Annotated in this window: 53 protein-coding genes and 1 rRNA gene (1 of these 54 cut by a window edge); 27 read left to right on the top strand and 27 right to left on the bottom strand. The window is 60.9% G+C overall.

Annotated elements, in window-relative coordinates; translation table 11 throughout:
• The 3 genes from ACLH0I_RS01715 to ACLH0I_RS01705 form a co-directional block, all read right to left on the bottom strand.
• A 16S ribosomal RNA gene (locus ACLH0I_RS01715) occupies positions 1–697 on the bottom strand (it extends 840 nt beyond the left edge of the window).
• 627 nt (positions 698–1,324) lie between these two features.
• The gene (locus ACLH0I_RS01710; protein WP_411386121.1) at positions 1,325–2,545 is read right to left on the bottom strand and encodes a CaiB/BaiF CoA transferase family protein; all 1,221 of its coding nucleotides are present in this window, start codon (positions 2,543–2,545) and stop codon (positions 1,325–1,327) included.
• A 13-nt stretch (positions 2,546–2,558) separates the two neighbouring features.
• Complete coding sequence (locus ACLH0I_RS01705; RefSeq protein WP_014335919.1) at positions 2,559–3,740, bottom strand: acyl-CoA dehydrogenase; 1,182 nt, start codon at positions 3,738–3,740, stop codon at positions 2,559–2,561.
• A gap of 156 nt (positions 3,741–3,896) precedes the next feature.
• On the opposite strand from ACLH0I_RS01705, the gene ACLH0I_RS01700 reads away from it, so the two are divergent.
• From ACLH0I_RS01700 to ACLH0I_RS01655, 10 genes are all read left to right on the top strand, one after another.
• On the top strand, positions 3,897–4,793 hold the full coding sequence (locus ACLH0I_RS01700) for a LysR family transcriptional regulator (protein WP_411386120.1): 897 nt from the start codon (positions 3,897–3,899) through the stop codon (positions 4,791–4,793).
• Between the two features lie 434 nt (positions 4,794–5,227).
• Positions 5,228–6,349 carry a Re/Si-specific NAD(P)(+) transhydrogenase subunit alpha gene (locus tag ACLH0I_RS01695; RefSeq protein ID WP_250963847.1) on the top strand — a complete coding sequence of 374 codons (1,122 nt, stop codon included), beginning with the start codon at positions 5,228–5,230 and terminating at the stop codon, positions 6,347–6,349.
• A 15-nt stretch (positions 6,350–6,364) separates the two neighbouring features.
• Positions 6,365–6,688 carry an NAD(P) transhydrogenase subunit alpha gene (locus ACLH0I_RS01690; RefSeq protein WP_003187010.1) on the top strand — a complete coding sequence of 108 codons (324 nt, stop codon included), beginning with the start codon at positions 6,365–6,367 and terminating at the stop codon, positions 6,686–6,688.
• Entirely contained in the window at positions 6,688–8,124 is a 1,437-nt protein-coding gene (locus ACLH0I_RS01685; protein WP_186708190.1) for an NAD(P)(+) transhydrogenase (Re/Si-specific) subunit beta, read from the top strand. Before ACLH0I_RS01690 ends, ACLH0I_RS01685 begins: the two co-directional genes overlap by 1 nt.
• Before the next feature lie 201 nt (positions 8,125–8,325).
• The gene (locus ACLH0I_RS01680; protein WP_250963850.1) at positions 8,326–9,819 is read left to right on the top strand and encodes an acetyl-CoA hydrolase/transferase family protein; all 1,494 of its coding nucleotides are present in this window, start codon (positions 8,326–8,328) and stop codon (positions 9,817–9,819) included.
• Between the two features lie 320 nt (positions 9,820–10,139).
• A complete protein-coding gene (locus ACLH0I_RS01675) occupies positions 10,140–10,355 on the top strand; it encodes a DUF1127 domain-containing protein (RefSeq protein ID WP_003187014.1) in 216 nt (71 codons plus the stop codon).
• A 340-nt stretch (positions 10,356–10,695) separates the two neighbouring features.
• Positions 10,696–11,013, top strand: coding sequence for a DUF2388 domain-containing protein (locus tag ACLH0I_RS01670; RefSeq protein ID WP_411386119.1), 318 nt, complete (start codon positions 10,696–10,698; stop codon positions 11,011–11,013).
• A 106-nt stretch (positions 11,014–11,119) separates the two neighbouring features.
• Entirely contained in the window at positions 11,120–11,428 is a 309-nt protein-coding gene (locus ACLH0I_RS01665; RefSeq protein WP_186708196.1) for a DUF2388 domain-containing protein, read from the top strand.
• A 27-nt stretch (positions 11,429–11,455) separates the two neighbouring features.
• The gene (locus ACLH0I_RS01660) at positions 11,456–11,776 is read left to right on the top strand and encodes a DUF2388 domain-containing protein (protein ID WP_186708198.1); all 321 of its coding nucleotides are present in this window, start codon (positions 11,456–11,458) and stop codon (positions 11,774–11,776) included.
• Positions 11,777–11,793: 17 nt separating this feature from the next.
• On the top strand, positions 11,794–13,734 hold the full coding sequence (locus tag ACLH0I_RS01655) for a DUF4105 domain-containing protein (RefSeq protein WP_411386118.1): 1,941 nt from the start codon (positions 11,794–11,796) through the stop codon (positions 13,732–13,734).
• Positions 13,735–13,959: 225 nt separating this feature from the next.
• Here ACLH0I_RS01655 and trpA read toward each other — a convergent pair whose 3' ends face one another.
• Both trpA and trpB read right to left on the bottom strand, forming a co-directional pair.
• Positions 13,960–14,772, bottom strand: a complete 813-nt coding sequence (gene trpA, locus ACLH0I_RS01650) for a tryptophan synthase subunit alpha (RefSeq protein ID WP_186708202.1) — start codon at positions 14,770–14,772, stop codon at positions 13,960–13,962.
• Positions 14,772–16,004, bottom strand: coding sequence for a tryptophan synthase subunit beta (trpB, locus tag ACLH0I_RS01645; protein ID WP_072411224.1), 1,233 nt, complete (start codon positions 16,002–16,004; stop codon positions 14,772–14,774). Before trpB ends, trpA begins: the two co-directional genes overlap by 1 nt.
• A 112-nt stretch (positions 16,005–16,116) precedes the next feature.
• Here trpB and ACLH0I_RS01640 point away from each other — a divergent pair, with 112 nt between their 5' ends.
• A complete protein-coding gene (locus ACLH0I_RS01640; RefSeq protein ID WP_250963855.1) occupies positions 16,117–17,034 on the top strand; it encodes a LysR family transcriptional regulator in 918 nt (305 codons plus the stop codon).
• On the opposite strand, the gene ACLH0I_RS01635 is transcribed toward ACLH0I_RS01640, so the two are convergent.
• Positions 17,007–17,333: a YqjD family protein gene (locus tag ACLH0I_RS01635; protein ID WP_053127069.1), complete on the bottom strand. Its 327-nt coding sequence runs from the start codon at positions 17,331–17,333 to the stop codon at positions 17,007–17,009. The two genes, ACLH0I_RS01640 and ACLH0I_RS01635, sit on opposite strands and share 28 nt — an antisense overlap.
• A gap of 153 nt (positions 17,334–17,486) precedes the next feature.
• Between ACLH0I_RS01635 and ACLH0I_RS01630 the strand changes: the two genes are divergently transcribed.
• Both ACLH0I_RS01630 and ACLH0I_RS01625 read left to right on the top strand, forming a co-directional pair.
• A complete protein-coding gene (locus ACLH0I_RS01630) occupies positions 17,487–17,702 on the top strand; it encodes a dodecin (RefSeq protein WP_003177209.1) in 216 nt (71 codons plus the stop codon).
• Between the two features lie 114 nt (positions 17,703–17,816).
• Complete coding sequence (locus ACLH0I_RS01625; RefSeq protein ID WP_411386117.1) at positions 17,817–18,044, top strand: DUF1161 domain-containing protein; 228 nt, start codon at positions 17,817–17,819, stop codon at positions 18,042–18,044.
• A gap of 54 nt (positions 18,045–18,098) precedes the next feature.
• Here the strand turns inward: ACLH0I_RS01625 and ACLH0I_RS01620 are convergent, their stop codons facing one another.
• Positions 18,099–19,100 carry an LLM class flavin-dependent oxidoreductase gene (locus ACLH0I_RS01620; protein WP_411386116.1) on the bottom strand — a complete coding sequence of 334 codons (1,002 nt, stop codon included), beginning with the start codon at positions 19,098–19,100 and terminating at the stop codon, positions 18,099–18,101.
• Positions 19,101–19,338: 238 nt separating this feature from the next.
• Between ACLH0I_RS01620 and ACLH0I_RS01615 the strand changes: the two genes are divergently transcribed.
• Positions 19,339–19,770: an OsmC family protein gene (locus ACLH0I_RS01615; protein WP_207967110.1), complete on the top strand. Its 432-nt coding sequence runs from the start codon at positions 19,339–19,341 to the stop codon at positions 19,768–19,770.
• Positions 19,771–19,919: 149 nt separating this feature from the next.
• Positions 19,920–20,153, top strand: a complete 234-nt coding sequence (locus tag ACLH0I_RS01610) for a DUF1161 domain-containing protein (RefSeq protein WP_250963860.1) — start codon at positions 19,920–19,922, stop codon at positions 20,151–20,153.
• 6 nt (positions 20,154–20,159) lie between these two features.
• Here the strand turns inward: ACLH0I_RS01610 and ACLH0I_RS01605 are convergent, their stop codons facing one another.
• Positions 20,160–20,585: a hypothetical protein gene (locus tag ACLH0I_RS01605; protein WP_411386115.1), complete on the bottom strand. Its 426-nt coding sequence runs from the start codon at positions 20,583–20,585 to the stop codon at positions 20,160–20,162.
• Between the two features lie 40 nt (positions 20,586–20,625).
• A complete protein-coding gene (locus tag ACLH0I_RS01600; RefSeq protein ID WP_186708216.1) occupies positions 20,626–21,039 on the bottom strand; it encodes a hypothetical protein in 414 nt (137 codons plus the stop codon).
• Positions 21,040–21,097: 58 nt separating this feature from the next.
• Here ACLH0I_RS01600 and ACLH0I_RS01595 point away from each other — a divergent pair, with 58 nt between their 5' ends.
• Positions 21,098–22,189, top strand: a complete 1,092-nt coding sequence (locus tag ACLH0I_RS01595; protein WP_411386114.1) for an aminopeptidase — start codon at positions 21,098–21,100, stop codon at positions 22,187–22,189.
• A gap of 278 nt (positions 22,190–22,467) precedes the next feature.
• Here the strand turns inward: ACLH0I_RS01595 and ACLH0I_RS01590 are convergent, their stop codons facing one another.
• From ACLH0I_RS01590 to ACLH0I_RS01580, 3 genes are all read right to left on the bottom strand, one after another.
• The gene (locus ACLH0I_RS01590) at positions 22,468–22,743 is read right to left on the bottom strand and encodes an HU family DNA-binding protein (RefSeq protein WP_003177201.1); all 276 of its coding nucleotides are present in this window, start codon (positions 22,741–22,743) and stop codon (positions 22,468–22,470) included.
• A 192-nt stretch (positions 22,744–22,935) separates the two neighbouring features.
• Positions 22,936–24,084, bottom strand: a complete 1,149-nt coding sequence (locus ACLH0I_RS01585; RefSeq protein WP_411386113.1) for an NAD(P)/FAD-dependent oxidoreductase — start codon at positions 24,082–24,084, stop codon at positions 22,936–22,938.
• A gap of 24 nt (positions 24,085–24,108) precedes the next feature.
• Positions 24,109–24,276 (bottom strand): rubredoxin, encoded by a 168-nt coding sequence (locus tag ACLH0I_RS01580; RefSeq protein WP_003177199.1) that lies wholly within the window; start codon positions 24,274–24,276, stop codon positions 24,109–24,111.
• A 175-nt stretch (positions 24,277–24,451) separates the two neighbouring features.
• On the opposite strand from ACLH0I_RS01580, the gene ACLH0I_RS01575 reads away from it, so the two are divergent.
• Both ACLH0I_RS01575 and ubiA read left to right on the top strand, forming a co-directional pair.
• Entirely contained in the window at positions 24,452–25,015 is a 564-nt protein-coding gene (locus ACLH0I_RS01575; RefSeq protein ID WP_186708222.1) for a chorismate lyase, read from the top strand.
• Positions 25,015–25,905 carry a 4-hydroxybenzoate octaprenyltransferase gene (gene ubiA / locus ACLH0I_RS01570; RefSeq protein ID WP_411386112.1) on the top strand — a complete coding sequence of 297 codons (891 nt, stop codon included), beginning with the start codon at positions 25,015–25,017 and terminating at the stop codon, positions 25,903–25,905. The genes ACLH0I_RS01575 and ubiA overlap by 1 nt, the downstream gene beginning before the upstream one ends.
• Before the next feature lie 181 nt (positions 25,906–26,086).
• On the opposite strand, the gene ACLH0I_RS01565 is transcribed toward ubiA, so the two are convergent.
• The gene (locus ACLH0I_RS01565; RefSeq protein WP_411386111.1) at positions 26,087–26,470 is read right to left on the bottom strand and encodes a hypothetical protein; all 384 of its coding nucleotides are present in this window, start codon (positions 26,468–26,470) and stop codon (positions 26,087–26,089) included.
• A gap of 152 nt (positions 26,471–26,622) precedes the next feature.
• Here ACLH0I_RS01565 and phoB point away from each other — a divergent pair, with 152 nt between their 5' ends.
• The 3 genes from phoB to ACLH0I_RS01550 all read left to right on the top strand — a co-directional run bounded on the left by phoB (position 26,623) and on the right by ACLH0I_RS01550 (position 30,133).
• Positions 26,623–27,312, top strand: coding sequence for a phosphate regulon transcriptional regulator PhoB (gene phoB, locus ACLH0I_RS01560; protein ID WP_003177195.1), 690 nt, complete (start codon positions 26,623–26,625; stop codon positions 27,310–27,312).
• Between the two features lie 80 nt (positions 27,313–27,392).
• Complete coding sequence (gene phoR / locus ACLH0I_RS01555; protein WP_411387573.1) at positions 27,393–28,679, top strand: phosphate regulon sensor histidine kinase PhoR; 1,287 nt, start codon at positions 27,393–27,395, stop codon at positions 28,677–28,679.
• Between the two features lie 113 nt (positions 28,680–28,792).
• Positions 28,793–30,133, top strand: a complete 1,341-nt coding sequence (locus ACLH0I_RS01550) for a hemolysin family protein (protein ID WP_186708230.1) — start codon at positions 28,793–28,795, stop codon at positions 30,131–30,133.
• A gap of 153 nt (positions 30,134–30,286) precedes the next feature.
• On the opposite strand, the gene ACLH0I_RS01545 is transcribed toward ACLH0I_RS01550, so the two are convergent.
• From ACLH0I_RS01545 to ACLH0I_RS01510, 8 genes are all read right to left on the bottom strand, one after another.
• The gene (locus ACLH0I_RS01545) at positions 30,287–31,183 is read right to left on the bottom strand and encodes a peptidoglycan DD-metalloendopeptidase family protein (protein WP_250963867.1); all 897 of its coding nucleotides are present in this window, start codon (positions 31,181–31,183) and stop codon (positions 30,287–30,289) included.
• 235 nt (positions 31,184–31,418) lie between these two features.
• On the bottom strand, positions 31,419–32,336 hold the full coding sequence (locus ACLH0I_RS01540; RefSeq protein WP_411386110.1) for a response regulator: 918 nt from the start codon (positions 32,334–32,336) through the stop codon (positions 31,419–31,421).
• Positions 32,337–32,504: 168 nt separating this feature from the next.
• Complete coding sequence (phoU, locus tag ACLH0I_RS01535; RefSeq protein ID WP_186708236.1) at positions 32,505–33,266, bottom strand: phosphate signaling complex protein PhoU; 762 nt, start codon at positions 33,264–33,266, stop codon at positions 32,505–32,507.
• Between the two features lie 97 nt (positions 33,267–33,363).
• Positions 33,364–34,197, bottom strand: coding sequence for a phosphate ABC transporter ATP-binding protein PstB (pstB, locus tag ACLH0I_RS01530; protein ID WP_053127038.1), 834 nt, complete (start codon positions 34,195–34,197; stop codon positions 33,364–33,366).
• Between the two features lie 168 nt (positions 34,198–34,365).
• A complete protein-coding gene (pstA, locus tag ACLH0I_RS01525) occupies positions 34,366–36,036 on the bottom strand; it encodes a phosphate ABC transporter permease PstA (protein ID WP_411386109.1) in 1,671 nt (556 codons plus the stop codon).
• Positions 36,037–36,051: 15 nt separating this feature from the next.
• Positions 36,052–38,085, bottom strand: coding sequence for an ABC transporter permease subunit (locus ACLH0I_RS01520; RefSeq protein WP_411387572.1), 2,034 nt, complete (start codon positions 38,083–38,085; stop codon positions 36,052–36,054).
• 405 nt (positions 38,086–38,490) lie between these two features.
• Positions 38,491–39,489: a phosphate ABC transporter substrate-binding protein PstS gene (locus ACLH0I_RS01515; RefSeq protein ID WP_250963871.1), complete on the bottom strand. Its 999-nt coding sequence runs from the start codon at positions 39,487–39,489 to the stop codon at positions 38,491–38,493.
• A 233-nt stretch (positions 39,490–39,722) separates the two neighbouring features.
• A complete protein-coding gene (locus ACLH0I_RS01510) occupies positions 39,723–41,021 on the bottom strand; it encodes an MFS transporter (RefSeq protein WP_411386108.1) in 1,299 nt (432 codons plus the stop codon).
• A 375-nt stretch (positions 41,022–41,396) separates the two neighbouring features.
• On the opposite strand from ACLH0I_RS01510, the gene ACLH0I_RS01505 reads away from it, so the two are divergent.
• Together ACLH0I_RS01505 and ACLH0I_RS01500 are read left to right on the top strand one after the other, a co-directional pair.
• The gene (locus tag ACLH0I_RS01505) at positions 41,397–41,801 is read left to right on the top strand and encodes an acyl-CoA thioesterase (protein ID WP_003177184.1); all 405 of its coding nucleotides are present in this window, start codon (positions 41,397–41,399) and stop codon (positions 41,799–41,801) included.
• A gap of 57 nt (positions 41,802–41,858) precedes the next feature.
• Positions 41,859–42,758 carry a D-hexose-6-phosphate mutarotase gene (locus ACLH0I_RS01500; RefSeq protein ID WP_250963873.1) on the top strand — a complete coding sequence of 300 codons (900 nt, stop codon included), beginning with the start codon at positions 41,859–41,861 and terminating at the stop codon, positions 42,756–42,758.
• 133 nt (positions 42,759–42,891) lie between these two features.
• Here ACLH0I_RS01500 and ACLH0I_RS01495 read toward each other — a convergent pair whose 3' ends face one another.
• From ACLH0I_RS01495 to ACLH0I_RS01475, 5 genes are all read right to left on the bottom strand, one after another.
• Positions 42,892–43,428: a DUF3299 domain-containing protein gene (locus ACLH0I_RS01495; protein WP_207963444.1), complete on the bottom strand. Its 537-nt coding sequence runs from the start codon at positions 43,426–43,428 to the stop codon at positions 42,892–42,894.
• 89 nt (positions 43,429–43,517) lie between these two features.
• Entirely contained in the window at positions 43,518–43,763 is a 246-nt protein-coding gene (locus ACLH0I_RS01490) for a GlsB/YeaQ/YmgE family stress response membrane protein (protein ID WP_003187057.1), read from the bottom strand.
• A gap of 102 nt (positions 43,764–43,865) precedes the next feature.
• Positions 43,866–44,951 carry a 5-(carboxyamino)imidazole ribonucleotide synthase gene (locus ACLH0I_RS01485; protein WP_186708248.1) on the bottom strand — a complete coding sequence of 362 codons (1,086 nt, stop codon included), beginning with the start codon at positions 44,949–44,951 and terminating at the stop codon, positions 43,866–43,868.
• A 12-nt stretch (positions 44,952–44,963) separates the two neighbouring features.
• Entirely contained in the window at positions 44,964–45,455 is a 492-nt protein-coding gene (purE, locus tag ACLH0I_RS01480; RefSeq protein WP_003196369.1) for a 5-(carboxyamino)imidazole ribonucleotide mutase, read from the bottom strand.
• 369 nt (positions 45,456–45,824) lie between these two features.
• Complete coding sequence (locus ACLH0I_RS01475) at positions 45,825–46,742, bottom strand: LysR substrate-binding domain-containing protein (RefSeq protein WP_186708250.1); 918 nt, start codon at positions 46,740–46,742, stop codon at positions 45,825–45,827.
• A gap of 178 nt (positions 46,743–46,920) precedes the next feature.
• Between ACLH0I_RS01475 and aspA the strand changes: the two genes are divergently transcribed.
• The 4 genes from aspA to ACLH0I_RS01455 all read left to right on the top strand — a co-directional run bounded on the left by aspA (position 46,921) and on the right by ACLH0I_RS01455 (position 52,615).
• Positions 46,921–48,345 (top strand): aspartate ammonia-lyase, encoded by a 1,425-nt coding sequence (aspA, locus tag ACLH0I_RS01470; RefSeq protein WP_186708252.1) that lies wholly within the window; start codon positions 46,921–46,923, stop codon positions 48,343–48,345.
• 487 nt (positions 48,346–48,832) lie between these two features.
• The gene (locus ACLH0I_RS01465; RefSeq protein WP_186708254.1) at positions 48,833–50,284 is read left to right on the top strand and encodes an alanine/glycine:cation symporter family protein; all 1,452 of its coding nucleotides are present in this window, start codon (positions 48,833–48,835) and stop codon (positions 50,282–50,284) included.
• A gap of 131 nt (positions 50,285–50,415) precedes the next feature.
• Positions 50,416–51,420, top strand: a complete 1,005-nt coding sequence (locus ACLH0I_RS01460) for an asparaginase (protein WP_250963877.1) — start codon at positions 50,416–50,418, stop codon at positions 51,418–51,420.
• 202 nt (positions 51,421–51,622) lie between these two features.
• Positions 51,623–52,615, top strand: a complete 993-nt coding sequence (locus ACLH0I_RS01455) for an AraC family transcriptional regulator (RefSeq protein ID WP_250963878.1) — start codon at positions 51,623–51,625, stop codon at positions 52,613–52,615.
• A gap of 184 nt (positions 52,616–52,799) precedes the next feature.
• Here ACLH0I_RS01455 and ACLH0I_RS01450 read toward each other — a convergent pair whose 3' ends face one another.
• Positions 52,800–53,450 carry an HAD family hydrolase gene (locus ACLH0I_RS01450; protein WP_250963879.1) on the bottom strand — a complete coding sequence of 217 codons (651 nt, stop codon included), beginning with the start codon at positions 53,448–53,450 and terminating at the stop codon, positions 52,800–52,802.
• Positions 53,451–53,505 lie beyond the last annotated feature (55 nt).

Below are 53,505 nucleotides of genomic sequence, written 5' to 3'. Positions count from 1 at the left end.
CTACGCATTTCACCGCTACACAGGAAATTCCACCACCCTCTACCATACTCTAGCTCGACAGTTTTGAATGCAGTTCCCAGGTTGAGCCCGGGGCTTTCACATCCAACTTAACGAACCACCTACGCGCGCTTTACGCCCAGTAATTCCGATTAACGCTTGCACCCTCTGTATTACCGCGGCTGCTGGCACAGAGTTAGCCGGTGCTTATTCTGTCGGTAACGTCAAAACACTAACGTATTAGGTTAATGCCCTTCCTCCCAACTTAAAGTGCTTTACAATCCGAAGACCTTCTTCACACACGCGGCATGGCTGGATCAGGCTTTCGCCCATTGTCCAATATTCCCCACTGCTGCCTCCCGTAGGAGTCTGGACCGTGTCTCAGTTCCAGTGTGACTGATCATCCTCTCAGACCAGTTACGGATCGTCGCCTTGGTGAGCCATTACCCCACCAACTAGCTAATCCGACCTAGGCTCATCTGATAGCGCAAGGCCCGAAGGTCCCCTGCTTTCTCCCGTAGGACGTATGCGGTATTAGCGTCCGTTTCCGAGCGTTATCCCCCACTACCAGGCAGATTCCTAGGCATTACTCACCCGTCCGCCGCTCTCAAGAGGTGCAAGCACCTCTCTACCGCTCGACTTGCATGTGTTAGGCCTGCCGCCAGCGTTCAATCTGAGCCATGATCAAACTCTTCAGTTCAAACATCTTTGGGTTTTGAGAAAACCCTAAACTTGGCTCAGCAATCGTTGGTTACATCTTTGATTTCTCGCGGAGTAACTTGTGATGCTGATAATCTGTTGACTAGCAGTCTGACTCCACAAGCACCCACACGAATTGCTTGATTCAGTTGTTAAAGAGCGGTTGGCTGAGTCTTTCGTCTCAACCGAGGCGCGCATTCTACAGCGCCCCGTGTATCTGTCAAGCGGTTATTTTAAGAAGTTTTCAAAGTTTCGCTTCGGAAACATCAACAACTTCAACCACTTGCGCTTCCGATCTCTCGTTAGCGGGAGGCGAATTCTACAGCGTTACTCGCTGCTGTCAACACCTCTTTTTCACCGCTTTCGACCGAGAAGATCGAACCGCCGATAGAGCCAAACATCACCGCTCTATCTGCTCCTTCCGGGCCTCGATGAACTGAAGCCCAACACCTTCGAAACCTACTTAACTCATTGAATCTCAAGGAGTTTTCCGTTTCGACTGCGCCGGAAGTGGGGCGAATTATAGACTTCCAGAATCTGCCGTCAACCCTTAATTTCGCTTTTCTATCAATAAGTTGCGCAGCACCGGAAATCGCCCTTTAAAAACCCTCTATATAGAAGAGAACGCTCAAAGAACCCCTGCCTCCCTGAACGCCGCCACCGCCGCTTCATCCAACCCCAACACTCGCTGCAACACCTCCCGCGTATGCTCCCCTAATAAAGGGGGCGCATTGCGATACTCCACCGGCGTCTCGGACAGTCGAATCGGGCTGGCCACCTGCGGCACGCTACCAGCCAATAGATGAGGCAATTCCATTGCCAATCCACGCGCTTGCACCTGAGGGTCGGCAAACACTTGGGCAAGGTCGTTGATTGGCCCGCACGGCACACCTGCCTGCTCCAACTGAACCACCCACTCAGCGGTGGTCTTGAACACCGTGGCCTGGCGGATCAACGGAATCAACACCGCCCGGTTTGCCACCCGCAGCTTGTTCGTGGCAAAACGCGGATCATCAGCCCACTGCGGCTGCCCGGCCACCTCAGCGAACTTGCGGAACTGGCCGTCATTACCCACAGTAAGGATGAAGTCGCCGTCAGCCGTAGGAAAGTCCTGATAAGGCACGATGTTCGGATGAGCATTGCCCAGCCGCTTCGGCGCATTGCCCGTAGTCAGGTAGTTCATCGCCTGGTTGGCCAGGCAAGCCACCTGGACATCCAGCAAGGCCATGTCGATGTGCTGCCCTCCGCCGGCATGATCCCGATGAGCCAGCGCCGCCAAAATGGCAGCCGTCGAGTACAGCCCCGTGAGGATATCCGTCAGCGCAACCCCCACCTTCACCGGCCCCGCGCCCTCATCCCCCTCTGGGCGGCCGGTCAGGCTCATCAAGCCCCCCAGTCCCTGGATCATGAAGTCATACCCGGCGCGCTTGGCGTAAGGGCCGGTCTGTCCGAACCCGGTGATCGAGCAATAGATCAATTGCGGATTGATCGCCTTCAGCGAGTCATAGTCCAGGCCATACGCGGCCAGGCCGCCCACCTTGAAATTCTCGATCAGGATATCGGACTTGGCCGCCAGCTCCCGCACCAGCCGCTGACCCTCTGGCCGCGTAAAGTCGATGGTCACCGACTGCTTGTTGCGATTGGCCGACAGATAATAGGCAGCTTCGGTCGTGTTCTCGCCTCTGGCATCCTTCAGGAAGGGCGGCCCCCAGGCGCGCGTATCGTCACCATTGCCGGGACGCTCGACCTTGATGACGTCAGCCCCCAGGTCCGCCAGGATCTGTCCGGCCCACGGCCCGGCCAGAACCCTCGATAAATCCAATACCCGCAGATGCGAAAGCGCGCCCATGACCGTTCTCCTATTAATAGAACGCCTGGATACCGGTCTGCGCACGCCCCAGGATCAGCGCATGAACGTCATGTGTGCCTTCATAGGTGTTCACGACTTCCAGGTTCACAAGATGGCGAGCGATACCGAATTCATCGGAAATACCGTTGCCGCCCAGCATGTCCCGCGCCATCCGAGCAATATCCAAGGACTTGCCGCAGGAGTTTCGCTTCATGATCGAGGTAATCTCGACTGCCGCCGTGCCCTCATCTTTCATACGCCCCAAACGCAGGCACCCCTGCAGCGCAAGCGTGATTTCAGTCTGCATGTCGGCCAGTTTCTTCTGGATCAACTGATTGGCCGCGAGCGGACGACCGAACTGCTGGCGATCCAGCGTGTATTGGCGAGCGGTGTGCCAGCAGAATTCAGCGGCTCCCAAAGCGCCCCAGGAGATCCCGTAGCGCGCCGAGTTCAGACAAGTAAACGGGCCCTTCAGGCCACGGACATCGGGGAAAATGTTCTCTTCCGGGACGAATACATTGTCCATGACGATTTCGCCGGTGATTGAAGCGCGCAACCCGACCTTGCCATGGATCGCCGGCGCGCTCAGCCCCTTCCATCCTTTTTCAAGAACGAAACCGCGGATATCGCCAGCATCGTCCTTGCCCCAGACGACAAAGACATCAGCGATCGGACTGTTGGTGATCCACATCTTGCTGCCCGTCAGGCTGTAGCCACCTTCCACTTTGCGCGCACGAGTAATCATCGCGCCTGGGTCGGACCCATGGTTCGGCTCGGTCAGACCAAAGCAGCCGATCCATTCGCCAGACGCCAGCTTCGGCAAATACTTCTGCTTTTGTGCTTCAGTCCCGAATTCATTGATCGGCACCATGACCAGCGAGGACTGCACGCTCATCATCGAGCGATAGCCGGAATCGACGCGCTCCACTTCACGCGCGATCAGGCCGTAGCTGACGTAGTTCAGCCCGCTGCCGCCGTACTGCTCAGGAATGGTTGCCCCCAGCAAGCCCACTTCACCCATCTCGCGGAAAATCGCCGGGTCGGTTTTCTCATGGCGGAACGCCTCCAGCACTCGCGGTGCCAGTTTTTGCTGGGCGAACTGCTCGGCAGTGTCGCGGATCATGCGCTCTTCTTCGGTGAGCTGCTGATCCAGCAACAATGGATCGATCCAGTTGAAGCTCGCTTTGCCGGCCATGAAAGAGTCCTCGCCAATTAAATGAAAATCGTGGATTGATCCTAGGCGCGGTTTCCTACAAGGGCAAACGAGGATTACGCACTATGCTGTGCTAATTTCTCACTCCGTAAACGCCATAAACCCTGTTTAAGCAGTTATTGAGTGAGGCATACGTACATGCGCCGCAAAATCCCCAGTACCGCCGCCCTGGTCAGTTTCGAGGCTGCCGCACGCCATGAAAGCTTCACCAAGGCGGCACAGGAGCTTTCTCTCACGCAAGGCGCTATCTGCCGACAGATCGCCAGCCTGGAGGATTTCCTCAGCGTCGAGCTTTTCCGACGCTCGCGCCGTGGGGTCAAACTGACCGAAGCGGGTCTTTCCTACAGCCGCCGGGTTGCCACCCAACTGGATGCCGTCGAGCGCGACACACTTTCCGTGATGGGGCACACCGGTGCGAACGTGATTGAACTGGCCGTGGTTCCGACCTTCGGCACCCAATGGCTGCTGCCACGCCTCAAGGACTTCCAGCAGCAACATCCGGAAGTCACCGTCAACTTGACCAACCGCACACGCCCTTTTCTCTTCGCGGACACTGAGTTTGATGCCGCCATTTATTTTGGTGACGCGGACTGGTCCGGTACCGAATCCCACAAGCTGATGGGCGAAAATCCGATGCCGGTATGCAGCCCTGCCTTACTGGATGGTCGGAAGGGCCTGACACCCGAGGCGATCGCCGAACTCCCCCTGCTCCAGCAGACCACTCGCCCGTATGCGTGGCGCCAGTGGTTCAACGCTCAGAACCTGAACATTGCACGAGACCTGACAGGCCCTCGTTATGAACTATTCTCCATGCTCGCCCAAGCGGCCATGCACGACATGGGCGTTGCGCTGATTCCGCCCTTTTTGATTCAGCGCGAGCTTGCAGAGCAACGTTTGGTCGTGGCCAACCGTAACGCGCTATCGAGCATCAAGGCCTACTACCTGATAATTCCGGAGCGAAAGGTCGAATCCGCCTCTCTTCGAGCTTTTCGTGATTGGTTGGTGAAACAAGCTACGGGCTATCACCTTGATTAATAAGGGAAAGCAAAAGTCCTACTTAGGTAGTCAACTAACAAAAGACGCTACAGATATAAGTTTATGTCGCATTCAGTCAATCTGTTATGAAACCCGTGAAGTAGTCTCCAAAGCGTCTAAATACATGGCTTAGAGCCATATCGCGCAGCGCATCAGCGCTTATTCATCTGGCCGATGGGAAAAATTGTCAATTTGAACCTAAATCCTTGGAAAGCACGGCCCACAAGGGCTGTCGATCGATAATTGCGACATTCGGTCACAGGGTGACTTGTAGTTAATTTTCCGTCACCCGTCATAATCCCTTGAAGGGCTGAATTTTCGCCTGCAAAATGCCGCGCCCCGCCTGGTTTGGCGGGATCGTGCTGATCGGCCGCCCCAGCCGCACCATCCGAAGTGCCTGGGTTTACTCAATAAGATCACGCAGGAGATTTGACGTGCACATTGGTGTTCCCCTCGAAACCCAAACGGGTGAAACACGGGTTGCTGCTACCCCGGAAACCATCAAGAAGTTGATCGGCCAAGGCCATAAAGTCACTGTCCAAAGCGGCGCCGGTATCAAGGCCAGCGTTATCGACAGTGCCTATGAGGCAGCGGGCGCAACCATTGGCAGCGCCAGTGATGCATTCGGGGCCGAACTGATCCTCAAGGTGGTCGCTCCCAGCGACAGCGAACTGATGCTGATCAAGAGCGGCACCGTTGTGGTGGGCATGCTCAATCCGTTCAACAACGAAACCATCGCCAAGCTGGCCGAACGCGGCATTACCGCTTTCGCCCTTGAGGCCGCGCCACGTACGTCCCGCGCCCAGAGCCTGGATGTGCTGTCGTCTCAAGCGAACATTGCCGGCTACAAAGCGGTGCTGCTGGCCGCTCATTACTATCCGCGCTTCATGCCGATGCTGATGACGGCAGCGGGCACCGTAAAGGCGGCGCGCGTACTGATTCTCGGCGCCGGCGTAGCCGGGTTGCAGGCGATTGCCACGGCCAAGCGCCTGGGCGCCGTGATCGAGGCATCGGATGTGCGCCCTGCGGTGAAGGAGCAAATCGAATCCCTCGGCGCCAAGTTCGTCGACGTGCCTTACGAGACCGACGAAGAGCGTGAATGCGCCGTCGGCGTCGGTGGTTACGCCCGGCCCATGCCAGCCAGCTGGATGCAGCGCCAGGCCCAAGCCGTGCACGAGCGCGCCAAGCAGGCGGACATTGTCATCACCACCGCATTGATTCCGGGCCGCAAGGCACCGACTTTGCTGAGCGCCGAAACCGTCGCGCAGATGAAACCCGGTTCGGTGGTCATCGACCTCGCGGCCGCCCAGGGCGGTAACTGTCCGCTGACCGTGGCTGATCAGGTAGTGGTCGAAAACGGCGTGACCATTTGCGGCCCGACCAACCTGGCCGGTGAAGTCGCGGCCGACGCTTCGGCGCTGTACGCCCGTAACCTGCTGGACTTCCTGAAGCTGGTCTTCACCAAGGAAGGTCAGTTCGACGTGAACCTGGAAGACGACATCGTCGCCGCGTGCCTGATGTGCCGCGACGGCCAAGTCATCCGCAAAAACGCCTAAGCAGGGATTCAGACAATGGAAGAGCTTATCTCCCCCGGTATCTACAACCTGATCATCTTTGTGCTGGCCATTTATGTCGGTTATCACGTGGTCTGGAACGTAACGCCCGCGCTGCACACGCCATTGATGGCGGTGACCAACGCCATTTCGGCGATCGTGATCGTCGGCGCCATGCTCGCTGCAGCGCTGACCGTAACACCTCTGGGCAAGACCATGGGCACCCTCGCCGTGGCCCTGGCCGCCGTGAACGTGTTCGGTGGCTTCCTGGTGACGCGCCGCATGCTTGAGATGTTCAAGAAAAAAGCCCCGAAAGCCGTAAAAGAAGAGGCGCCCAAGTAATGAGCATGAACCTGGTAACGACGCTCTACCTGATCGCGTCCATCTGCTTCATCCAGGCCCTCAAAGGCCTGTCGCACCCCACCACCTCCCGCCGCGGCAACCTGTTCGGCATGCTCGGGATGGCGTTGGCGGTGCTCACCACTGTGGGCCTTATCTATAAGCTCGGTGCTGAGCTGGCCACTGCCGGCATTGGCTACGTCATCGTCGGCCTGTTGGTTGGCGGTACTGCTGGCTCGATCATGGCCAAGCGCGTCGAGATGACCAAGATGCCGGAGCTGGTCGCCTTCATGCACAGCATGATCGGCCTGGCGGCGGTGTTCATTGCCATCGCGGCGGTCGTCGAACCGCAGTCCCTGGGCATTGTCAAGCAACTGGGGGATTCGATTCCGGCGGGTAACCGTCTGGAGCTGTTCCTCGGCGCCGCCATCGGTGCAATCACCTTCTCCGGCTCGGTGATCGCGTTCGGCAAGCTCTCGGGCAAGTACAAGTTCCGCCTGTTCCAAGGCGCACCGGTACAGTTTGGTGGCCAGCACAAGCTCAACCTGATCCTGGGCCTGGCAACGCTGGGCCTGGGCCTGACCTTCATGTTTACCGGCAACCTCGGCGCGTTTGCCCTGATGCTGGCCCTGGCGTTTGTCCTGGGTGTACTGATCATCATCCCGATCGGCGGCGCGGACATGCCGGTGGTGGTCTCGATGCTCAACAGCTACTCCGGTTGGGCAGCGGCGGGTATCGGCTTCTCGCTGAACAACTCGATGCTGATCATTGCCGGTTCGTTGGTGGGTTCGAGCGGTGCGATTCTCTCGTACATCATGTGCAAGGCGATGAACCGTTCGTTCTTCAACGTGTTGCTCGGTGGCTTCGGCAACACCGCCGATGCGGCTGGCCCGGCAGGCTCGAAAGAAGCCCGTCCGGTGAAATCCGGTTCGGCTGACGACGCAACCTTCCTGCTGACCAACGCCGACACGGTGATCATCGTTCCAGGCTACGGCCTGGCAGTGGCGCGGGCGCAACACGCGCTGAAAGAACTGACCGAGAAGCTGACCCACCACGGCGTAACCGTCAAATACGCGATCCACCCGGTGGCCGGTCGCATGCCCGGGCACATGAACGTCCTGCTGGCCGAGGCCGAAGTGCCTTACGACCAGGTGTTCGAGATGGAAGACATCAACTCCGAGTTCGGCCAGGCCGACGTGGTGCTGGTACTGGGCGCCAACGACGTGGTCAACCCGGCGGCGAAGAACGATCCGAAGTCGCCGATTGCCGGCATGCCGATCCTCGAGGCTTTCAAAGCCAAGACCATCATCGTCAACAAGCGCTCGATGGCCAGCGGCTATGCCGGTCTGGACAACGAGCTGTTCTACCTCGACAAGACCATGATGGTGTTCGGTGACGCCAAGAAGGTCATCGAGGACATGGTCAAAGCCGTGGAATAACCCCATCGCTGTTTCACCCAAAAACGCCCCGACTTGTCGGGGCGTTTTGATTTGTATCAAGGCAAAATATTACCGTTCCGGTAATGATGTTTTGCCTGAAACGCCCGTAATAGACGCCTAAAATGCGACCTTTGTAGCGGGTCGGGCACAGCGCTAATTCACTAGACTGCGCATCTTGCTTTCCAGCCCGAGATAATCCCTATGTACCGTGATCGCATCCGCCTGCCTTCGTTATTGAACAAAGTGATGAGCGCTGCCGAAGCAGCCTTGTTGATTCAGGACGGCATGACCGTTGGCATGAGCGGTTTTACCCGCGCTGGAGAAGCGAAAGCAGTGCCCCACGCCCTGGCTGAGCGCGCCAAGGTGACGCCGTTGAAAATCAGCCTGATGACCGGCGCGAGCCTGGGCAACGACCTCGACAAAGAGCTCACCGAAGCCGGTGTACTGGCGCGACGCATGCCGTTCCAGGTCGACAGCACGCTGCGCAAGGCGATCAATGCGGGCGAGGTGATGTTCATCGACCAGCACCTCTCGGAAACCGTCGAACAACTGCGCAACGGCCAGCTCAAGCTGCCCGATATTGCCGTGATCGAAGCAGTAGCCATCACCGAGCAAGGGCATATCGTACCGACCACGTCGGTGGGTAACTCGGCCAGTTTTGCCATCTTCGCCCGGCAAGTGATCATCGAGATCAACCTGGCCCACAACCCGAACCTGGAAGGGCTGCACGACATTTATATCCCGACCTATCGCCCTACCCGCACGCCGATTCCCCTGGTGAAAGTCGACGACCGCATTGGCAGTCCCGCGATCCCGATCCCGCCGGAAAAAATTGCTGCCATTGTCATTACCAACCAGCGGGACTCGCCTTCGACCGTCGCGACACCCGACAGCGACACCCAGGCCATTGCCGATCACCTGATCGACTTCTTCAAGCAGGAAGTCGCGGCTGGACGCATGACCAATAAGCTCGGGCCGTTGCAGGCCGGAATTGGCAACATCGCCAACGCCGTGATGTGCGGACTGATCGATTCCCCGTTCGAAGACCTGACCATGTATTCCGAGGTCCTGCAGGATTCGACATTTGACTTGATCGACGCCGGCAAGCTGAGTTTCGCCTCCGGCAGCTCGATCACCCTGTCGGGTCGACGCAATGCCGACGTCTTCGGAAACCTGGAGAAGTACAAGGACAAACTGGTCCTGCGCCCCCAGGAAATTTCCAACCATCCCGAAGTGGTGCGCCGCCTGGGCATCATTGGTATCAACACCGCGCTGGAGTTCGACCTGTACGGCAACGTCAACTCCACCCATGTCTGCGGCACGCGGATGATGAATGGCATCGGCGGTTCGGGGGATTTCGCCCGTAACGCCCACTTGGCGATCTTCGTTACCAAGTCGATTGCCAAGGGCGGCGCCATTTCCAGTGTCGTGCCGATGGTCAGCCATGTGGACCATACCGAACATGACGTTGACATCCTGGTGACCGAGATCGGCCTGGCCGACCTGCGGGGCCTGGCGCCGAGGGAGCGGGCACGCGTGATCATCGACAATTGCGTGCACCCTTCCTATCGCCAGGCCTTGAATGACTATTTCGTCGCCGCGTGCGCCTTGGGCGGGCATACCCCGCATATCCTTCGCGATGCACTGAGTTGGCACCTGAACCTGGAAGAAACCGGGCGCATGCTGGCTGTCTGATACAGCTGGATCACCGTTTATCGCAAATACAGTTTTGGTTGCTGCCTGCCATTCGCTTCCCTCGCACCAAAAACTGTACTGCTGTACCGGTGTTTTCCTACAGTCTTTTCCCTCAAAACTGCCAGCAGCGTATAAAATTGCACCAATAACGTGCGGATAGGTACAGTTGCTTCAATATCGACCAGTACACCGCCCTTTAACAGTTAACTGGTCTCTCACAATACAGGTGAACTGTATCTAGAGAGACTGGCCAAACGAGAGGATCATGGGCACCAGTTAAACCACTACCTAATCCCGCCACAAGCGGAAGGATGTCAACCATGGAACGTACACTCAGTTCCGAGCTGTTTTTCGAAGACAAAGCTGAAAAAAACCAGGCTTCCCTGCCTCTTCGCGTTATCGCCAACCTGATGTTGTGGCAGCGCCGCATCGCCAGCCGTCACCAACTGGCTCGTCTGGATTCGCGCCTGCTGGCTGATGCCGGTATCAGCGAAGCACAACGCTACGAAGAGCTGAGCAAGCCGTTCTGGCGCTAACTCAGCGTCGCTGGCCCTGACCCACCGGGTCCACTGCCAGCACCGAATTGAACAAACAAGACCCGTCGCGGGTAACCGCGACGGGTCTTGTCGTTTCCGGGCCCCGATTTTTAGGGATGTGTGGAGAAAATAACAGTTTTCATAAAAGTAAAAACTTACCAGTACAGTTATGCTTGAACCGTAACGACCCCATGCAAGCGTCCTACAGTGACGCTCGCAAGGGCTGTCAGCCAACGCGTTCCTGCCCTAATATCGAGGCGAACGTGGCGAAGCGAGTCGAGCATGCGTCTCCTCTTCCAGCTACACGCACCGGCATCACCCTCATTCAAGGAGTTTCATCATGATCCGTCTTCGCCTGCTCAGCGCAGCTGCTCTCCTGGCCGTAGCCGCCCATTCCAACGCCAGCAGCTTTATTGTTACCACTGATTCCCTCGTCGGAGCGCTCAAAGCCACGTCCGACGTGACTTCCGATGCAACCTCGTCATTGCGTGACAACAAAATCGTTCAAGCCGCCCGTGACGACGCTGCCAGCTTCGTCGCCAGCGAAGGCGCCATCCGTGGTGTGAAACTGGAAAGTGCCCTGGATTACATCCGCCAACAGGCACCGCGACTCAACGCCACCGATGCGCAGCTGGCCCAGGCCATCCTGGTGATCTGAGGCAACATGAAACATCGGGCGCCAATTGGTGTTCCGATGTTTCAGCACTGGCTCTGGCCCGCAGGTTTGCGCTAGCCTTCAGGCTCGCCATCAACCGTCGAGTCCCATGCGTTTTTACTCAGATCTGTTCATCGCGTCTTTCTTCGTCGTTTCTTGCTGGTCCGTGCCGGCCCATGCCTTCGATGTATCTACCCAGCAAGTGGTGGTCAGCGGCTATGCCACGAGCATGGTGACCTCCGCGCCCTTCGACCATAAACTGATCGTCGCCGCTCGTGATGACGCTGCGGCCTTCATTGCCAGCGACGGGCAGTTGCGAGGTGCACAACTGGAATCGGCCCTGGACTACCTGCGCCGGACCCAGCCAAAACTTCATGCCAGCGACCTTGAACTGGCACAAGCAATTCTCGTCCAATAGTTATCCTTATTTTTCCGGAGTCGTTCCATGCGTAGCCCGCTGATTGCTGCCGCCCTCGGCCTGTTGGTCTTGGCCGATGTGGCCCAGGCACAAACACTGGTAGCCACCAGTAACATCATCGTCCGCGCCTCACAGCGCACGATCGATTTCACCTCCGACACCACCACGTCCATCCGTGATTCGAAAATCGTCCGCGAAGCCCATGACGATGCGGCCAGTTTTGTCGCCAGCAATGGTGAAATTCGTGGTGCTCATCTCGAGGCCGCCTTCGACACCTTGCGCACCCGCGTACCGGAAGCCCGGGATGCCAGTGACCAGGTTCTCGCCGAAGCCATCCTCGCATTGTGAGGCGGTTCGCCGCCTGGATGGCGGCCGGGGTCTTGCTGCTCACCGGCAGCATGGCCCAGGCCGGCCTGCAACTGCACCTCAACGTCGAAGGACTGAGCCCGGCGCAACAGCAGGCCAGCCAGGCGCTGCTCGATGAAGCCATGCAAGCCCTGCCGCCGCGCTTCATCGAGCGACTGGACCGACGCATCAACGTCGGCTGGACCGACCAGATGCCCGCCAATGCCTACGGCCAGGCCTCGTTGGTGTCGCAACTGGACCTCAACAGCAACCTGCTCGACAGCCTTGTCGACGGTAGCGCCGCGACGCAAAAGACCCAGCGCCCCCACGGCACCGTCCGCCGGGAAATGCTCGCCACGGTCTTGCATGAACTGACCCACATCTACGACCGCTCGCGCCTATGGCCAGACGCCGAACGCACGCTGATCCAGCGTTGCACTCGACGCAACGGCAGCGCCGGGCTGATCGGCCTCCCCGATGAATGCCGGGGCCAGAACGACCGCCGCTTCACCCTCAGCGATGATCCGCGCTTGCTGGACCTCGCCGGCTGGCCGCAATACGTCGGCCGTCGCGGCGCGCGGGAACAGCACAACCGCCAGGTCGCCCGCAGCCCGGACCTCTATGAAACGAGCAGCCCCAAGGAATTCGTCGCGGTCAATATGGAGTACTTTCTCCTCGACCCGAGCTACGCCTGCCGACGCCCGGCCCTGTATCGCTATTACCGGGAACACTTCGGCTGGGCGCCTGCCGCCAAGGACACCTGCGCCCAATCGTTCGCCTTCCTCAACGCTGGAAACGACTTCGCCAAGACCCCCCTGGGCAAGGTCGATCCAGAGCGGGTCTATGCCATTGATTACCTGCTGGCCGAGGCCAATCAGAACTGGGTAAGCCGCTGGGGCCACAGCATGCTCCGGCTGGTGATCTGCGCACCGGGCCGGCCACGCGGGCCAGACTGCCGGCTGGATCTGGACCAACACTTGGTGCTGTCCTACCGCGCCTTCGTGGGCGATGTGCAGTTGTCGAGTTGGGACGGGCTGGTCGGCAAATACCCCTCGCGCCTGTTCGTATTGCCGTTGGCCCAGGTGATCGATGAATACACCAAGACCGAGCTACGCAGCCTGGCATCGGTGCCGCTGAACCTGTCGCGCACCGAAATCGAGGAGACGGTCGAGCACGCCGCCGAAATGCACTGGAGCTATGACGGCAACTATTACTTCCTGTCCAATAACTGCGCCGTGGAGAGCCTGAAACTGCTGCGCAGCGGCAGCAACAACAAGCAGCTCAACGGCCTGGATAGCATCATGCCCAACGGCCTGCTGGAAGTGCTCAAGGGTCGGGGCCTGGCAGATACCAGCGTGCTGGATGACCCCAAGGAAGCCTTGCGCCTGGGCTACCACTTCGACTCATTCCGCGAGCGGTACCAGGCCATGTTCGATGTGCTGAAGAAATATCTGCCGATCAAGCAACAGACGGTGGAAGACTGGCTGGCCCTGGACGCCGCCGAACGCCGCGTCTGGTTCGACCAGGCGGACCTGCGCACCAGCGCGGCGTTGTTGCTGCTGGAGCAGGCCAGTTATCGTCGGCAGTTGTTGTTGGCGCAGGATGAAGTCAAACAGCGCTACCTCGGAGCCCGTGAGTTGCAGAACGGTGGCATGGAAAGGGCTAACGCGACGCTGCAGCAGATCCTCGCCAATAGCGGTTTCCTCAGCCGCCCGGCCGAACTGCTGGGCAGCAGCGGCTACGGCTTGCCGCAACCCAGCGAGTGGCAACGCCTGGAATCGGAAAGCAGTTTGCGGCAAAAGCAACTGCAAACACTGACAGGCGATCTGGACAAGGAAGTCCGGGCCTTGCTCGAACCGAGCCGCGCGGCTGAAATTGCTGCAAGCGAGGCCAATGTGAAGGAGATCGGCGAGCATTTGCGCGAACTGCACAAGGCCGGGGGCGGGTTGGAGTTGCCCTGACGAACAGGGTCGTCATTGTGGCGAGGGAGCTTGCTCCCGCTCGGCTGCGAAGCAGTCGTAAACCAGCCAATGCGCCCTCTCTGAAAGAATTGCATGAACCTGTTTGGGGCCGCTCGCGACCCAGCGGGAGCAAGCTCCCTCGCCACAAGAGCAATCCCGGCGCAATAAAAAAGGGTTCAGAACCTAGTTCTGAACCCTTTTTTTGGCTCAGCGCCGAACCAGGAATCAGCCGAGACGCGCCTTGCGCACACCATCAGCCAGGGCCGCACACAAGCTCAACACGCCATCGATCGCCTGTTCCGATGTGTCGGCGCTGGCGATATGGTCGATCAGCGCCGAGCCGACCACCACCCCGTCGGCCAGCCGTGCGATGGCCGCCGCCTGCTCCGGTGTACGAATACCGAAACCAATGCTGATGGGCAGATCGGTATGGCGGCGCAGGCGCGCCACGGCTTCTTCCACATGCTCCAGCGTCGCGGCGCCGGCGCCGGTCACGCCCGCGACCGACACGTAGTACACAAAGCCCGAACTGCCGTTGAGCACCGTCGGCAATCGCACATCGTCAGTGGTCGGCGTGGTCAGGCGGATGAAATCCAGGCCAGCAGCCTGGGCCGGTTCGCACAGTTCGCTGTTGTGCTCGGGCGGCATGTCCACGACGATCAGGCCATCCACGCCAGCGTCCAGCGCCTCGCCAATGAAACGCTGCACACCATAACGGTGGATCGGGTTGAAGTAGCCCATCAACACCAGCGGTGTCTCAGTGTTGTCTTTGCGGAACTCACGAACCATCTGCAGGGTTTTCGCAAGGTTCTGCTGGGCCCCCAGGGCGCGAATGTTCGCCAACTGGATCGCCGGGCCGTCAGCCATCGGGTCGGTGAACGGCATGCCCAACTCGATCACGTCGGCACCCGCCGCCGGCAGGCCCTTGAGGATCGCCAGCGACGTGTCGTAGTCCGGGTCGCCCGCCGTGACGAAAGTCACCAGGGCGGCGCGGTTCTGTTCCTTGAGTTCAGCAAAACGGGTTTGCAGGCGGCTCATCAGTGTTTCTCCTGCTGGGACTGTTCCATGTGGTGCATCACGGTTTGCATGTCTTTGTCGCCACGACCGGACAGGTTGACCACCATCAGGTGATCTTTCGGCAGGTTGGGTGCGCGCTTGAACACTTCGGCCAGGGCATGGGCGCTTTCCAGTGCAGGAATGATCCCTTCCAGGCGACAGCATTTGTGAAAGGCTTCGAGGGCTTCGGCGTCAGTGACCGAGGTGTACTGGACGCGGCCAATGTCGTGCAACCAGGCATGTTCCGGGCCGATACCGGGGTAGTCGAGCCCCGCGGAAATCGAATGGGCGTCGATGATCTGGCCGTCGTCGTCCTGCAACAGGAAGGTGCGGTTGCCGTGCAGTACGCCGGGGACGCCGCCGTTCAGGCTCGCCGCGTGCTTACCGGTCTCGATGCCATAGCCTGCGGCTTCGACGCCGATGATTTCGACACTCTTGTCGTCCAGGAACGGGTGGAACAGGCCCATGGCGTTGGAGCCGCCACCAATGCACGCCACCAGGCTATCCGGCAGGCGACCTTCCTGGGCTTGCAGTTGATCGCGGGTTTCCTTACCGATCACCGCTTGGAAGTCACGCACCATCGCAGGATAAGGATGCGGGCCCGCCACGGTGCCGATCAGGTAGAACGTGCTGTCGACGTTGGTGACCCAGTCGCGCAGGGCCTCGTTCATGGCGTCTTTCAGGGTGCCGGTGCCGGCGACCACCGGGATGACTTCCGCCCCGAGCAGCTTCATGCGGAACACGTTGGCCTGCTGGCGCTCGATGTCGGTGGTGCCCATGTAGATCACGCAATCCAGGCCGAAACGCGCGGCCACGGTGGCGGTGGCCACGCCGTGCATACCCGCGCCGGTCTCGGCGATGATGCGTTTCTTGCCCATGCGCCGCGCCAGCAGGATCTGGCCGATGCAGTTGTTGATCTTGTGCGCGCCGGTGTGGTTCAGCTCTTCACGCTTGAGGTAGATCTTGGCGCCACCGCAATATTCGGTCAGGCGCTCGGCGAAGTAGAGCGGGCTCGGACGACCGACATAGTCACGCTGGAAGTAGGCCAATTCCTCAATGAAGGCCGGATCTTCCTTCGCCACTTCGTACTCACGGGCCAGATCAAGGATCAGCGGCATCAAGGTCTCGGCCACATAACGGCCGCCGAATGCGCCGAACAGGCCGTTGGCATCAGGGCCGCTGCGCAGGTTGAAAGAGGTCGTAGGCTGGGTCATCGGGCGCTCCAGGCAAATGCGTTGAAAGACAATGAGGTTCACTCTACCCCTGACATCCCTCAGTGAAAACCGATAAGATCGCCGCAACCTGTCAGGAAAACTCACAAATAAAATGAGCCACGACCTGCCCCCCCTCAACGCCTTGCGCGCCTTCGAGGCCACCGCCCGCCTGAACAGCGTAAGCCAGGCGGCCGAACAGCTGCACGTCACTCATGGCGCTGTAAGTCGACAGTTGAAGGTGTTGGAAGAGCATCTGGGCATCAGCTTGTTCATCAAGGACGGGCGCGGCCTTAAACTCACAGATGCCGGCGTGCGCCTGCGGGACGCCAGCACCGATGCGTTCGAGCGTTTACGCGGTGTTTGCGCGGAGCTGACACAACGTACGGCAGACGCCCCGTTTGTACTGGGCTGCTCGGGAAGCCTGCTGGCGCGCTGGTTTATTCCTCGCCTGGGCAGGCTCAATGCTGACCTGCCGGATTTGCGCTTGCACCTGTCCGCCGGCGAAGGCGACCTGGACCCCAGGCGACCGGGATTAGACGCCTTGTTGGTATTCGCCGAGCCGCCCTGGCCGGCCGACATGCAGGTGTACGAACTGGTGAGCGAACGGATCGGTCCCGTGATGAGCCCGCACTACGCCGGATTCGCTCGATTGCAGGGTGCACCAGCGAGCGCGCTGCTCGACGAACCGTTGCTGCACACCACCTCGCGTCCACAGGCTTGGCCGGCCTGGGCACGGCAAAACGACCTTGAACCCCAGGCATTGAAGTTCGGGCAAGGATTCGAGCATTTATATTATTTGCTGGAAGCCGCCGTAGCGGGGTTAGGCGTGGCGATAGCGCCCGAACCGCTGGTGGCCGAGGACGTGCGCGCCGGTCGCCTGGTCGCGCCGTGGGGCTTCGATGAAACCGCGGCGAGACTGGTGTTGTGGCTACCCAAGCGCGCCGCAGACGGGCGCGCTCGGCAATTGGCCCAATGGCTCAGGCATGAGCTGGGCCAACCGGTTCAGTCACCGCGTTTGCACAGCAGGTAAGCAGCCAGCAAACCCAGCGCACCGACCGCGACACCGGCCGTGGTCCATGGGTGTTCCTGCGCGTAATCTCGCGTGGCGATCCCGGTTTCACGGGTTTTCACCTTGACCTCTTCATAGGCGTCGCTGAGCAGATGGCGAGAATGTTTCAGCGCGTTTTCGGCATTGGCCTTGAGCGACTTGAGGGTTTTACGCGACTCGTCCGAAGCGTCATCCTTCAGACTTTCCAACGACTTGAGCAGACTTTCGATCTCCGCTTCCATGCTTTGCAACGAGGCTTTGCGTAACGAAGTGCTGGCCATGGTGGCTCTCCTGCAGTGGTTGAGTTCGTGTGTGAATTGGGACTCCGACGGTTTGGGAAAGTGCAGTAAATCTGAACTTTCACCGCTTGAGCGGCCACACATGTAAGGCGAAAAATCGCTGCTAGGCTGTTAAAGACAACCAAGGAGAACGTTATGAGTGATCACCATACGTACAAAAAGGTCGAACTGGTCGGTTCCTCTCCCACCAGCATTGAAGACGCCATCAACAACGCCCTGGCCGAAGCCAGCAAGAGCCTCAAGCACTTGGAATGGTTCGAAGTCACGGAAACCCGCGGACACATCGAAAATGGCCGGGCCGCGCACTTTCAGGTAACGATCAAGGTCGGTTTCCGGATTGCCAATAGCTGAGGTTCGTTGAACTTGCACGCTGGCGGAGTGCCATAGGGAGTGGCGATGCGCTATGGTCTGCGCATTACGTTTTCCAATACCTGCCCTATTTGATCCGACCAAGGAGTGCGAGCGATGAACAAGTTGATGGTGGCCCTGGGTTTGCTGAGCCTTGCCGGTGGTGCGTTTGCGGCCGGCAAGCCCTGCGAAGAGCTGAAAAGCGAAATCGCAGCGAAGCTGGACGCCAAGGGCGTGTCAGGTTATTCGCTGGAAATTATCGATAAAGGCGCAGCGGCTGAAGGACAACAAGTCGTCGGCACCTGTGAGAGCGGTACGAAGGAAATCGTCTACAAGCGCGGCTGATAGCGCGTTCAGTTCAAAGCCGACGCACAGCGTCGGCTTTTTATTGGCCGCGATTCAGCCCTTCATGACCTGCGCCAGCAACTCGTAGGAGTGCAAGCGATCGGCGTGTTCATACAGATCACTGGTGAAAATCAGCTCATCGGCCTGGGTTTGCTCGATCAGCACTTGCAGCTTGGCGCGAATTTTCTGCGGACCGCCGACCATGGCCAGCCCCAGGAAATCGCCGACCGCCTCCTTCTCATGGGGCAACCAAAGACCGTTCATGGACTCGACCGGCGGACGCTGCACCAGGCTCTGGCCGCGCATCAACGCCAGGATCCGCTGGTACACCGACGTCGCCAGGTAATCGGCCTGTTCATCGGTATCCGCAGCCACCAACGGCACGCCGAGCATCACATAGGGCTTGTCGAGCACCGCCGACGGCTTGAAGTGGTTGCGGTAGACGCGAATCGCCTCGTGCATATATCGCGGTGCGAAATGGGAGGCGAATGCGTAGGGCAAACCGCGTTCACCGGCCAATTGCGCACTGAACAGACTCGAACCCAGCAGCCAGACCGGCACGTTGGTGCCGGTGCCGGGCATGGCGATGATGCGTTGATCCGGGGTACGCGGGCCCAGGTAGCGCATCAGCTCGGCCACATCCTCGGGAAAATCGTCCGCGCTGCCGGAGCGCTCGCGACGCAGCGCCCGGGCGGTCATCTGGTCGGAACCTGGTGCGCGCCCCAGCCCCAGATCGATTCGACCCGGATAGAGGCTTTCCAACGTGCCGAACTGTTCGGCGATGATCAACGGTGCGTGATTGGGCAGCATGACGCCACCGGAGCCGACGCGAATGGTCGAAGTGCCCCCCGCCAGATAACCCAGCAGCACCGCCGTTGCCGAACTGGCGATACCGTCCATATTGTGGTGTTCGGCCACCCAGAAGCGGGTGTAGCCGTACTTTTCCACGTGCTGCGCCAAGTCCAGCGAGTTGTGCAAGGATTGAGCGGCATTGCCATCGGCGCGCACAGGCACCAGGTCGAGGGTAGAGAATTTCACGTCGGACAGCTGTTTCATGGGCCGGGATCTCCAACGGCGTTCCGGGCTTTTCCTACGGGTAAAGCCTGCCGTTTCTAAAGGTGTGTGCCATTGCAATGTGGGCATATACCCGAGTTTCAATAGTTGCGACGAAATTTCCTACTAAATTCGTCGGCTAATCGACAAGGTGAACTTTTCCAGGCGGTCTATCCTCACAACCCAGACAGTGAAAAAACACCCAGGCGCGGCGTTCGCGCCGGATCTTCAGGAGGCAGACATGGCTATCATCAAGAAAGCATCGGCTCATTGGGAAGGTGACCTGAAAACCGGTATCGGCTCGATTTCCACGGAAACCGGCGTGTTGCGCGAGGCGCCCTATGGCTTCAAGGCGCGATTCGAAGGCGGCAAGGGCACCAACCCCGAGGAATTGATCGGCGCGGCCCACGCCGGCTGCTTTTCCATGGCCTTTTCGATGATCCTCGGCGACGCCGGGCTCAAGGCCGACAGCATCGACACCAACGCTGAAGTGACCCTGGACCAGGTCGAGGGCGGTTTCGCGATCACGGCGGTCAAGCTGATACTCAAGGCGAAAATCCCCGGCGCGAGCCAGGCGCAATTCGACGAATTGAGCAAGAAAGCCAAGGAGGGGTGCCCGGTTTCCAAAGTGCTGAACGCCCAGATTACCCTGGATGCGACGTTGGTGAACTGACCCATGAAAGGGTCGCAGCCTTCGCAGGCATTGTCGAAGGCTGCGATTTCTTGAATACGGTCGAGCTGTTTACCCTGGCGCAATTATGATCGAATGAAGCTCGCAGTTTCAGCGCACAGGCAGTGCGTGCTGCCATGAGGAATTCGAACATGAAACGATCAGCCCTGGTGGTCATCGGCTGCGCATTCGCTGCATCAGCCCTTGCGGCTCCCAAATCCTGTGAGGAGCTGAAAGGGGAAATCGAAGCGAAGATCCAGGCGAACAACGTGTCGTCCTACACGCTGGAAATCGTCACCAATGACGAAGTCCACGACGAGAACATGGTGGTGGGCAGTTGCGATAACGGCACGAAGAAAATCATCTACCAGAAGAACGACCGCTAGGGAGTCCTACGGAACGCAATTGATCTGCCGTTCCTCGGCGACGATTTGACGCTTGCCGTCATAGAGCCGGGCGCTCGGCGTGAATGCCAGGTTGCGAGCCTCCAGACGATAGCGCTGGCCGGCCTCGAAATGGTCGTAACGCACGAGCATATAGCACATCCGCTCTTGGGGTTCGGCCTGCATGCCCAACCCACCCCCACTGAATACTTCGAAGTCGAAGCGCACTTTCAGTTCGTGGCTGCCCGGCGAAACCTGGAAGAACCGTCCGTCGCGCAAGCGCTGGCCGTCCAGGCTTTCAGCCATCAGCATTTTGCCGCCCGGCATGGGCGTAGCAAAATCAACCCACGCCATGTTCGGGTCGACCTGGGGCAGCGGGCTCGTTGCGCAACCGCTCATGGAGACCAGGGCCAGTAACAGCAAGGATAAGCGCATGATGAGTTTCCTTAAAACCAGGCCCTGAGCATAGCGCCAATCACGTTTGTTGGCAGCCCGCCGGCGTACCTTGCCCCACCACCTTGCGTTGCTGATCGTAAAGCTTGGCCCAAGGCCGGAAACCAATGCTGCCGGCCTGCAGCTGGTAACGTTGGCCGGCGTTGAAATCCTTGAATTTCAGGTTCAACCGGCAATCGCGCCACAGCGGCTCCGCGTCCGGGCCGATGTTGCCGGGTTCGACGGCAAACTGGTAACGCACCGTCAACTCGTGGCTGCCGGGTTGCACTTCGAAATAACGTCGGTCGACGGACATCTTGTCATCGACTTCCAGCGCCTGTAGCGCGGTGTCCTGCTGGTTGCCCAGATCGATCCACGCTTGGGATGGATCGGGGTCAGGCAAGCCGGCACAACCGGTGAGCAACAACAGGCCACTCGTCAGCATCAACACGCGCATAGCGAAGCTCCAGGCAAGCGAGATAGTCTTGTGGGCAGACTTCCCAAGGTGATTCCAATTGATCAGGCCGCGTTCAAGCCATCGGTTACTCGACCGTGTTTTCCAGATTTTGTTTCCAGGCCTCTTGCTTTTGTTACTGAACGGTTGCGCTAGCGCTGGTTACTACAGCCAACTCGTCGGCGGGCAGCTGCGGTTGTTGCAGGCCCGCGAGCCTATCGATCAGGTCATTGCCGACCCCGCCCGCGATGCCCAACTCAAGGCGCACCTGGCCCAGGCGCGCGAGGCACGGACGTTCGCCAGTAATCACCTGCATCTACCGAACAATCGAAGCTATCGCCTGTATGCGGATATTGGCCGGCCGTTCGTAGTCTGGAATGTCTTCGCCACGCCAGAGTTTTCCCTGGCACCGCACAACCATTGTTTTCCCATTGCCGGTTGCGTGGCTTATCGCGGCTATTACAGCCAGGGCGCCGCCCGCGGCGAGGCCGCGTTGCAGCGCTTGCAGGGCATGGACGTCACGATTGGTGGGGTAGAAGCCTATTCGACGCTGGGCTGGTTCGACGATCCGATCCTGAGTTCCATGATGCATTGGGGCGACGAACGCCTGGCGACGCTGATCTTTCATGAACTGGCGCACCAACGGTTTTATGTACAGGACGACACTGAATTCAATGAGTCCTTCGCCACCTTCGTCGAACAGGAAGGCACCCGACAATGGCGCGCCAGTCGTGGGCTGGCGCCGGACAATGGCAAGCAGGTGCGCCAGCGCGACCAGTTCATCCAACTGATCCTCGATACCCGCCAGCGCCTGGAAAAGCTCTACGCCCAACCCTTGCCGGCCGAGGGAATGCGCCAACGCAAAGCGGCGGAGTTCGAACGCCTGCGCACCGACTATGAGCAACTGCGCGATACCCAATGGGCAGGCGACAAACGCTACGACGCCTGGGTCTATGCGCCCTTGAACAATGCGCGATTGCTGCCGTTCGGGCTGTATGACCAGTGGGTGCCGGCGTTTGCGGCGCTGTTCAAGAAGAAGGATGGGGACTGGGTTGGGTTTTACACGGCGGTGGAACAGCTGGGCAAGTTGCCGATCGACGAGCGCAAGGCGGCCTTGAAGGTGTTGGCGGAGCCGAAGACTTCCGCGGACTAGGCGGGCGCCATCGCGAGCAAGCTCGCTCCCACATTTGTTCGTCGTTGTTCATGCCATCCAGGCTCGACGCCGTTTCAGTGTGGGAACGAGCTTGCTCGCGATAGCGGTGGGTCAGCTTGCTTCAATGGTGACGGTACTATCGCCATCGCGAGCAAGCTCGCTCCCACATTGGATGCCTCGCCACGGCCAGCAACGGCACATAAAAAAGGGCATACCGATTCATCGGTATGCCCTTTCGATTGCTGCTTTCTTCCCCCTGGCCGAGGTACTCGTCGCAATTATGGGTTAACGCTGTCTTTCAAGAACTTGCCTGGTTTGAAGGCAACGGTGTTGCTGGCCTTGATCTTTACTGGCTCACCGGTTTGTGGATTCTTGCCAGTGCGGGCGCCGCGGTGGCGTTGCAGGAAAGTGCCGAAGCCCACCAGGGTAACGCTGTCCTTGCGGTGCAGGGCGCCGGTGATTTCTTCGAGGACGGCGTTGAGGACGCGGTTGGCTTGTTCTTTGGTGAGGTCTGCTTTTTCCGCGATAGCGGCGGCGAGTTCTGGTTTACGCATGAAATGAAGCCCCTTTGACGGTTTTTTTGTTGTTATGTCCGTGCTGTTCTCTTTGGAACAGCCCCTAAGGCGCCGCAGGCTCTACTCTGCGGCAGACGGGAGTGAGGATGGCACGGTGCCGAACACCGCGCCAGTGTCCGGAAGACCTTTGTGGGACCAAAAGTAGGGTTTTTGCGACAGAACGACCAGTATTTACGCCAGCAGGGCTGGAAGCTCCTTGTTCAGCGCCAGTTTCTCCATCACTGCCGTGCCCGTCAGCGCGTAGCCCAACAGATTGCCTTGAGCGTCTCGGCACAGTGCCTTGATGTCCGCGCCCATCCCTTCGACGCTCCACACGCCTTCGCTGCCTCGCGGTGGCGGCGACACGACCAATGGGCACACCGGGGTTTTTACGGTAATCGGCATGGCACCGTAACTGACGGCAGTCGGGTTGCCGGCCAGGGTTTGGGCCAAGGCCCGGGCGCAGCTCATCAGCGGCATGACATACAGCAGGTTCAAGCCGTCGACCTCGGCGCAATCGCCCAGGGCGTAGATATTGGCGTGGGAGGTTTTCAGGTGGCGATCGACCACGACGCCGCGGTTGGCCACCAGCCCGGCGGCCGCCGCCAGGTCGATGCGTGGACGCAGGCCGACGGCCGAGACCACCAGGTCGCAGGCGATCACCTGGCCGTCGGACAGGTGCGCCTCCAGCCCATCGGCGACCTTCTGCAAGCGGTTGAGCACAGGGCCCAGGTGGAAGCGCGCGCCGAGGCTTTCCAGCCCGGCCTGGACCGCTGCCGCAGCGGCCGGATGCAGCAGCGTCGGCATGACTTGCTCGCACGGCGCCACCAACTCGACTTCGTAGCCCCCCAGGCTCAGGTCGTTGGCGAACTCGCAGCCAATCAGACCGGCACCCAGCAGCAACACCCGGCGCTTGCCGACGGCCGCAGCCCTGAAGCGCGCGTAGTCTTCCAGGTCGTTGATGGGAAAGATCAGGTCCGCCGCGTCGCCCTGTACCGGCACGCGCACGGTTTCGGCGCCCCAGGCCAGGATCAGGTCGCGGTAGTTCACCGCCTCCTCGCCAATCCACAGCCGTTTGTGGCCCGGATCGATGCCGCTGATGCGGGTGTGGGTCCGCACCTCGGCCTTGAGTTGTTCGGCCATGGCCCCCGGTTCAGCCATGCTCAAACCGTCGGCATCCTTGTTCTTGCCAAAGCCCGTGGAAAGCATCGGCTTGGAGTATGAGCGACCGTCATCCGCGGTGATCAGCAGCAGCGGGGTCTCGCTGTCGAGCTTGCGAAACTCCCGGGCCAGGTTATAACCGGCCAGCCCAGTACCGACGATGACGACAGGTGCACTCATGTTGCTCTCCATTAAATGAAACGATCAGTTGATTTCGATCATTTCGAAATCCATTTTGCCGACACCGCAGTCCGGGCACAGCCAGTCCGCCGGTACATCTTCCCAGCGAGTGCCGGGCGCGATGCCATCGTCAGGCCAGCCGTCAGCTTCGTTGTAGATCAGGCCGCAGACGATACATTGCCACTTCTTCATTCCAATACTTCCTCGAGATGTCAGGCCTTGGCCGGTATTTTCCGGCTCAGGGCCGTTTTGTACTGATCGGTCGCGCCAGATGCAAGCACGATCGGCAGGCCGCAGGCCAGGCCGGTCAAAACCCGCGACCGACATGGTAAGCTCGCGGCCTCATTTGCTGCCATTCAAGACCTCTGTGCCGCATACAAATTCGATTTTTCCTACACTCCAATGGCTGCCCCAGCACCTGCTGTCGCCCCGTCCCGATGCCGGAGTACTCGATTGGTTGTTCGACGAAGGCTCCCTGACCCGGCGCCTCACGCGCCTGTCGGACGGCCACTTCAGCGTGACCCCATTGTTCGAAGGCTGGCAGCCATTGCGCGCCGACGAATGTGCCGCGCTCGACCTGACCGAGGGCAGCGAGGGTTGGGTACGCGAGGTGTATCTGCGCGGTCGCGACCAGCCCTGGGTGTTCGCCCGCAGCGTGGCGGCGCGCAGCGCCTTGCAGGGTGACGGGTTACAGATGGACGAGTTGGGCAGCCGCTCCCTGGGCGAATTGCTGTTTTGCGACCAGGCGTTCCAGCGCCGCGCCATCGAGGTTTGCCATTACCCCGAGGCCGGCTTGCCGGAAGACGTACGCGCCAGTGGCCTGTGGGGGCGCCGTTCACGTTTCGACCGCGGTGCGTTGAGCGTGCTGGTGGCGGAAATCTTCCTGCCCCGCTTGTGGACCGTCGCCCGCGCCTATTCGGAGAATTGCTGATGTATGTGCAACTGCTCAAATCCTTGAATCGCCTGAACCCACGGGCATGGGACTTCGTGCAACTGACCCGCATGGACAAGCCCATCGGCATCTACCTGCTGTTGTGGCCGACGTTGTGGGCACTGTGGATTGCCGGTGAAGGCTCGCCGTCCATCGCCAACGTGGTGATTTTCATCCTCGGTGTGGTGCTGACCCGTGCCGGTGGCTGTGTGATCAATGACTGGGCCGACCGCAAGGTGGACGGCCACGTCAAACGCACCGAACAACGCCCGCTGGTGAGCGGCAAGATCAGTTCGAAGGAGGCGCTGGTGTTCTTCGCCGTGCTGATGAGCGTGAGCTTCCTGCTGGTGTTGTGCACCAATGCACCGACCATCCTGCTGTCCCTCGGCGGCCTGGCCTTGGCATTCAGTTACCCGTTCATGAAGCGTTATACCTACTACCCGCAAGTGGTGCTGGGGGCGGCGTTCTCCTGGGGCATGCCGATGGCGTTCACCGCCGAAACCGGGCATCTGCCGGCGGCCGCCTGGTTGCTGTACATCGCCAATCTGCTGTGGACAGTGGGCTACGACACCTATTACGCCATGACCGACCGGGACGACGACCTGCGCATCGGCGTGAAGTCCACGGCGATCCTGTTTGGCGATGCCGACCGGGTGATCATCCTGACGCTGCAAGGCCTGGCCTTGGGTTGCCTGCTGTTGGCCGGGTCTAAATTCCAACTGGGTGGCTGGTTCCACCTGGGGTTGGTGGCCGCGGCCGCGTGCTTCGCCTGGGAATTCTGGTACACCCGAGGCAGGGACCGGATGCGCTGCTTCAAGGCTTTCTTGCACAACCATTGGGCCGGCTTGGCGATTTTCGTGGGGATTGTGTTGGATTACGCGTTGCGCTGAAGCCGAGCCCGAGCACTGAACGTTAGCTCATGCCAGCATGAACCTTGGCTTATGAAAGCCTTTTGTGGCGAGGGAGCTTGCTCCCGCTGGGCTGCGGAGCGGCCCCAAGATTTTTGCGGTCGCTACGCAACCGAGCGGGAGCAAGCTCCCTCGCCACAAAAAAGTGTCTCAGCGGGACGCGTTACTTGGCCTTGGCCACTTTCCAGGCGCCGTCCATTTTGCCGTCGCCGGTCATGTCCCCGGCCTTCTTGTCCATCACGAAGGTGTACAGCGGCATGCCCTGATAGGCCCACTGCATTGAGCCATCATCGCGCTTGATCACGGTCCAGTCGCCCATGGATTTATCACCCTTCTCAGCCATCAGCGGTGGCCAGTTAGCCGCACACTTGTCATTGCATACCGACTTACCAGCCGAGTCTTTGGCAAAGGTGTAAAGGGTCATGCCCTTATGGTCGGTGAACATGCCATCCTTCTCCATTGCAGGATCGGCAGCCATCGCAACCCCAGGCAGGGCCAGAGCAACTGCCATCAGCAGGGCGTTGAAAGAAACAGTCATTTGTTTCATGGAAACCTTCTCTTGTGGTTGTCAGGATTCGGACTGAAAAGCTTAGTCCAGGATCCCCCTCGCTGCCGCCTGAGGAAATAACTGTCACACGACTGCAATAATTCCGTTATCTAATGCGGCGCAAGACAGTTAAATGACAAGAGGATTACCCCATGGTTGGCAGGAGCATTCTGATCGTCGACGACGAGGCGCCCATCCGCGAGATGATCGCCGTTGCGTTGGAGATGGCCGGCTATGACTGCATGGAAGCAGAAAACTCTCAACAGGCCCATGCCATCATCGTCGACCGCAAGCCCGACCTGATCCTGCTGGACTGGATGCTGCCCGGCACGTCAGGCATCGAACTGGCGCGACGGCTCAAGCGCGACGAGCTGACCGGTGATATTCCGATCATCATGCTCACCGCCAAGGGCGAAGAGGACAACAAGATCCAAGGCCTGGAAGTCGGCGCCGACGACTACATCACCAAGCCGTTCTCCCCACGGGAGCTGGTGGCGCGCCTGAAGGCCGTGCTGCGACGCGCCGGGCCGACCGATGGCGAAGCGCCGATTGAAGTCGGTGGCCTGCTGCTCGACCCGATCAGCCACCGCGTGACCATCGACGGCAAACCCGCCGAGATGGGCCCGACCGAATATCGTCTGCTGCAATTCTTCATGACTCACCAGGAACGTGCCTACACCCGCGGCCAACTGTTGGACCAGGTCTGGGGCGGCAACGTCTACGTCGAGGAACGCACCGTGGACGTGCACATCCGACGCCTGCGCAAGGCCCTCGGCGATGCCTATGAAAATCTGGTACAAACCGTGCGCGGCACCGGTTATCGTTTTTCGACAAAGGCCTGATCCGAGCCCTTACCGCCCGACAAGCTGACAAGGACGCGCGTCACGTGAATCAAAACTGGCATGGCACCCTGATTCGCCACATGTTGTTGCTGGTGACTGGCTGTTTGCTGATCGGCCTGATCAGCGGTTATTACGGCTGGAGCCTGGCCGCGGGCCTGGGGCTTTACCTGGCCTGGACACTCAAGCAACTGCTGCGCCTGCATGAATGGCTGCGCCTGCATCAACCCGACGAAGCCCCGCCCGACGGCTATGGCCTATGGGGTGAGGTGTTCGACAGCATCTACCACCTGCAACGGCGTGACCAGCGCGTCCGCGGGCGCCTGCAGGCGGTAATCGACCGGGTCCAGGAATCCACCGCCGCGCTGAAAGACGCGGTGATCATGCTCGACAGCGAAGGCAACCTGGAATGGTGGAACCGCGCTGCCGAGACCCTGTTGGGCCTCAAGACGCCCCAGGACAGCGGCCAACCAGTGACCAACCTGGTGCGCCATCCGCGCTTCAAGGAATATTTCGAGCAAGCCAACTACGCCGAGCCGCTGGAGATCCCTTCGCCCACCAATGACCGGTTGCGTATCCAGCTGTACATCACCCGCTACGGCAACAACGAGCACTTGATGCTGGTGCGCGACGTCACGCGCATCCATCAGCTGGAACAGATGCGCAAGGATTTCATCGCCAACGTTTCCCACGAATTGCGCACGCCGTTGACGGTGATCTGCGGCTACCTGGAGACCCTGCTCGACAACGTCGAGGAGGTGAACCCGCGCTGGAGCCGGGCCTTGCAGCAGATGCACCAGCAGAGTGGGCGCATGCAGACCCTGCTCAACGACTTATTGCTGCTGGCGAAGCTGGAAGCCACCGATTACCCGTCGGACAACCAGCCGGTGCCGATCGACGACCTGCTGCAAACCATTGTCGAAGATGCCCAGGAGCTGTCCGGTTCCAAGCAGCAGACCATCACCCTGGAAGCCGACCCGGCGGTGCAGCTCAAGGGCAGCGAGGCGGAACTGCGCAGTGCGTTTTCCAACCTGGTATTCAACGCGGTCAAGTACACGCCGGAGCAGGGCCGCATCCATGTGCGCTGGTGGGGCGACGAGCAAGGCGCGCACCTGAGCGTGCGCGATTCGGGCATCGGCATCGACAGCAAGCACCTGCCGCGCCTGACCGAACGTTTCTACCGCGTCGACTCCAGCCGCAACTCCAATACCGGTGGCACCGGGCTGGGCCTGGCCATTGTCAAACATGTCCTGCTGCGCCATCGCGCCCGCATGGAGATCAGCAGCGTGCCCGGCCATGGCAGCACGTTTACCTGTCATTTCGCCCCGGCCCAGGTGGTTCGCACACGCCTCGCTCGCCCCGCTGATTGAAAGCGCCCACTAGGCAATCGCCGAGTCAGCCGCTACATTGACTGACTTGCGCCTGCCTTTTCAGGCGCTCATTTTCAATTCCTACGACTATTCGGAACCCGCAAAACCCCATCATGGACCCTTCCCCTGGCTTGTCCCTCGTCACACTCTTCGCCGAATTCGGCATGATTCTTTTTGCTCTGATCCTGGTTCTGCTCAACGGATTTTTCGTTGCGGCCGAATTCGCCATGGTCAAGCTGCGTTCGACCCGGGTCGAGGCCATCGCCGAGCAGAACGGCTGGCGCGGGCATATCCTGCGCACCGTCCACAGCCAGCTCGACGCTTACCTGTCGGCATGCCAGCTGGGTATCACCCTGGCGTCCCTGGGCCTGGGCTGGGTCGGTGAGCCAGCGTTTGCCCACATCCTCGAGCCGTTGCTGGGCGCGATTGGCGTGCAGTCGCCGGAAGTGATCAAAGGCGTGTCGTTCTTCACCGCGTTCTTCATCATTTCGTACCTGCACATCGTGGTCGGTGAACTGGCGCCCAAATCCTGGGCCATCCGCAAACCCGAGCTGCTGTCGTTGTGGACCGCCGTGCCGCTGTACCTGTTCTACTGGGCCATGTATCCGGCGATCTACCTGCTCAACGCCAGCGCCAACGCCATCTTGCGCATCGCCGGCCAAGGCGAGCCCGGCCCCCATCACGAACACCATTACAGCCGCGAAGAACTGAAGCTGATCCTGCACTCCAGCCGGGGCCAGGACCCGAGCGACCAAGGCATGCGCGTGCTGGCCTCGGCCGTGGAAATGGGCGAGCTGGAAGTGGTGGACTGGGCCAATTCCCGGGAAGACCTGGTGACGCTGGAGTTCAACGCGCCCCTCAAGGAAATCCTGGCGATGTTCCGTCGCCACAAGTTCAGCCGTTATCCGGTGTACGACAGCGAGCGCCAGGAGTTCGTCGGCCTGCTGCACATCAAGGACCTGCTGCTGGAACTGGCGGCCCTGGACCACATCCCCGAATCGTTCAACCTGGCCGAACTGACCCGGCCGCTGGAGCGCGTGTCGCGGCACATGCCGCTGTCGCAGTTGCTGGAGCAGTTCCGCAAGGGCGGCTCGCACTTCGCCGTGGTCGAGGAAGCCGACGGCAACATCATCGGCTACCTGACCATGGAAGACGTGTTGGAAGTGCTGGTAGGCGACATCCAGGACGAACACCGCAAGGCCGAACGCGGGATCCTGGCCTACCAGCCGGGCAAGCTGCTGGTACGTGGCGACACGCCGCTGTTCAAGGTCGAGCGCCTGCTGGGGATCGACCTGGACCACATCGAAGCCGAAACCCTGGCCGGGCTGGTCTATGAAACCCTCAAGCGCGTGCCGGAAGAGGAAGAAGTGCTGGAAGTCGAAGGCCTGCGGATCATCATCAAGAAGATGAAAGGGCCGAAGATCATCCTGGCGAAGGTGTTGATGCTCGATTGAGCATCAAACTTCCCGCAAGTTGAAGGCATAACCCGCTGTGGCGAGGGAGCTTGCTCCCGCTGGGTCGCGAAGCGGCCCCAAAAGCGACGACTGCTTCGCAGCCGAGCGGGAGCAAGCTCCCTCGCCACAAAAAAGCCTCCCGAATCTACAGTGCTACTGCTTGCCCAACGCAAAGTTGGGCAAGTCGCCCACCGGTTGATTGAACTGATAGGGAATCGACACCAGCCCCAACCCGGTATTGCGCTGCACCACGAAATGCAGGTGCGGGCCTGAGCTGTTGCCGGTATTGCCCGACAACGCCAACGGCGTGCCCACCGCGACCCGCTGCCCTTCCCGTACGCTCACCGAGCCTTTCTGCAGGTGCAGGTAGACGCCCATGGTGCCGTCGTCGTGCAGCACCCGCACGAAGTTGCCCGCAGGATCATCCCCGCGGCCGGTCTGTTCGTTTTCGGTCTTGATCACCACGCCTCCTCGCGCGGCGATGATCGGCGTGCCTACGGGCATGGCGATGTCCATGGCGTAGCGGTTCTTCGGGCCGTAATGGCTATATTGGCCGTTGGCGCCTTGGCTCAGCCGGAACGGCCCGCCGCGCCAAGGCAGCGGGTATCGATAGGCCTCGGCGGCGCCTGCCGGGTCGCCCAGGGAATATTCGAACCTTGGGGTATACACCAGCGGCCGACCGGGCCGGGTAGCCGTCAGCAGCGCCAGGCGCAGGTTGCTGCGTGCCGGCAGCACCCGACGAATCGGCCGGCTCGGCGCCCCGCTGACATTGCGCAGCCCGGCGAAACTCAACTCGATCTCCACCGGCGCGTACAAATCGTTGCGCACGAACACCGCGTCCGCACCATTCTGCTTCTTGATATCGAGAAACACCTGGCGCTCCAGGCGTTCGACCATGCGGTCGCGAAACACGAACACCTGGGCGCCCTTGCTGGGACGGTCGCTATAGGACACCACGCCGTTGGCATCGGTGGATTTGTAGATGGTCATGGCCATGGCCGGGGTGGCGGCCAGGACGAGACCACAGGCGAACAGCAACGGCACGAGCATGGGCAAGAATTCTGTCGATAAATGAAGGCCTGTACAGCAGCCTAGCAGCTGGGATGGACCAGCGTAGTCGACGGATGTTTCAAAATTGGATCAACGATTGTTGTTGAGGCTGATGGCCCCATCGCGAGCAAGCTCGCTCCCACAGGGGATTTGCGTCAGGCACGCACCTGTGGCCTGCACGCATCACTGTGGGAGCGAGCTTGCTCGCGATAGCGGGCTGAAGGGCGCCGCCGAATCAGGCGCCCGGTACGAAGTGCTTCTGCGCCGTGCCGCGGGCGATTAGGCGGGAGATGTAGTCGAGCTTCTGGGGGTCTTTGTCGACGAAGCGGAACGTCAGTTGCAACCATTCGCTGTCGGGCGTCTGCTCATGGGCGACGATGGCGTGCAAATAGCCGTTGAGACGCGCGGTTTCGGCGTTGTCGCCCTGTTCCATGTCCAGCACCGCGCCTTCGAGTACTTGCGGCAGGGTGTCGGAGCGTTTGACCACCAGCAGCGCTTCCTTGAGGCTCAGGGCCTTGATCACGCATTGCTGGGTGCCACTGGACAGACGCAACTGGCCTTGGCCGCGATTGGCCGTCGAAGCGGCGGCTACCGGTGCCTTGACCGGTGGGCTGTTGAGCAGGCCACGAGCCGGGGCGGCAGCAGCAGGGACGGCCGGGGCCGACGCAACCGCCGCCACCGGCGCCTTGCCGCCCGTCAGGGCGCTGAGGGAATCATTGCCGAACGCCGAGTTCATCTTGGTCGGGGCACTGTTCATCAGCGTGTCGAGCTTGCCGACCTTGTGCAGGGCCTGCTTGACCTTGGTCAGCAGCTGTTCGTTGGTGAACGGCTTGCTGACGTAGCCGGAAACGCCGGCCTGGATCGCCTGGACCACGTTTTCCTTGTCGCCGCGGCTGGTGACCATCACGAACGGCATGCCCTTGAGACTGTCCTGCTGGCGGCACCAGGTCAGCAGTTCCAGGCCGGACATTTCCGGCATTTCCCAATCGCACAGCACCAGGTCGAACGCCTCGCGAGCCAGCAGGGCCTGGGCTTTCTTGCCGTTCACCGCGTCTTCGATACGCACGCCCGGGAAGTAGTTGCGCAGGCACTTCTTCACCAGGTCACGAATGAACGAAGCATCGTCCACGACCAACACACTGACCTTACTCATCCAGATACACCTCTAAAAAATCCCGGCAAGCATACCGCTTTTACTGATGGCACATTGCCAAAAAACCTTCAGTCACGCCGGGACTTTTCGTTCGCGGGGTGCTGCTTTCGATGAAAAAAAATCCAAAAAAAAGCCCGACCAGAAGGCCGGGCGCTTTTCTTGGCAATCTTACTTATCGTCAGTTGCGCCCGGAACATTAGCGGTTTCGGACAGGGTGCCCTCAACTTCTTCCTTCATGCGCTTGAGCCCCATATGGCGTACATCGGTGCCGCGCACCAGGTAGATGACAAGTTCCGAGATGTTGCGCGCATGATCGCCGATACGCTCCAAGGAACGCAGCACCCAGATAATGCTCAACACCCGGGAGATGGAACGCGGGTCTTCCATCATGTAGGTCGCCAGCTCGCGCAGGGCGGTCTTGTATTCGCGATCGATGATCTTGTCGTACTGGGCCACCGACAACGCCAGGTCGGCGTCGAAGCGGGCAAAGGCATCCAGCGCGTCGCGAACCATGTTGCGCACCTGGTCGCCAATGTGGCGAACCTCGACGTAACCACGCGGCGCTTCGCCTTCTTCGCACAACTGGATGGCGCGACGAGCGATCTTGGTGGCTTCGTCGCCGATCCGCTCAAGGTCGATCACTGACTTGGAGATGCTGATGATCAGCCGCAGGTCGGACGCAGCCGGCTGGCGACGGGCCAGGATACGCAGGCACTCTTCGTCGATGTTGCGTTCCATCTGGTTGATCTGGTCATCGATTTCGCGCACCTGCTGGGCCAGGCCAGAGTCGGCCTCGATCAGCGCGGTCACCGCGTCGTTGACCTGCTTTTCCACCAGCCCGCCCATGGCCAGCAAGTGACTGCGCACTTCCTCAAGCTCGGCATTGAACTGTGCGGAAATGTGGTGAGTAAGGCCTTCCTTCGAAATCATCTTGTTCGCTCCGCGAAAGTTGCAAGCTTCAAGCTGCAAGCTTCAAGCAGTTAAATGTTGATCCTGATAGCGCAGTGCGGCTATGCAGTTGCCTCGACTAGCCGTAGCGACCGGTGATGTAGTCTTCGGTCTGTTTCTTGGCCGGATTGGTGAACAGCGTATCGGTATCGCCAAATTCCACCAGTTTGCCCATGTACATGAACGCGGTGTAGTCGGACACCCGCGCCGCCTGCTGCATGTTGTGGGTCACGATGACGATGGTGAACTTGGACTTGAGCTCGTAGATCAGCTCCTCGACTTTCAGCGTCGAGATCGGGTCCAGGGCCGAGCAAGGTTCGTCGAGCAGCAGCACTTCCGGCTCCACCGCGATGGTACGGGCGATCACCAGGCGCTGCTGCTGACCACCGGACAGGCCCAGGGCCGACTCATGCAGACGGTCCTTGACCTCATCCCACAGTGCCGCGCCCTTGAGGGCCCATTCCACGGCTTCGTCGAGGACGCGCTTTTTGTTGATGCCCTGGATGCGCAGGCCGTAGACCACGTTCTCGTAGATGGTTTTCGGAAACGGGTTAGGCTTCTGGAACACCATGCCGACGCGACGACGCAGCTCGGCCACGTCTTCGCCCTTGCGGTAGATGTTGTTGCCGTAGAGGTTGATTTCACCTTCGACGCGGCAGCCGTCCACCAGATCGTTCATGCGGTTGAAGGTGCGCAGCAAGGTCGACTTGCCGCAACCCGACGGGCCGATGAACGCGGTGACGCGTTGTTTCGGGATATTCAGGCTGACGTCGTACAGCGCCTGTTTCTCGCCGTAGAACAGGTTCAGGCCGGGCACTTCGATGGCCACAGTTTCCTGGGCCAGGTCCAGGCTCTGCTTGTCGCGGCCCAGGGCCGACATGTTGATGCCGTGTGTATGTGCTTCGTGTTGCATGGGAGGCTCCCTGTGCTAACAAATTCGGTTCGGAACGCCTTTTCTGGCGGCCCCATGAAATTCCAGTGAACGCCGATCAGTGTGGGAGCGAGCTTGCTCGCGATGGGGCCATCGAGGCCGCCAAAAGCTTCGCGAGCAAGCTCGCTCCTACAGGGTCCGCGTCGACCATCAACTATCCAGTGCTTTGTATTTTTCGCGCAGGTGGTTACGGATCCACACCGCCGACAGGTTGAGGGTGGCGATCACCAGCACCAGCAGCAGTGCCGTGGCGTAGACCAACGGCCGGGCTGCCTCGACGTTCGGGCTCTGGAAGCCGACGTCATAGATATGGAAGCCAAGGTGCATGATCTTCTGGTCCAGGTGCAGGTACGGGTAGTTGCCGTCCAGCGGCAGCGACGGGGCCAGCTTCACCACGCCCACCAGCATCAACGGTGCCACTTCACCGGCGGCACGGGCCACGGCGAGGATCATCCCGGTCATCATCGCCGGGCTCGCCATCGGCAGGACGATTTTCCACAAGGTCTCGGCCTTGGTCGCGCCGAGGGCCAGGGAGCCTTCGCGCACGGTGCGCGGGATCCGCGCCAGGCCTTCTTCCGTGGCCACGATCACCACCGGCACCGCCAGCAACGCCAGGGTCAGGGACGCCCAGAGCAGGCCCGGGGTGCCGAAGGTCGGCGCCGGCAAGGCTTCGGGGAAGAACAGGCGGTCGACCGAACCACCCAGCACGTAGACAAAGAAGCCTAGGCCGAACACACCGTAGACAATGGCCGGAACGCCGGCGAGGTTGTTCACCGCGATGCGGATCAAGCGGGTCATCGTGCCTTGGCGGGCATATTCACGCAGGTAGACCGCTGCCAGCACACCAAACGGCGTGACGATCATCGCCATGATCAGGGTCATCATCACGGTGCCGAAAATCGCCGGGAAGATGCCGCCTTCGGTGTTGGCCTCACGAGGGTCGTCGCTGAGGAATTCCCAGACCTTGCTGAAGTAGAAACCCATCTTGGTGAACGTGCCCATGCCGTTTGGCTGGTAGGCGTGCACCACTTTGCCGATTTCGATTTCCACTTCCTTGCCGTTGGCATCGCGGGCCGTCAGGCTGTCGCGGTTGAACTGCGCGTGCAGGTCGGCCAGGCGCGCTTCGATGTCCTTGTAGCGGGCGTTGAGTTCGGCGCGTTCGCTTTCCAGGTCGGCCTGGGCGGCGGCGTCGAGCTTGCCGTCCAGTTCCAGTTTGCGACCGTGCAGGCGGATACGCTCCAGGCCAGCGTTGATGGCGCCGATGTCGACTTTTTCCAGGGTCTTGAGCTCGGCGGCCAACTGGTTGACGCGCTGTACCCGAGCCTGCAGTTGCGGCCAGGCGGCCTCGCCTTCGGCGATGACCTTGCCGCCTTCCTTGACGTTGACCAGGTAGCCGTAGAAATTGCCCCACTCACGACGCTCGATGGCCATCAGTTCCGGCGGCGTCGTCTGGTTGCTCAGCCAATCGCCGACGATCCAGGTGAAGTCGGTGCCGTTCAGGTCGCGGTTGCCGACCTTGATCAGTTCGCGGGTCATGAACTCGGGGCCTTCGTCCGGCACCGGCAGGCCGGCGCTTTTCAGGCGCTCACGAGGCACTTCTTCTTTCTGTACGACTTCGCCGACCACCAGGTGCGCAGGCATGCCCGGTACGTTGTAGCTGGCGTGGATCAGGTCCGCCGGCCAGAAGTGGCCCAGGCCGCGCACGGCGATCACCGCCAGCAGGCCAATGGTCATGATGACCGCGATGGACACCGCGCCACCGCTGATCCAGACGCCGGGGGCGCCGCTCTTGAACCATCCTTTCAGGGAGTTCTGTTTCACAGACTTCTACCTTTCTTAAAGCGACGAATATTTCTTGCGCAGACGCTGACGGATCAGCTCGGCGAGGGTGTTCATGACGAAGGTGAACAACAGCAGCACCAGGGCCGACAGGAACAACACGCGGTAATGGCTGCCGCCGACTTCGGATTCCGGCATCTCCACCGCCACGTTGGCCGCCAGGGTGCGCAGGCCTTCGAACAGGTTCATTTCCATGACCGGCGTGTTACCGGTGGCCATCAACACGATCATGGTCTCGCCCACTGCACGGCCCATGCCGATCATCAGCGCCGAGAAAATGCCCGGGCTGGCGGTGAGGATCACCACGCGAGTCATGGTCTGCCATGGCGTGGCACCGAGGGCCAGGGAGCCCAGGGTCAGGCCGCGCGGCACGCTGAACACGGCGTCTTCGGCGATGGAATAGATGTTCGGGATCACCGCGAAGCCCATCGCCAGGCCAACCACCAAGGCGTTGCGCTGGTCGTAGGTGATGCCCAGGTCATGGGAGATCCACATGCGCATGTCGCCGCCGAAGAACCAGGTTTCCATGTACGGGCTCATGTACAGCGAGAGCCAGCCCACGAACAGGATCACCGGGATCAACAGGGCGCTTTCCCAACCGTCCGGCACTCGCAGGCGAATGGATTCCGGCAGGCGACTGAAGGTGAAACCGGCGACCAGGATGCCGATGGGCAGCAACATCAGCAGACTGAAGATGCCCGGCAGGTGCCCTTCGACGTACGGCGCCAGGAACAGGCCGGCGAAGAAACCGAGGATCACCGTCGGCATCGCTTCCATCAGCTCGATCACCGGCTTGACCTTGCGCCGCATGCCCGGGGCCATGAAGTAGGCGGTGTAGATCGCCGCGGCCACCGCCAGCGGCGCCGCCAGCAGCATCGCGTAGAACGCCGCTTTCAGGGTACCGAAGGTCAGCGGCGAGAGGCTCAGCTTGGGTTCGAAGTCGGTGTTGGCGGCGGTCGATTGCCAGACGTATTTAGGTTCGTCGTAGTTTTCGTACCAGACCTTGCTCCACAACGCGCTCCAGGACACTTCCGGGTGCGGGTTGTCCAGCGTCAACGGTTGCAGCTTGCCACCCTGTTCGACGATCAGGCGGTTGGCCCGTGGCGACAGGCCGAACAAGCCTTGGCCGTCGACCACTTGGTCCACCAGCAGGGTGCGGTGGGCGGTGCTGTGGAACACGCCCAGCTTGCCGGCGATGTCGAGTGCCACGAAACCTTTGCGACGTTCTTCGGCGCTGATCTCAATGATGGGCGCGCTGCCCATCTGGAAGGTACGAATCTGTTTGAAGCGCAGCTCGCCGTCCGGGTCGCGGGCCATGAACCACTGGGCCAGGCCGCCCTTGGAGTCGCCGATGATCAGCGAGATCCCGCCGACCAACTGGGCGGTGGCGGTGACTTGGGCGTCGCCGTTCTCCAGCAGTTTGTAACGGCCATTGAGGCTCTTGTCCCGCAGGCTGAACACATCGGCCTGGGCGCGACCGTTGACCACGTACAACCATTGCTGGCGCGGGTCGACGAAAATGTTCTTCACTGGCTCGGTCATCTGCGGCAGGTCGATACGCGTCTGCTCGCTGGTGACTTCACCGGTCATCATGTTTTCTTCGCTGGTAAGCGACAGTACATACAGCTGGGCGCCGCTGGAGCCGGCCAGCAACAGGGTCGAATCGGTGGCGTTGAGGCTGACGTGCTCCAAAGGCGCGCCCTGCTCGTTCAACGCTATCGGCGCCTCGCCGTAAGGGTATTCGATGGCGGGCGAAATGGTTTTCTTGCCGTCGGGATAGCTGACTTTATAGGTGTGGCGGAACACCAGGGCCTGGCCGTTGGACAGGCCGATCGCCACCAGCGGGCTGCCGGGCTGGTCTTCCGCGATGGAGACCACAGTGGCACCGGCAGGAACCGGCAGGTCGACACGGCGCAGTTCGGCGCCGCTGTCGAGTTCGTAGAACAGTGCCTGGCCCTTGTCGGAAACGCGCATGGCCACCTGGTTCTGTTCTTCGATGGCGATCATCAGCGGTTTGCCGGCGTCTTGCATCCAGGCCGGGGTGATCGAATCCTTGGCGGTCAGGTCCGCGCCCTGGAACAGGGGCAGCACCACGTAGGCCAGGAAAAAGAAAATCAGCGTGATGGCAGCCAGGACGGCGAGACCGCCGACCAGCACGTACCAGCGGGTCAGGCGATCCTTGAGCGCGCGGATGCGGCGCTTGCGTTGCAGCTCAGGCGTATTGAAGTCAATGCGCTTGGGAGGGGAAGTCGTAGTCATTGTGGAGTTGGCCAGATCATTCATGCGCACACCCTAGCGATCCTGTATGACAGAAAGATGACAGTGAAGTGACGCAACAAATCCGCCGCCAGCTAGAAGCGGCAGCGGACAGAAAATTTGGCTGTGGGAGTGGCATCCACTCCCACAGCAGCCCGGGCGTTGGCCCGGGCTCAGGTGTTACTGCTTGGCGACGTTGCCGCCTTCTTGCAGACCCAGGTCAGCCAGTGCCTTGGCGGCGACTTTGGCAGGTACCGGGATGTAACCGTCCTTGACTACGACTTCCTGGCCTTGCTTGGACAGGATCAGCTTCACGAACTCAGCTTCCAGCGGGGCCAGAGGCTTGTTTGGCGCCTTGTTGACGTACACGTAGAGGAAACGCGACAGCGGGTACTTGCCGTTCAGGGCGTTTTCTTCGGTGTCCTCGACGAACTCGCCGCCTTCTTTCTTGGCCAGGGCAACGGTTTTCACGCTGGCGGTCTTGTAGCCGATACCCGAGTAGCCGATGCCGTTAAGCGAGCTGCTGATCGACTGCACGACCGAAGCCGAACCTGGCTGTTCGTTGACGTTTGGCTTGTAGTCGCCTTTGCACAAGGCTTCTTCCTTGAAGTAGCCGTAGGTGCCGGATACCGAGTTACGACCGAACAGCTGGACCGGCTTGTTGGCCAGGTCGCCGGTCACGCCCAGGTCGCCCCAGGTCTTGACGTCAGCCTTGGCGCCGCACAGGCGAGTCGAGGAGAAGATCGCATCGACCTGAGCCATGGTCAGGTGCTTGATCGGGTTGTCCTTGTGCACGAATACGGCCAGGGCGTCCACGGCTACCGGGATAGCGGTTGGCTTGTAGCCGTATTTGGTTTCGAAGGCCTGCAGCTCGTTGTCCTTCATCTTGCGGCTCATCGGGCCCAGGTTGGCGGTGCCTTCGGTGAGTGCGGGCGGCGCGGTGGAGGAACCGGCGGCCTGAATCTGGATGTTTACGTTCGGGTATTCTTTCTTGTAGTTCTCGGCCCACAAGGTCATCAGGTTGGCCAGGGTATCGGAGCCGACGCTGGAGAGGTTGCCCGATACACCAGTGGTCTTGGTGTAGCTCGGGATCGCAGGGTCAACAGCGGCAACCGCGTTGGCAGTCGCAACGCCAGCAGCGACAAACGTCATTGCCGCCATCAAACGCTTCAGTTTCATGCCTTACTCCTAGCAGATAGGGTGTATTAAGTCGGCAAAGTATCGGTAAGCCGTATGAACACTCTATGGCTGAAATATGACAATTGGATGAAAGGCCAGCATTGAGTTTTGCAGGATGATCCATGGTGCTTCCCATCGCGAGCAAGCTCGCTCCCACAGAGGATTCGCAGTGCCCCCCTGTGGGAGCGAGCTTGCTCGCGATGAGGCCAGTACAGTCACTGAAAGACCAGGACCTAGCGCCCCTTCTTCCAGAGATACCCGCCCACCACAATCCCGATCCCACAGATGGCCGCCACATAATATGCCGGCCCCATCGAGCTCTCTTTCAGCAACAGGGTCACGATCATCGGCGTCAACCCGCCAAAAATCGCGTAGGCCAAGTTGTAGGAAAACGACAGGCCGCTGAAGCGCACCACGGCCGGGAAGGCGTTGACCATGACATAAGGCACCGCGCCGATGGTGCCTACCAGCAAGCCACTCAGGGCATACAGCGGGAACAGCCACTCGGGGTGGTCGAACAGGCAGTGGTAGAACGTCCAGAAGGTGATCAACAGCAAACCACTGCCGAAGACAAACACCCGCCCGGCACCAAAACGGTCGGCCAGCACACCCGCACCAATGCAACCCAAGCTCAGGAACACGATCGCCAGGCTGTTGGCCTGCAGCGCGACGGTCGGGCTGAAGTGGTACACCGTCTGCAGCACGGTCGGTGTCATCAGGATGACCACGATGACGCCGGCCGACAGCAGCCAGGTCAGCAGCATGGAAATGGCGATGGCACCGCGATGATCACGCAGCACGGCCCGCAGCGGCACTTCCTCGGCCAGGGCCTTGCGCAGTTGCAGTTCGGCGAATACCGGGGTTTCATGCAGCCAGCGGCGCAGGTACACCGAAAACAACCCGAACACGCCACCCAGCAGGAACGGGATCCGCCAGGCGTAATCGGCCACTTCCACCGGCGTATAAATGCTGTTGATCGCCGTTGCCACCAGCGACCCCAACAGGATCCCCGCCGTCAGGCCGCAGGTCAGCGTGCCGCAGGCATAGCCGATGTGGCGCGCCGGAACGTGTTCGGAAACGAAGACCCAGGCGCCCGGCACTTCCCCGCCGATGGCCGCGCCTTGGATCACCCGCATCAGCAACAGCAGGATCGGTGCCCACATGCCGATCTGTGCATAAGTCGGCAACAGCCCCATGATCAGGGTCGGAACGGCCATCATGAAAATGCTCAGGGTGAACATTTTCTTGCGCCCCAGCAGGTCGCCGAAGTGGGCCATGATGATCCCGCCCAGCGGCCGGGCCAGGTAACCGGCGGCAAAAATGCCGAACGTCTGCATCAGGCGCAGCCACTCGGGCATTTCGGCCGGGAAAAACAATTTGCCGACCACGGTGGCAAAGAACACGAAAATGATGAAATCGTAGAACTCCAGCGCACCGCCCAGGGCTGAAAGCGACAGGGTCTTGTAATCGTTGCGGGTCAGCGGACGTGCCGGTTGTGCGGGCGTCGCCGTGCTCGAAGGCGCAGTGGTCATGGCAAGGGCTTCTCTTATAGTCGGTTCTGCAACCCTGGCAACTCGGGTTGGGGCCTGGGCAGGTTCGGCACGATAGCAAATTGTTCGAAAAAGCACATAGAGGCGCGTATTTGACAGTCGAAATCAGAACCGAGTGGTCGTCTCGACGTCTATCGCCCGATATACTCGCAACCTTGCAGTACTCTGTAAGGGGTTGCTGTGCGAAAACGTCGTTGGTGATGTAGTACAAGATCAGCCGGTTTCGCAGAGTTTCCCTTTGGCACGCCTTTACGAAAAACGTGACGAACGCAGTATGTTCGGGCTGAATCGTTTTTTACGAAGACGGCTATTCACCTGAAGTACCAGACAGCGTTACGGGTCAGAGGCACCCCCGGCATGATAGAGCTCGAACAAGAAGATCCCATCCCGCAAGGCGACCTGGCCCTGCAAATCACCGCACTCCCACGGGAGACCAACGGCTTCGGCGATATTTTCGGCGGCTGGCTGGTGTCCCAGATGGACTTGGCCGGCACCGCCATGGCCAGCAAAGTGGCCGGCGGACGCGTGGCCACCGTGGCGATCGATCGCATGGCGTTCCTGGTGCCGGTGGCGGTGGGCGCGCAGTTGTCCTTCTATACCCAGGCGCTGGAAATCGGCCGCAGCTCGATCCAGATGATGGTCGAGGTCTGGAGCGACGATCCGCTGTCCAGTGAATGGCGCAAGGTGACCGAGGCGGTATTCGTCTTCGTCGCCATCGACGGCAGCGGTCGTACCCGCTCGGTTCCGCCGCGCGCCCGTTAAACACGGCGACCGTTTTGCGGTCCATTGCAGTCCCTGTCACCGAACGAGATTTGCAACATGCCTACGCCCAACGTCGACGCGGTCAAACTGGATGAACTGAACGCCTGGCGCATCCGCCACGGTCAGGCCGAGTTGCTGGTGGCCCAGCAAGGCGCGCACATCCTCAGTTATCAAGTGGACGGCCAGCCGCCACTGATCTGGCTCAACGACCAGGCCACATTCAAGGCCGGCAAGAGCATCCGCGCGGGCGTGCCGGTGTGCTGGCCGTGGTTCGGCAACCTGACTCGCAACCCCGACAGCGTGCAGGCCATGCGCGTGAGCAATGACCCGGCCACCGCCCACGGCCTGGTGCGGGCGATGGATTGGGAACTGAAGGGCATCGAGGCCGAAGGCGAAAGCCTGAAGATCGAATTCGTGCTGCCTTATCCCGACAACGGCCTTGCGGGCTGGCCTCATCAGGTCGACCTGACGCTGGCCATCGTGATGGACGCGCAACTGCACATCCGCCTCACCAGCCATAACCGTGGCAGCGAAACCGTCAGCCTCAGCCAGGCGCTGCACAGCTACTTCGCCGTGAGCGACGTGCGCAACGTGCAGGTCGAAGGCGTCGATGGCTTGAACTACATCGAGACCCTCGACGACTGGAACACCCACACCCAGGCCGGCGACCTGCATTTCACCGGCGAGACCGACCGTATCTACCTCGACACCCCGCCGACGCTGAGCATCGTTGATCCGCAGTGGCAACGACGGATCGAGCTGACCAGCAGCGGTTCGCGCTCGGCGGTGATCTGGAACCCCTGGACCGAACGCGCCAAGGCCTTCAGCGACATGGCCGACGATGGCTGGCAGCGCATGCTGTGCATCGAGACGGCGAATGTGATGGAGGATGTGGTGACGTTGTTGCCGGACGCCAGCCATACCCTGGGTGTGAGCATCCGCAGCAAACCGCTCTGACACCGCAAAACCATTGTGGGAGCGAGCTTGCTCGCGATAGCGGACTGACAGTCACCCTCAGCGTCGACTGACACACCGCCATCGCGAGCAAGCTCGCTCCCACATTGGGTTTTGTGTAGGGTCAATGGGCTGGTTACAAATCCGCCTCCTGCACCACCCTCACTTTCTCTGCCTCCAACGCATACGCCGCGCTCGCCAGATCGTTGTCGACCTTTTCGATCTTCAGCGTGCCCGTCACCCAGAGCGGCGTGTAGATGTCATCCAGCTTCAGGCCCTTGGGGTAACGCACCAGCACCAACTGGTTAGGCGGCGGTGGCGGGACGTGGATGCAGGCGCCGGGGTAGGGCACCAGGAAGAACAGCGTGCTGTGGCCCTTGGCGTCGGTTTCCAGCGGCACCGGATAACCACCGATGCGGATGTGCTTGTCGTTCATCGACGCCACGGTCTTGGTCGAATACATCACCGCCGGCAAGCCCTTGCTTTGCTTCAAGCCACCTTTTTCGGTGAAGGTGCCGTTGGCTTCCGGGGAGTTGTGGTCGATGTCAGGCATGGCCTCGAGGGCTTTCTGGTCCGACTTGGGCATCAGTTCGAGCCAGTCGGTTTCCGGCAGCTCGGCAGCATGGGCCAGGCCACTGCCCAGCAGAAGAAGGGTCAACACTAGACGGCGCATGAAAGGGCTCGGCAATGAATGAAAAGTGAAACGCCGAGCATTCTAGCCCCCTCAGCTCGCGACGCAGAGGGGGCCTTGATGCATTTGGATCAGTTTCTTTTGATCAGGCCGTAGATCACCAGCAGCACGATCGCGCCCACCAGGGCCCCGATAAAGCCCGCGCCTTGGCCGGCCTGGTAGATGCCCAGGGCCTGGCCGCCGTAAGTGGCTGCCAACGAACCGCCGATACCGAGCAGGATGGTCATGATCCAGCCCATGCTGTCATCGCCCGGTTTCAGGAAGCGTGCCAGCAGGCCAACGATCAAGCCGATAAAAATGGTTCCGATGATTCCCATGGCATTCCCCTCTCATTGAGTCGCTAAGCCAAAGCCCGATCAGGTTTTGGCACTTAGCCATGAGAGAGGTTAGCCGACGAATGGTTCCAACGGTATGACAGATTATTGCTCGGCGATCAGCGTCTCGACCTTGATGATCTGCTGGGCCAGCGTGGCCCGATCAGCGCAGCGCAGGTTGGCGTGGCCAACCTTGCGCCCGACCTTGAACGCCTTGCCATAGTGATGCAGATGGCAGTCGGCGATCGACAGGACTTTCTCGGTGTCCGGCACCTTGCCGATAAAGTTGAGCATCGCGCTTTCGCCGATCTTGGCGGTCGACCCCAGCGGCAGCCCGGCCACCGCCCGCAGGTGGTTTTCAAACTGGCTGCACTCGGCGCCTTCCGTGGTCCAATGCCCGGAGTTGTGGACCCGCGGTGCGATTTCGTTGGCCTTGAGGCCGCCGTCCACTTCAAAGAACTCGAACGCCATCACGCCGACATAGTCGAGCTGCTTGAGCACCCGGCTGGAATAGTCTTCGGCCAAGGCCTGCAACGGGTGATCGGTGCTGGCGACGGACAACTTGAGGATGCCGTCCTTGTGGGTGTTGTGTACCAGCGGGTAGAAGCGGATTTCACCGTCGCGGGCGCGCACGGCGATCAGCGAGACTTCCCCAGTGAACGGCACGAAGCCTTCCAACAGGCAGGCCACGCTGCCGAGCTCGGCGAACGTACCGGCCACGTCTTCAGGCTTGCGCAGGACTTTCTGGCCCTTGCCGTCATAACCCAGGGTACGGGTCTTGAGCACGGCGGGCAGACCGATGGCCGCGACGGCGGCGTCCAGGTCGGCCTGGGACTGAATGTCGGCGAAGGCCGGCGTCGGGATGCCCAGGTCCTTGAACATGTTCTTTTCGAACCAGCGGTCACGGGCGATCCGCAAGGCTTCGGCGCTCGGGTAGACCGGGACGAACTGGGACAGGAAGGCCACGGTTTCGGCCGGGACGCTTTCGAACTCGAAGGTCACCAGGTCGACTTCATCGGCCAATTGGCGCAGGTGGTCCTGGTCGCCGTAGTCGGCCCGCAGGTGTTCACCCAGCGCCGCGGCACAGGCGTCCGGCGCCGGGTCCAGGAAAGCGAAGTTCATCCCCAGCGGCGTACCTGCCAGGGCCAACATGCGACCCAACTGGCCGCCACCGATTACACCGATCTTCATTCGTCAACAACCTCAGGCAATGCGTGGGTCTGGATTGTCCAGGACGCTGTCTGTCTGCTCAGCGCGGAATTTTTTCAGCACGGTATGAAATTGTGGATGCTTGGCGCCCAGGATGCTCGCCGACAGCAGGGCCGCATTGATCGCGCCGGCCTTGCCGATGGCCAGGGTCGCGACCGGAATACCGGCCGGCATCTGCACGATCGACAACAACGAATCAACGCCCGAAAGCATCGACGACTGGACCGGCACGCCCAGCACCGGCAGGTGGGTCTTGGCCGCGCACATGCCCGGCAGGTGGGCCGCGCCACCGGCACCGGCGATGATCACCTCGATGCCACGCGCTTCGGCCTCTTCGGCGTACTGGAACAGCAGGTCCGGGGTACGGTGGGCAGAGACCACTTTCACCTCGTAAGGGATGCCGAGCTTTTCCAGCATATCGGCGGTGTGGCTAAGGGTGGACCAATCGGACTTGGAGCCCATGATCACGCCAACCAGTGCACTCATCGTCGTGCCTCTTCTCTCTGGGCGCCCGCAGGCGCGTCAAAAAACAACAAGCCACGCAGGAAACCGGCGTGGCTTGTTGTACGAATGATGGCCGGGCGAACCGACCGAAGGCCGGGCAGTATACCGAAAATGGTGCGTTAAACGCACTTTCGCCGACCATCTGTCATTTGCGCTGAAGCAGCGGTTTTATTGACTCGCAGGTCAGCGTCGGAACACCACAAATCCCTTGTGGGAGCGAGCTTGCTCGCGATAGCGCCAGGTCAGCCAATGCCGTTGTGAATGCCAGGCCCTCATCGCGAGCAAGCTCGCTCCCACAATGGCCCTGTGATCACTCTGATGTCCGTCACATCCACAGGGCTTGCATTGGTTTCAGGATCCGACAGCACCCTGCGCCACACCGCCTTCAAGCTTGCGCCACAACAACCGCACATTGGCCTTGCGCACCAGGGCGCAGCGGTACAGGCGGATCTCCAGGGGCACGTGCCATTGCGTGCCGCCGCAAATCACCAGTTCGCCCCGGGCCAGTTCGGCACGTACGCTCAGGTGCGGTACCCAGGCGATGCCCAGGCCTTCCAGGGCCATGCTTTTCAGGCTGTCGGCCATGGCTGTCTCGTAGATCGTGGTGAAGCGCAGCGCCCGCTGGCGCAGCAACTGGTTGACCGAACGCCCGAGGAACGCCCCGGCGCTGTAGGCCAGCAACGGCACGCTGGCCTCGCCTTCAAGGTCGAACAGCGGGTTGCCGTTGGCATCGGCGGCGCACACCGGAAGCATTTCAGTCTGGCCCAAGTGCAGCGACGGGAAGATTTCCGGGTCCATCTGCATGGCCGAATCCGGGTCGTAGAAGGCCAGCATCAAATCGCAGCCGCCCTCCCGCAAGGCGTGGACCGCATCGCCGACGTTGGTCGCCACCAGGCGCGTGGCGATGTTCATCCCTTCGTTGCGCAGTTGCGCGATCCAGCGCGGGAAGAAGCCCAGCGCCAGGGAATGGGCGGCGGCCACCTGGATGACTTCGCCCTGCCCGCCTTCCAAGTGATGCAAATGGCGCAGCACTTCGCCCAGTTGCTCCACCACCGTACGCGCCGTCACCAGGAACAACTGCCCCGCCGCCGTCAGCTCGACGGGCGTACGTGAGCGGTTGACCAGGGTCAGCCCCAGCGCCGCCTCAAGGCTGCGGATTCGTCGGCTGAACGCCGGCTGCGTCACGAAACGCCGCTCGGCCGCCTGGGAAAAACTGCGAGTAGCGGCCAGGGCACTGAAGTCCTCAAGCCATTTGCTTTCAAGATTCATCACGCCTCCCTACACGCACCAAAACAGGTCACACGTTCGCCGCATCGTCGGCGTCACACCGGCATTATGCCGAATATGCATAGGCCAGTGTTTAACAGCATTGGCCCTATTTTTCCCCAGAGCCTAGGATCCACAGCGTTCCGGCACAGACCGGGTCCTTATCGAGATGATTTCCGTCATGTCCTCCGCTGCATCATTCCGCACAGAAAAAGACCTGCTTGGCGTACTCGAAGTACCGGCGCAAGCGTATTACGGCATCCAGACCCTACGAGCGGTAAACAACTTCCGTCTCTCCGGCGTCCCGATCTCGCATTACCCGAAGCTGGTGGTCGGTCTGGCAATGGTCAAACAGGCCGCCGCTGACGCCAACCGCGAACTCGGCCAGCTCAGCGAAGCCAAGCACGCTGCCATCAGTGAAGCCTGTGCACGTTTGATCCGCGGCGATTTCCACGAAGAATTCGTGGTGGACATGATCCAGGGCGGCGCCGGCACGTCGACCAACATGAATGCCAACGAAGTCATCGCCAACATCGCGCTGGAGGCCATGGGCCACCAGAAAGGCGAGTACCAGTACCTGCACCCCAACAACGACGTGAACATGGCGCAGTCCACCAACGACGCCTACCCGACCGCGATCCGCCTGGGTCTGCTGCTGGGTCACGACGCGTTGCTGGCCAGCCTCGACAGCCTGATCCAGGCGTTCGCGGCCAAGGGTGAAGAATTCAGCCACGTCCTGAAAATGGGCCGCACCCAGCTGCAGGACGCCGTGCCGATGACCCTCGGCCAGGAATTCCGCGCCTTCGCCACCACCCTGAGCGAAGACCTGGCGCGCCTCAAAACCCTGGCGCCTGAACTGCTCACCGAAGTGAACCTGGGCGGCACCGCCATCGGCACCGGCATCAACGCCGACCCGCGCTACCAGGCCTTGGCCGTACAGCGCCTGGCAACCATCAGCGGCCAGCCGCTGGTCCCGGCCGCCGACCTGATCGAAGCCACCTCCGACATGGGCGCCTTCGTGCTGTTCTCCGGCATGCTCAAGCGCACCGCGGTCAAGCTGTCGAAGATCTGCAACGACCTGCGCCTGCTGTCCAGCGGCCCACGCACCGGCATCAACGAAATCAACCTGCCGGCCCGCCAGCCAGGCAGCTCGATCATGCCCGGCAAGGTCAACCCGGTGATCCCGGAAGCGGTCAACCAGGTGGCGTTCCAGATCATCGGCAACGACCTGGCCCTGACCATCGCGGCCGAAGGCGGCCAACTGCAACTGAACGTGATGGAACCGTTGATCGCCTTCAAGATCTTCGACTCGATCCGCCTGCTGCAACGGGCCATGGACATGCTGCGCGAGCACTGCATCGTCGGCATCACCGCCAACGAAGCGCGCTGCCGCGAACTGGTCGAGCACTCCATCGGCCTGGTCACCGCCCTGAACCCGTACATCGGCTATGAAAACGCCACCCGTATCGCCCGCATCGCCCTGGAAAGTGGCCGCGGCGTACTGGAACTGGTGCGCGAAGAAGGCTTGCTCGACGACGCCATGCTCGACGACATCCTGCGCCCGGAAAACATGATTGCTCCGCGTCTGGTCCCGCTCAAAGCGTGATCGACACGGCCACCGCTCACCAGGTCGAGGGACTAGACACCTCTCACCTTTTGAGGGCTTGGGGATCTTCCCCAAGCCCTTTTTTTAATTGATAGCCGCCAAGGATGACTGAATCTGTGGGAAGGAACCTGCTCGCGATAAACGACGACGCGCTGCCCGTTGTAAACCGCGTCGCCAGCCAACGCGAGCAGGCTCGTCCCCACAAGAACCTGACCGGAAGGCCAGGTGTTTCAAAGGGTCCGCTTCGTCGGACGCACCACAACTGTGCAGACGGGCACCGCACTGATAGGTATAGTGCCGCCCCTCTTCGCATGACGGTCGTCCGCAACGAGACCTTTAAACATGCGAAAACCGAACTAATAACAAACCCGCGAAAATGGACCGGGACGAAACTCCGCCTCACCTGTCAGGCCGCGCGCCGACCGATGTAACGTGATGTTTCCAAATGGCCAGCATTTGCTTAAACAAAAAACAGCGAGGAATACTCATGCTCGAAGTCATCAACGACTTCCTATCAGGGAAAGTGCTGATCGTGCTCATTGTCGGGCTCGGTGGCTACTTCACGATCCGCTCGCGTTTCGTCCAGTTCCGTCACTTCTTCCACATGTTCACGGTGTTCCGTGACAGCCTGAAAAGCAGCACTGACCAGCTCAGTTCCTTCCAGGCCCTGATGCTCAGCCTGGCCGGCCGTGTCGGCGCGGGCAACATCGCCGGTGTCGGCATCGCCGTGACCCTCGGTGGTCCTGGTGCGGTGTTCTGGATGTGGGTGACCGCGCTGGTCGGCATGTCCAGCAGCTTCTTCGAATGCTCCCTCGGCCAGCTCTACAAGCGCTGCGACTCCGAAGGCCAGTACCGTGGCGGCCCGTCCTATTACATCCAGCACGGCCTGCAGAAACGCTGGCTGGGCATGATCATGGCATTCCTGCTGTTGGTGACCTTCGGCTTCGCCTTCAACGGTCTGCAAGCCCACGCGGTCACCCACTCCCTGAACAACGCCTTCGGCTTTGACACCACCTACACGGGCCTGGGCCTGGCGGTGCTGCTGGGCCTGGTGTTCATCGGCGGGATCAAGCGTATCGCCAAGGTTGCCGACCTGCTGGTTCCGGTCAAGACCCTGGCGTACATCGGCGTGACCCTCTACGTGATCGTGCTGCAGTTCGAACACGTACCGGACATGCTGGCGACCATCGTCAGAAGCGCCTTCGGTCTGGACCAGGCCTTCGGCGGCCTGATCGGCAGCGCCATCGTCATGGGCGTCAAGCGTGGCGTGTTCGCCAACGAAGCCGGCCTGGGCAGTGCGCCTAACGTTGCCGCCGTCGCATCGGTCGAGCACCCGGTCGCCCAGGGCGTGGTCCAGGCGTTCAGCGTGTTCCTGGACACCTTCGTGATCTGCACCTGCACCGCGCTGCTGATCCTGCTGTCGGGCTTCTACACCCCAGGTTTCGAAGGCGACGGCATTGCCTTGACCCAGAACTCCCTGGCGGCGGTCGTGGGTGACTGGGGCCGGATATTCATCTCCGTGGCCCTGTCGTTGTTCGTGTTCACCTCGATCCTCTACAACTACTACCTGGGCGAGAACAACCTGCGCTTCATGATCGGTGACAATCGCAAGGTCCTGATGGGCTACCGCGCCTTGGTCCTGGTCCTGATTTTCTGGGGTGCCATCGAAAACCTCGGCACCGTGTTCGCGTTCGCCGACATCACCATGACCCTGCTGGCGTTCGTGAACCTGATCGCGCTGTTCCTGCTGTTCAAGGTCGGCATGCGCATCCTGCGTGACTACGATGACCAGCGTGCGGCCGGCATCAAGGTCCCTGTGTTCGACTCCAGCAAGTTCCCGGACCTGGACCTGGACCGCAACGCATGGCCAGCCACCCCGTCGGCACCGGTTGCCAAACCTGACGCCGCGACTGCCGGCGTGGCCGCAGCGCAACGCTGAGCCGCAGACTATCGTAGAAAACCGGGCGCATCCCCTGCGCCCGGCGTGACACAGCGTAAGGTCGGCGTCATGCTCGGCCTTATGTTGTGGCGGCTGACCCAAGCCGCCGTTTTCGTCCTCGGAGAACAACCATGAATTCCTTGACCTACCCTGCCGCCCAGCACGTCATGGTGCTCTACACCGGCGGCACCATCGGCATGCAGGCCAGCGCCCACGGCCTGGCCCCGGCATCCGGTTTCGAAGCACGGATGCGCGATTACCTGCACAGCCAGCCCGAACTCGTCATACCGCAATGGCGCTTCCGGGAGATGTCGCCGCTGATCGACAGCGCCAACATGACCCCGACCTATTGGCAGCAACTGCGCGAAGCGGTGGTCGACGCCGTGGATGTGCAGGGCTGCGACAGCGTGTTGATCCTGCATGGCACCGACACCCTGGCCTATAGCGCGGCGGCGATGAGCTTCCAACTGCTGGGCCTGCATGCGCGGGTCTGCTTCACCGGCTCGATGCTGCCCGCCGGCGTGACCGACAGCGACGCCTGGGAAAACCTCAGCGGTGCCCTGGTCGCCCTCGGCCAGGGCCTGGCGCCGGGCGTGCACCTGTACTTCCACGGTGAGCTGCTGGCGCCGACCCGTTGCGCGAAAGTGCGCAGCTTCGGTCGCCACCCCTTCAAGCGCCTGGAACGCCAGGGCGGCGGTACCCCGGCACCGGCCCTGCCGGCGCAGTTGAATTACAACCAGCCCAAGCAATTGGCGAACATCGCGGCGCTGCCGCTGTTTCCCGGCATCAGCGCCCAGGTGCTCGATGGTCTATTGGGCAGCGGCATCCAGGGCCTGGTGCTGGAGTGCTACGGCAGCGGCACCGGGCCGAGCGACAACCCGGCCTTCCTCGCCAGCCTCGAGCGGGCGCGGGACAGCGGCGTGGTGGTGGTGGCGGTGACCCAATGCCATGAAGGTGGCGTTGAGCTGGACGTGTACGAAGCCGGCAGTCGCTTGCGCGGTGTCGGCGTGCTGTCCGGTGGCGGCATGACCCGCGAGGCCGCGTTCGGCAAGTTGCAGGCGCTGATTGGCGCGGGCCTGCCGGTGGAAGAGGTTCGGCGGCTGGTGGAGCTGGACCTGTGCGGCGAGCTGAGCTGATCCGAACCTGCATCAACTTGTGGTGAGGGGCTTTTGTGGCGAGGGAGCTTGCTCCCGCTCGGTCGCGCAGCGGCCGCAAGATTTTGGGGGCCGCTTCGCGGCCCAGCGGGAGCAAGCTCCCTCGCCACAAAAGCGACGTCATGCCAAAGTACCCGGCATATAACTTGCTCCGTCTCCAGCCTACCCCAGGCTGGAAACGGACATGCTGCATTCCCACCTCACCACCCTTAACGCCGTCTCGTTGGTACTGAGCACCTTCAAAAACGAGGGGCTGCCCAGTGATGCCTTGTTGGCCGGCAGTGGCATCAGCGCCGCGGACCTGAGCCGGGCCGATACGCGCATCACCACCAACCAAGAGATGCAGGTCTGCGCCAACGCCGTGGCCCTCAAGCGCGACATCGGCCTGGAGCTGGGCCTGCGCATGCACGTTTCGTCCTACGGCATGCTCGGCTATGCCCTGCTCACCAGTGCCACCTTAGGTGACGCCTTGCGCCTGGCGCTGCGCTATCCGGCGCTATTGGGAACACTCTTCGAGCTGAACCTGGACGACGACGGCGAGCACATCTGGTTCAGCGCCAGCGACTATCGGGAGAACCCGGCCCTGGCGGTGTTCAATGCCGAGTTCTGCATGGTTTCGCTGAAGGTGATCTGCAATGACCTCCTCGGCCATGTCTTGCCCTTGCACGCTGCGCGCTTCGAACATCCGGCGCCCGACTACCAGGCGCGCTACACCGCACCCTTCGATTGCCCGGTGCGCTTCGACAGCGTCGATAACGCGTTTGCCTTCGACCGCCACTGGCTCGAACACCCCTTGCCCCTGGCCGACCCCATCACCCATCACGCCATGGCCGAACGCTGCCGCCGGCAGAACACCGAATTCACCGGACGCCAGGCCTGGCTAGGAAGGATCCGCCAGTTGCTCGACGCCCAACTGAACGCAGCCCCCGGCCTGGAAGGCTTGGCCGAACAGATGAACTGCTCGGCGCGCACCTTGCGCCGGCACCTCAAGGACCTGGGCTGCAGCTATCAGGAACTGCTGGACGAACTGCGCTTCGAACGAGCCAAGCAGATGCTCTGCGAGGAGCAATTGCCGATCCATCGAATCGCCGAACAACTGGGCTTCAGCGAAACCGCCAGCTTCCGCCATGCCTTCGTGCGCTGGAGCGGTGTGGCGCCGAGCCAGTTCAGGGCCTGAATTGTCCCTTTCATATACCAGGATATGGCTAATCCCTGTGGTGAGGGTTGTGACTTGAAACAGGGGTGTTTGTGCTGCCGCCATCGCGAGCAAGCTCGCTCCCACAGGGGTTTGGCGGTGGGCACCCGTTTTGTGGACGTCTCGGAACAATGTGGGAGCGAGCTTGCTCGCGATGGCGATCCCGTCAACGCCGCAAAAACGCCTGGTGCAACTCGTCCACCGTCTGGAAGTGATACGCCGGGCGTTCGGTGTTGAGTTCTTCGTGGCTGCCGAACCCATACCCCACCGCCGCCGCATCCAGGCCATTGCTGTGGGCGCCGATCAGGTCGTGCTTGCGGTCGCCGATCATCAGGGTGCTGGCCGGGTCGAGGCTTTCTTCGGCCAGCAGGTGGGCGATCAGTTCGACTTTGTCAGTGCGGGTGCCGTCCAGTTCGCTGCCGTAGATCACCTTGAAGTGCCGGGCGAAGTCGAAATGGCGGGCGATTTCCCGGGCGAACACCCAGGGCTTGGAAGTGGCGATGTACAGATGGCGCCCTTGGCCGCCCAAGGTTTCCAGCAGCGGCATCACGCCGTCGAAGACCCGGTTCTCATAAAGGCCGGTGACCTTGAAGCGTTCACGATAGAAATTCACCGCCTCCCAGGCCTTCGCTTCGTCGAAGTCATAGAACTGCATGAAGGCCTGCAACAACGGCGGGCCGATGAAATGTTCGAGGCGGGTCAGGTCGGGTTCGTCGATGCCCAGCTTGGCCAAGGCGAACTGGATCGAACGGGTGATGCCTTCACGGGGGTCGGTGAGGGTGCCGTCGAGGTCGAAGAGTACGGTCTGGTAGTGCATGGCAGGTCCTGGCAGTGGCATCACGTGGCGAGGGAGCTTGCTCCGGCTTGAGCGC

Source organism: Pseudomonas sp. MPB03, assembly GCF_046605385.1.
In the GTDB taxonomy this organism is placed as follows: domain Bacteria; phylum Pseudomonadota; class Gammaproteobacteria; order Pseudomonadales; family Pseudomonadaceae; genus Aquipseudomonas; species Aquipseudomonas zanjanensis.
This window is presented reverse-complemented; position numbering and strand designations above follow the sequence as displayed.

Bases quoted from the DNA above. Each gene is read 5' to 3' on its own strand.
- phoR (WP_411387573.1), top strand. From the start codon at position 27,393: ATGTTGTTGCTGGTGACTGGCTGTTTGCTGATCGGCCTGATCAGCGGT.
- ACLH0I_RS01450 (WP_250963879.1), bottom strand. From the start codon at position 53,450: ATGCACTACCAGACCGTACTCTTCGACCTCGACGGCACCCTCACCGAC.
- aspA (WP_186708252.1), top strand. From the start codon at position 46,921: ATGTCCTCCGCTGCATCATTCCGCACAGAAAAAGACCTGCTTGGCGTA.
- phoU (WP_186708236.1), bottom strand. From the start codon at position 33,266: ATGATTTCGAAGGAAGGCCTTACTCACCACATTTCCGCACAGTTCAAT.
- ACLH0I_RS01475 (WP_186708250.1), bottom strand. From the start codon at position 46,742: ATGAATCTTGAAAGCAAATGGCTTGAGGACTTCAGTGCCCTGGCCGCT.
- ACLH0I_RS01505 (WP_003177184.1), top strand. From the start codon at position 41,397: ATGATAGAGCTCGAACAAGAAGATCCCATCCCGCAAGGCGACCTGGCC.
- ACLH0I_RS01550 (WP_186708230.1), top strand. From the start codon at position 28,793: ATGGACCCTTCCCCTGGCTTGTCCCTCGTCACACTCTTCGCCGAATTC.
- ACLH0I_RS01455 (WP_250963878.1), top strand. From the start codon at position 51,623: ATGCTGCATTCCCACCTCACCACCCTTAACGCCGTCTCGTTGGTACTG.
- ACLH0I_RS01605 (WP_411386115.1), bottom strand. From the start codon at position 20,585: ATGCGCTTATCCTTGCTGTTACTGGCCCTGGTCTCCATGAGCGGTTGC.
- ACLH0I_RS01680 (WP_250963850.1), top strand. From the start codon at position 8,326: ATGTACCGTGATCGCATCCGCCTGCCTTCGTTATTGAACAAAGTGATG.
- ACLH0I_RS01660 (WP_186708198.1), top strand. From the start codon at position 11,456: ATGCGTAGCCCGCTGATTGCTGCCGCCCTCGGCCTGTTGGTCTTGGCC.
- ACLH0I_RS01545 (WP_250963867.1), bottom strand. From the start codon at position 31,183: ATGCTCGTGCCGTTGCTGTTCGCCTGTGGTCTCGTCCTGGCCGCCACC.
- ACLH0I_RS01515 (WP_250963871.1), bottom strand. From the start codon at position 39,489: ATGAAACTGAAGCGTTTGATGGCGGCAATGACGTTTGTCGCTGCTGGC.
- ACLH0I_RS01590 (WP_003177201.1), bottom strand. From the start codon at position 22,743: ATGCGTAAACCAGAACTCGCCGCCGCTATCGCGGAAAAAGCAGACCTC.
- ACLH0I_RS01460 (WP_250963877.1), top strand. From the start codon at position 50,416: ATGAATTCCTTGACCTACCCTGCCGCCCAGCACGTCATGGTGCTCTAC.
- ubiA (WP_411386112.1), top strand. From the start codon at position 25,015: ATGTATGTGCAACTGCTCAAATCCTTGAATCGCCTGAACCCACGGGCA.
- ACLH0I_RS01610 (WP_250963860.1), top strand. From the start codon at position 19,920: ATGAAACGATCAGCCCTGGTGGTCATCGGCTGCGCATTCGCTGCATCA.
- ACLH0I_RS01615 (WP_207967110.1), top strand. From the start codon at position 19,339: ATGGCTATCATCAAGAAAGCATCGGCTCATTGGGAAGGTGACCTGAAA.
- phoB (WP_003177195.1), top strand. From the start codon at position 26,623: ATGGTTGGCAGGAGCATTCTGATCGTCGACGACGAGGCGCCCATCCGC.
- ACLH0I_RS01700 (WP_411386120.1), top strand. From the start codon at position 3,897: ATGCGCCGCAAAATCCCCAGTACCGCCGCCCTGGTCAGTTTCGAGGCT.
- ACLH0I_RS01465 (WP_186708254.1), top strand. From the start codon at position 48,833: ATGCTCGAAGTCATCAACGACTTCCTATCAGGGAAAGTGCTGATCGTG.
- purE (WP_003196369.1), bottom strand. From the start codon at position 45,455: ATGAGTGCACTGGTTGGCGTGATCATGGGCTCCAAGTCCGATTGGTCC.
- trpB (WP_072411224.1), bottom strand. From the start codon at position 16,004: ATGACCCAGCCTACGACCTCTTTCAACCTGCGCAGCGGCCCTGATGCC.
- ACLH0I_RS01580 (WP_003177199.1), bottom strand. From the start codon at position 24,276: ATGAAGAAGTGGCAATGTATCGTCTGCGGCCTGATCTACAACGAAGCT.
- ACLH0I_RS01540 (WP_411386110.1), bottom strand. From the start codon at position 32,336: ATGAGTAAGGTCAGTGTGTTGGTCGTGGACGATGCTTCGTTCATTCGT.
- ACLH0I_RS01490 (WP_003187057.1), bottom strand. From the start codon at position 43,763: ATGGGAATCATCGGAACCATTTTTATCGGCTTGATCGTTGGCCTGCTG.
- ACLH0I_RS01710 (WP_411386121.1), bottom strand. From the start codon at position 2,545: ATGGGCGCGCTTTCGCATCTGCGGGTATTGGATTTATCGAGGGTTCTG.
- ACLH0I_RS01565 (WP_411386111.1), bottom strand. From the start codon at position 26,470: ATGAAACAAATGACTGTTTCTTTCAACGCCCTGCTGATGGCAGTTGCT.
- ACLH0I_RS01600 (WP_186708216.1), bottom strand. From the start codon at position 21,039: ATGCGCGTGTTGATGCTGACGAGTGGCCTGTTGTTGCTCACCGGTTGT.
- ACLH0I_RS01690 (WP_003187010.1), top strand. From the start codon at position 6,365: ATGGAAGAGCTTATCTCCCCCGGTATCTACAACCTGATCATCTTTGTG.
- ACLH0I_RS01485 (WP_186708248.1), bottom strand. From the start codon at position 44,951: ATGAAGATCGGTGTAATCGGTGGCGGCCAGTTGGGTCGCATGTTGGCC.
- ACLH0I_RS01495 (WP_207963444.1), bottom strand. From the start codon at position 43,428: ATGCGCCGTCTAGTGTTGACCCTTCTTCTGCTGGGCAGTGGCCTGGCC.
- ACLH0I_RS01620 (WP_411386116.1), bottom strand. From the start codon at position 19,100: ATGAAACAGCTGTCCGACGTGAAATTCTCTACCCTCGACCTGGTGCCT.
- pstB (WP_053127038.1), bottom strand. From the start codon at position 34,197: ATGCAACACGAAGCACATACACACGGCATCAACATGTCGGCCCTGGGC.
- ACLH0I_RS01510 (WP_411386108.1), bottom strand. From the start codon at position 41,021: ATGACCACTGCGCCTTCGAGCACGGCGACGCCCGCACAACCGGCACGT.
- ACLH0I_RS01520 (WP_411387572.1), bottom strand. From the start codon at position 38,085: ATGCAAGACGCCGGCAAACCGCTGATGATCGCCATCGAAGAACAGAAC.
- ACLH0I_RS01625 (WP_411386117.1), top strand. From the start codon at position 17,817: ATGAACAAGTTGATGGTGGCCCTGGGTTTGCTGAGCCTTGCCGGTGGT.
- ACLH0I_RS01665 (WP_186708196.1), top strand. From the start codon at position 11,120: ATGCGTTTTTACTCAGATCTGTTCATCGCGTCTTTCTTCGTCGTTTCT.
- ACLH0I_RS01685 (WP_186708190.1), top strand. From the start codon at position 6,688: ATGAGCATGAACCTGGTAACGACGCTCTACCTGATCGCGTCCATCTGC.
- ACLH0I_RS01670 (WP_411386119.1), top strand. From the start codon at position 10,696: ATGATCCGTCTTCGCCTGCTCAGCGCAGCTGCTCTCCTGGCCGTAGCC.
- ACLH0I_RS01640 (WP_250963855.1), top strand. From the start codon at position 16,117: ATGAGCCACGACCTGCCCCCCCTCAACGCCTTGCGCGCCTTCGAGGCC.
- ACLH0I_RS01630 (WP_003177209.1), top strand. From the start codon at position 17,487: ATGAGTGATCACCATACGTACAAAAAGGTCGAACTGGTCGGTTCCTCT.
- ACLH0I_RS01635 (WP_053127069.1), bottom strand. From the start codon at position 17,333: ATGGCCAGCACTTCGTTACGCAAAGCCTCGTTGCAAAGCATGGAAGCG.
- ACLH0I_RS01500 (WP_250963873.1), top strand. From the start codon at position 41,859: ATGCCTACGCCCAACGTCGACGCGGTCAAACTGGATGAACTGAACGCC.
- trpA (WP_186708202.1), bottom strand. From the start codon at position 14,772: ATGAGCCGCCTGCAAACCCGTTTTGCTGAACTCAAGGAACAGAACCGC.
- ACLH0I_RS01705 (WP_014335919.1), bottom strand. From the start codon at position 3,740: ATGGCCGGCAAAGCGAGCTTCAACTGGATCGATCCATTGTTGCTGGAT.
- ACLH0I_RS01655 (WP_411386118.1), top strand. From the start codon at position 11,794: ATGGCGGCCGGGGTCTTGCTGCTCACCGGCAGCATGGCCCAGGCCGGC.
- ACLH0I_RS01585 (WP_411386113.1), bottom strand. From the start codon at position 24,084: ATGAGTGCACCTGTCGTCATCGTCGGTACTGGGCTGGCCGGTTATAAC.
- ACLH0I_RS01675 (WP_003187014.1), top strand. From the start codon at position 10,140: ATGGAACGTACACTCAGTTCCGAGCTGTTTTTCGAAGACAAAGCTGAA.